The 57,061-nt window shown below is 60.1% G+C and carries 55 protein-coding genes and 6 pseudogenes (1 of these 61 cut by a window edge); 24 read left to right on the top strand and 37 right to left on the bottom strand.

Annotated elements, in window-relative coordinates:
* The 7 genes from FVF58_RS34760 to FVF58_RS52315 form a co-directional block, all read right to left on the bottom strand.
* On the bottom strand, positions 1–31 hold the 5' end (the start) of the coding sequence (locus tag FVF58_RS34760) for an outer membrane lipoprotein-sorting protein (protein ID WP_188131011.1). 764 nt of this gene lie to the left of the window's left edge; only the first 31 of its 795 coding nucleotides appear in the window; its start codon is at positions 29–31; the stop codon falls past the left edge of the window.
* A gap of 121 nt (positions 32–152) precedes the next feature.
* Positions 153–1,232 (bottom strand): DJ-1/PfpI family protein, encoded by a 1,080-nt coding sequence (locus FVF58_RS34755; RefSeq protein WP_425468996.1) that lies wholly within the window; start codon positions 1,230–1,232, stop codon positions 153–155.
* 98 nt (positions 1,233–1,330) lie between these two features.
* On the bottom strand, positions 1,331–1,774 hold the full coding sequence (locus FVF58_RS34750; RefSeq protein ID WP_149674249.1) for a FixH family protein: 444 nt from the start codon (positions 1,772–1,774) through the stop codon (positions 1,331–1,333).
* Between the two features lie 73 nt (positions 1,775–1,847).
* Complete coding sequence (locus FVF58_RS34745) at positions 1,848–3,236, bottom strand: ABC transporter permease (RefSeq protein ID WP_149674248.1); 1,389 nt, start codon at positions 3,234–3,236, stop codon at positions 1,848–1,850.
* A complete protein-coding gene (locus tag FVF58_RS34740; RefSeq protein ID WP_149674247.1) occupies positions 3,233–3,943 on the bottom strand; it encodes an ABC transporter ATP-binding protein in 711 nt (236 codons plus the stop codon). Before FVF58_RS34740 ends, FVF58_RS34745 begins: the two co-directional genes overlap by 4 nt.
* A gap of 237 nt (positions 3,944–4,180) precedes the next feature.
* Positions 4,181–4,429 (bottom strand): hypothetical protein, encoded by a 249-nt coding sequence (locus tag FVF58_RS34735; protein ID WP_246217294.1) that lies wholly within the window; start codon positions 4,427–4,429, stop codon positions 4,181–4,183.
* Between the two features lie 12 nt (positions 4,430–4,441).
* On the bottom strand, positions 4,442–5,254 hold the full coding sequence (locus FVF58_RS52315; protein ID WP_223191187.1) for a helix-turn-helix transcriptional regulator: 813 nt from the start codon (positions 5,252–5,254) through the stop codon (positions 4,442–4,444).
* A 328-nt stretch (positions 5,255–5,582) separates the two neighbouring features.
* Between FVF58_RS52315 and FVF58_RS34725 the strand changes: the two genes are divergently transcribed.
* From FVF58_RS34725 to FVF58_RS34660, 15 genes and pseudogenes are all read left to right on the top strand, one after another.
* Positions 5,583–5,918 carry a hypothetical protein gene (locus FVF58_RS34725; protein ID WP_149674246.1) on the top strand — a complete coding sequence of 112 codons (336 nt, stop codon included), beginning with the start codon at positions 5,583–5,585 and terminating at the stop codon, positions 5,916–5,918.
* Between the two features lie 200 nt (positions 5,919–6,118).
* A pseudogene (locus FVF58_RS34720) lies at positions 6,119–6,361 on the top strand (transposase); the annotation flags it as partial.
* Between the two features lie 149 nt (positions 6,362–6,510).
* Positions 6,511–7,461 (top strand): hypothetical protein, encoded by a 951-nt coding sequence (locus tag FVF58_RS34715; protein ID WP_149674245.1) that lies wholly within the window; start codon positions 6,511–6,513, stop codon positions 7,459–7,461.
* 307 nt (positions 7,462–7,768) lie between these two features.
* Positions 7,769–8,197: a hypothetical protein gene (locus tag FVF58_RS34710; RefSeq protein WP_149674244.1), complete on the top strand. Its 429-nt coding sequence runs from the start codon at positions 7,769–7,771 to the stop codon at positions 8,195–8,197.
* A gap of 83 nt (positions 8,198–8,280) precedes the next feature.
* On the top strand, positions 8,281–8,508 hold the full coding sequence (locus FVF58_RS34705) for a hypothetical protein (RefSeq protein ID WP_149674243.1): 228 nt from the start codon (positions 8,281–8,283) through the stop codon (positions 8,506–8,508).
* On the top strand, positions 8,505–8,909 hold the full coding sequence (locus tag FVF58_RS34700) for a hypothetical protein (protein WP_149674242.1): 405 nt from the start codon (positions 8,505–8,507) through the stop codon (positions 8,907–8,909). Before FVF58_RS34705 ends, FVF58_RS34700 begins: the two co-directional genes overlap by 4 nt.
* Before the next feature lie 97 nt (positions 8,910–9,006).
* Positions 9,007–9,672 (top strand): hypothetical protein, encoded by a 666-nt coding sequence (locus tag FVF58_RS34695; protein ID WP_149674241.1) that lies wholly within the window; start codon positions 9,007–9,009, stop codon positions 9,670–9,672.
* A 39-nt stretch (positions 9,673–9,711) separates the two neighbouring features.
* Positions 9,712–10,440, top strand: coding sequence for a hypothetical protein (locus tag FVF58_RS34690; protein ID WP_149674240.1), 729 nt, complete (start codon positions 9,712–9,714; stop codon positions 10,438–10,440).
* A gap of 315 nt (positions 10,441–10,755) precedes the next feature.
* The gene (locus FVF58_RS51705) at positions 10,756–11,529 is read left to right on the top strand and encodes a hypothetical protein (protein WP_188131006.1); all 774 of its coding nucleotides are present in this window, start codon (positions 10,756–10,758) and stop codon (positions 11,527–11,529) included.
* Positions 11,526–13,028 carry an NAD(P)/FAD-dependent oxidoreductase gene (locus FVF58_RS34685; protein ID WP_188131005.1) on the top strand — a complete coding sequence of 501 codons (1,503 nt, stop codon included), beginning with the start codon at positions 11,526–11,528 and terminating at the stop codon, positions 13,026–13,028. The genes FVF58_RS51705 and FVF58_RS34685 overlap by 4 nt, the downstream gene beginning before the upstream one ends.
* Positions 13,029–13,031: 3 nt before the next feature.
* Positions 13,032–13,262 (top strand): hypothetical protein, encoded by a 231-nt coding sequence (locus FVF58_RS34680; protein ID WP_149674238.1) that lies wholly within the window; start codon positions 13,032–13,034, stop codon positions 13,260–13,262.
* A 43-nt stretch (positions 13,263–13,305) separates the two neighbouring features.
* Entirely contained in the window at positions 13,306–13,722 is a 417-nt protein-coding gene (locus tag FVF58_RS34675; protein WP_149674237.1) for a hypothetical protein, read from the top strand.
* Positions 13,723–13,762: 40 nt separating this feature from the next.
* Entirely contained in the window at positions 13,763–14,296 is a 534-nt protein-coding gene (locus FVF58_RS34670; RefSeq protein ID WP_149674236.1) for a hypothetical protein, read from the top strand.
* Between the two features lie 37 nt (positions 14,297–14,333).
* Complete coding sequence (locus FVF58_RS34665) at positions 14,334–14,870, top strand: hypothetical protein (protein WP_149674235.1); 537 nt, start codon at positions 14,334–14,336, stop codon at positions 14,868–14,870.
* Between the two features lie 56 nt (positions 14,871–14,926).
* Positions 14,927–15,088: pseudogene (locus FVF58_RS34660) on the top strand (IS6 family transposase); the annotation flags it as partial.
* A 105-nt stretch (positions 15,089–15,193) separates the two neighbouring features.
* Here FVF58_RS34660 and FVF58_RS53245 read toward each other — a convergent pair.
* Positions 15,194–15,377: pseudogene (locus tag FVF58_RS53245) on the bottom strand (IS6 family transposase); the annotation flags it as partial.
* 71 nt (positions 15,378–15,448) lie between these two features.
* On the opposite strand from FVF58_RS53245, the gene FVF58_RS34655 reads away from it, so the two are divergent.
* A complete protein-coding gene (locus tag FVF58_RS34655; protein WP_425468993.1) occupies positions 15,449–15,616 on the top strand; it encodes a hypothetical protein in 168 nt (55 codons plus the stop codon).
* Between the two features lie 178 nt (positions 15,617–15,794).
* Here FVF58_RS34655 and FVF58_RS34650 read toward each other — a convergent pair whose 3' ends face one another.
* A complete protein-coding gene (locus tag FVF58_RS34650) occupies positions 15,795–17,837 on the bottom strand; it encodes an arabinofuranosidase catalytic domain-containing protein (protein ID WP_149674234.1) in 2,043 nt (680 codons plus the stop codon).
* Between the two features lie 442 nt (positions 17,838–18,279).
* A complete protein-coding gene (locus FVF58_RS34645) occupies positions 18,280–18,990 on the bottom strand; it encodes a hypothetical protein (RefSeq protein ID WP_149674233.1) in 711 nt (236 codons plus the stop codon).
* 405 nt (positions 18,991–19,395) lie between these two features.
* Here FVF58_RS34645 and FVF58_RS34640 point away from each other — a divergent pair.
* Positions 19,396–20,146, top strand: a pseudogene (locus tag FVF58_RS34640) (ISKra4-like element ISBusp5 family transposase); the annotation flags it as partial.
* Here the strand turns inward: FVF58_RS34640 and FVF58_RS51700 are convergent.
* Positions 20,143–20,319, bottom strand: a complete 177-nt coding sequence (locus FVF58_RS51700) for a hypothetical protein (protein ID WP_188131013.1) — start codon at positions 20,317–20,319, stop codon at positions 20,143–20,145. The pseudogene FVF58_RS34640 and the gene FVF58_RS51700 overlap by 4 nt on opposite strands.
* A complete protein-coding gene (locus tag FVF58_RS54900; RefSeq protein ID WP_425468995.1) occupies positions 20,267–20,539 on the bottom strand; it encodes a RidA family protein in 273 nt (90 codons plus the stop codon). The genes FVF58_RS51700 and FVF58_RS54900 overlap by 53 nt, the downstream gene beginning before the upstream one ends.
* Positions 20,540–20,580: 41 nt before the next feature.
* On the opposite strand from FVF58_RS54900, the pseudogene FVF58_RS53235 reads away from it, so the two are divergent.
* Positions 20,581–20,736: pseudogene (locus FVF58_RS53235) on the top strand (ISKra4 family transposase); the annotation flags it as partial.
* A gap of 40 nt (positions 20,737–20,776) precedes the next feature.
* Here the strand turns inward: FVF58_RS53235 and FVF58_RS34630 are convergent.
* The 9 genes from FVF58_RS34630 to FVF58_RS34595 all read right to left on the bottom strand — a co-directional run bounded on the left by FVF58_RS34630 (position 20,777) and on the right by FVF58_RS34595 (position 29,895).
* Positions 20,777–21,292, bottom strand: a complete 516-nt coding sequence (locus FVF58_RS34630; RefSeq protein ID WP_149674231.1) for a DUF302 domain-containing protein — start codon at positions 21,290–21,292, stop codon at positions 20,777–20,779.
* Positions 21,293–21,341: 49 nt separating this feature from the next.
* On the bottom strand, positions 21,342–22,898 hold the full coding sequence (locus tag FVF58_RS34625) for a DHA2 family efflux MFS transporter permease subunit (protein WP_149674230.1): 1,557 nt from the start codon (positions 22,896–22,898) through the stop codon (positions 21,342–21,344).
* A 73-nt stretch (positions 22,899–22,971) separates the two neighbouring features.
* The gene (locus FVF58_RS34620) at positions 22,972–24,132 is read right to left on the bottom strand and encodes an HlyD/EmrA/EmrK family protein (protein ID WP_149674229.1); all 1,161 of its coding nucleotides are present in this window, start codon (positions 24,130–24,132) and stop codon (positions 22,972–22,974) included.
* Positions 24,133–24,197: 65 nt separating this feature from the next.
* On the bottom strand, positions 24,198–25,709 hold the full coding sequence (locus tag FVF58_RS34615; protein ID WP_425468994.1) for an efflux transporter outer membrane subunit: 1,512 nt from the start codon (positions 25,707–25,709) through the stop codon (positions 24,198–24,200).
* Positions 25,710–25,834: 125 nt separating this feature from the next.
* On the bottom strand, positions 25,835–26,269 hold the full coding sequence (locus tag FVF58_RS34610) for a MarR family winged helix-turn-helix transcriptional regulator (protein WP_149674227.1): 435 nt from the start codon (positions 26,267–26,269) through the stop codon (positions 25,835–25,837).
* A 116-nt stretch (positions 26,270–26,385) separates the two neighbouring features.
* The gene (locus tag FVF58_RS34605) at positions 26,386–27,294 is read right to left on the bottom strand and encodes a LysR family transcriptional regulator (RefSeq protein ID WP_149674226.1); all 909 of its coding nucleotides are present in this window, start codon (positions 27,292–27,294) and stop codon (positions 26,386–26,388) included.
* A 606-nt stretch (positions 27,295–27,900) separates the two neighbouring features.
* On the bottom strand, positions 27,901–28,398 hold the full coding sequence (locus FVF58_RS53230; RefSeq protein WP_246217300.1) for an IS5 family transposase: 498 nt from the start codon (positions 28,396–28,398) through the stop codon (positions 27,901–27,903).
* Complete coding sequence (locus FVF58_RS53225) at positions 28,308–28,718, bottom strand: transposase (RefSeq protein ID WP_246217292.1); 411 nt, start codon at positions 28,716–28,718, stop codon at positions 28,308–28,310. The genes FVF58_RS53230 and FVF58_RS53225 overlap by 91 nt, the downstream gene beginning before the upstream one ends.
* Positions 28,719–28,977: 259 nt before the next feature.
* A complete protein-coding gene (locus FVF58_RS34595) occupies positions 28,978–29,895 on the bottom strand; it encodes a LysR family transcriptional regulator (RefSeq protein ID WP_149674224.1) in 918 nt (305 codons plus the stop codon).
* Positions 29,896–30,008: 113 nt separating this feature from the next.
* Here FVF58_RS34595 and FVF58_RS34590 point away from each other — a divergent pair, with 113 nt between their 5' ends.
* The 3 genes from FVF58_RS34590 (at position 30,009) to FVF58_RS34580 (ending at position 33,541) form a co-directional block, all read left to right on the top strand.
* Positions 30,009–30,845, top strand: a complete 837-nt coding sequence (locus tag FVF58_RS34590) for an alpha/beta fold hydrolase (RefSeq protein WP_149674223.1) — start codon at positions 30,009–30,011, stop codon at positions 30,843–30,845.
* Positions 30,846–31,092: 247 nt separating this feature from the next.
* Complete coding sequence (locus FVF58_RS34585; protein ID WP_149674222.1) at positions 31,093–32,223, top strand: IS110 family RNA-guided transposase; 1,131 nt, start codon at positions 31,093–31,095, stop codon at positions 32,221–32,223.
* Positions 32,224–32,521: 298 nt separating this feature from the next.
* Positions 32,522–33,541 (top strand): IS110 family RNA-guided transposase, encoded by a 1,020-nt coding sequence (locus tag FVF58_RS34580; protein ID WP_149674221.1) that lies wholly within the window; start codon positions 32,522–32,524, stop codon positions 33,539–33,541.
* A gap of 747 nt (positions 33,542–34,288) precedes the next feature.
* On the opposite strand, the gene FVF58_RS34575 is transcribed toward FVF58_RS34580, so the two are convergent.
* The 9 genes from FVF58_RS34575 to FVF58_RS54895 all read right to left on the bottom strand — a co-directional run bounded on the left by FVF58_RS34575 (position 34,289) and on the right by FVF58_RS54895 (position 43,811).
* Complete coding sequence (locus FVF58_RS34575) at positions 34,289–35,140, bottom strand: 3-hydroxybutyryl-CoA dehydrogenase (protein ID WP_149674220.1); 852 nt, start codon at positions 35,138–35,140, stop codon at positions 34,289–34,291.
* Between the two features lie 184 nt (positions 35,141–35,324).
* Positions 35,325–35,795: a MaoC family dehydratase gene (locus FVF58_RS34570; protein ID WP_149674294.1), complete on the bottom strand. Its 471-nt coding sequence runs from the start codon at positions 35,793–35,795 to the stop codon at positions 35,325–35,327.
* 110 nt (positions 35,796–35,905) lie between these two features.
* On the bottom strand, positions 35,906–37,093 hold the full coding sequence (locus FVF58_RS34565) for a porin (RefSeq protein ID WP_149674219.1): 1,188 nt from the start codon (positions 37,091–37,093) through the stop codon (positions 35,906–35,908).
* Between the two features lie 161 nt (positions 37,094–37,254).
* Complete coding sequence (locus FVF58_RS34560; RefSeq protein WP_149674218.1) at positions 37,255–38,475, bottom strand: CaiB/BaiF CoA transferase family protein; 1,221 nt, start codon at positions 38,473–38,475, stop codon at positions 37,255–37,257.
* 179 nt (positions 38,476–38,654) lie between these two features.
* Positions 38,655–40,007 carry an MFS transporter gene (locus FVF58_RS34555; RefSeq protein ID WP_149674217.1) on the bottom strand — a complete coding sequence of 451 codons (1,353 nt, stop codon included), beginning with the start codon at positions 40,005–40,007 and terminating at the stop codon, positions 38,655–38,657.
* A 110-nt stretch (positions 40,008–40,117) separates the two neighbouring features.
* A complete protein-coding gene (gene fahA / locus FVF58_RS34550; protein ID WP_149674216.1) occupies positions 40,118–41,455 on the bottom strand; it encodes a fumarylacetoacetase in 1,338 nt (445 codons plus the stop codon).
* Positions 41,445–42,680: a CaiB/BaiF CoA transferase family protein gene (locus FVF58_RS34545; RefSeq protein ID WP_149674215.1), complete on the bottom strand. Its 1,236-nt coding sequence runs from the start codon at positions 42,678–42,680 to the stop codon at positions 41,445–41,447. Before FVF58_RS34545 ends, fahA begins: the two co-directional genes overlap by 11 nt.
* 2 nt (positions 42,681–42,682) lie before the next feature.
* Positions 42,683–43,447 (bottom strand): enoyl-CoA hydratase/isomerase family protein, encoded by a 765-nt coding sequence (locus FVF58_RS34540; RefSeq protein ID WP_149674214.1) that lies wholly within the window; start codon positions 43,445–43,447, stop codon positions 42,683–42,685.
* The gene (locus tag FVF58_RS54895; RefSeq protein ID WP_149674213.1) at positions 43,428–43,811 is read right to left on the bottom strand and encodes an SRPBCC domain-containing protein; all 384 of its coding nucleotides are present in this window, start codon (positions 43,809–43,811) and stop codon (positions 43,428–43,430) included. The genes FVF58_RS34540 and FVF58_RS54895 overlap by 20 nt, the downstream gene beginning before the upstream one ends.
* Before the next feature lie 1,084 nt (positions 43,812–44,895).
* Here FVF58_RS54895 and FVF58_RS34530 point away from each other — a divergent pair.
* On the top strand, positions 44,896–45,483 hold the full coding sequence (locus tag FVF58_RS34530; protein WP_246217291.1) for a TetR-like C-terminal domain-containing protein: 588 nt from the start codon (positions 44,896–44,898) through the stop codon (positions 45,481–45,483).
* Positions 45,484–45,767: 284 nt separating this feature from the next.
* Here FVF58_RS34530 and FVF58_RS34525 read toward each other — a convergent pair whose 3' ends face one another.
* The 7 genes from FVF58_RS34525 to FVF58_RS34495 all read right to left on the bottom strand — a co-directional run bounded on the left by FVF58_RS34525 (position 45,768) and on the right by FVF58_RS34495 (position 55,602).
* The gene (locus FVF58_RS34525; RefSeq protein WP_149674211.1) at positions 45,768–46,919 is read right to left on the bottom strand and encodes a porin; all 1,152 of its coding nucleotides are present in this window, start codon (positions 46,917–46,919) and stop codon (positions 45,768–45,770) included.
* A gap of 142 nt (positions 46,920–47,061) precedes the next feature.
* Positions 47,062–48,711, bottom strand: a complete 1,650-nt coding sequence (locus FVF58_RS34520; protein ID WP_149674210.1) for an FAD-dependent monooxygenase — start codon at positions 48,709–48,711, stop codon at positions 47,062–47,064.
* Between the two features lie 113 nt (positions 48,712–48,824).
* A complete protein-coding gene (locus FVF58_RS34515; protein ID WP_149674209.1) occupies positions 48,825–51,053 on the bottom strand; it encodes a xanthine dehydrogenase family protein molybdopterin-binding subunit in 2,229 nt (742 codons plus the stop codon).
* Complete coding sequence (locus FVF58_RS34510) at positions 51,050–51,514, bottom strand: (2Fe-2S)-binding protein (protein WP_149674208.1); 465 nt, start codon at positions 51,512–51,514, stop codon at positions 51,050–51,052. Before FVF58_RS34510 ends, FVF58_RS34515 begins: the two co-directional genes overlap by 4 nt.
* 136 nt (positions 51,515–51,650) lie before the next feature.
* Positions 51,651–53,024 (bottom strand): MFS transporter, encoded by a 1,374-nt coding sequence (locus FVF58_RS34505; RefSeq protein ID WP_246217290.1) that lies wholly within the window; start codon positions 53,022–53,024, stop codon positions 51,651–51,653.
* Between the two features lie 113 nt (positions 53,025–53,137).
* Complete coding sequence (locus FVF58_RS34500) at positions 53,138–54,607, bottom strand: aldehyde dehydrogenase family protein (RefSeq protein ID WP_246217289.1); 1,470 nt, start codon at positions 54,605–54,607, stop codon at positions 53,138–53,140.
* Positions 54,608–54,630: 23 nt separating this feature from the next.
* Entirely contained in the window at positions 54,631–55,602 is a 972-nt protein-coding gene (locus FVF58_RS34495) for an amidohydrolase family protein (protein WP_149674207.1), read from the bottom strand.
* Between the two features lie 169 nt (positions 55,603–55,771).
* Here FVF58_RS34495 and FVF58_RS34490 point away from each other — a divergent pair, with 169 nt between their 5' ends.
* The gene (locus FVF58_RS34490; protein ID WP_149674206.1) at positions 55,772–56,251 is read left to right on the top strand and encodes a MarR family winged helix-turn-helix transcriptional regulator; all 480 of its coding nucleotides are present in this window, start codon (positions 55,772–55,774) and stop codon (positions 56,249–56,251) included.
* A 143-nt stretch (positions 56,252–56,394) separates the two neighbouring features.
* Positions 56,395–56,977 (top strand): annotated as a pseudogene (locus tag FVF58_RS34485) (IS6 family transposase); the annotation flags it as partial.
* Positions 56,978–57,061: the final 84 nt, after the last annotated feature.

The following is a 57,061-nucleotide window of genomic DNA, read 5'->3' as shown; positions in this document are numbered from 1 at the left end:
TGGCCCAACGGGCGATCAGAAGTTTGGACATGGGAGGCTCTCTTTCGATCACGATTTTCAAAGGGTGTAGGAAACCAGCCTGCCCATGGCAGGCCGGCGACGACACGTTGGATGGAACCGCGCTGTTGGCGCGCGGCCGCGACTCGCGGGGGCTAGTAGCCGGGGTACTGCATCTGCAATGCGACCCATGCGGCCGTGCGCTTGCCGAAGTCGTTCGCGACCGCCTTGAGCGACTCGTCTAGCGCCCGCAGCGGCTGCGTCGAATCAGGCGGGGGCAGCATGCGGCTCGGCGCATCGACGCCGGCCACCCGGTCCGGCACGATCATGAGCCCGCGTTTCGACCGGATTGGATCCCGGCTGGCTGCCACCGTATAGACGGTGGAGCGGAAGGTCGTGGAATAGACGTCGGCTTTCAGTACGAGCGAGATTTCATCCACGTCGGGCGCGATTGGGATACCGAAATCCTCATGCGACCAGAACGACACGTAGTTACCGGCGATCGTCATCATCGACGCCAACCCGAGATGAAACTCCTCGCTCGGAATTTCCGACGACCACGACTGTCTGCCCAGCGACTCCGCCAGTTTGGTCGCGCGTTCGTGCCCGGCGATGGCTTCCACCAGCGCAAACGAAGCCGGAATAGTGGCAGTCACGCCGGTGGTGGTGACCACTCTCCCGTCGGCGACATAGCGCTTGCCTTCGACCCAGTGCGTACGTGGAAATTTCTTGCGCAGATCGCTCATCGAGTACCAGTGCCCCGTCGCGCGCCGGCCATCGAGCAGACCCGCCCTCGCCACGACCCACACGCCGTCGCACACGCCGACGATCGTCGCGCCCTTCTTCGCTTGCCCCGCAACCCACGACACCAACGTCGGATCGTCATCGCGATGCACCGCCGGCACGATCACGTAGTCCGCGCCTTCGGGGACGCGCTGGTCAAATTGCGCAGTCGTTTCCTGCGGTATGACATTCATCGGTGCAGGGAACATGCGGATCGGACCTGCTTCTGTCGCGAGCGGAATCACGTCGGCCGCGTCGGAGGCGGTCAGTATGCCGTACGGGATCACATAGTCCGTCAGTTCCGTGTAGTAGTTCTCGGCCACCACCACCACGACCGGTCGGGTGCGGTTAAAACGTGGCTGATAAGGCGGCAGGCGGTCAGCCCGGGCGGCCGCCGTGCTGGCCGACGCCGTATGGGCGAAATTCACGACGCCAAACGGCGCGCAAGCCATCAGCAATAGCAGCCAGAACATTACGATCCTTCGCATGTCGACCTCTTCGAAATTGCGTGATGCCAGATGGTTCGACCTATCACGATCTTCGCGCCGGATCATGACGACGATGGCGGCAGCACGACATTGAATGTCACCACATCCGTACCGATCGGCGATTTGACCTCGAGCTTGATCGTCCACCAGCCCGTCATGCTGAACTTCATGCCTTCCAGCAGGTAGTGCCCGGCATCGCCCTGCTCCTGCACGACCTGCGGCTGCGTCGGCAGCCCGTGTCCGTGCTGCGGCATGCCACCGCTGACGTCGATCATTGCCCCTCGCACCAATTGTCCCGACGCGTCGCGCAGCGTGATTCGCCACGTCTGGATCTGGCCGATGTACACGCCCGGTTTGGGCGGCTCGAGTGCGACGACGTACTTGCCTGTGCTTGTCTGCTGCGTCAACGCCAGATTCAGATTGGCCGGCGCCTGTTCGCCGAACGCGGTGCAAAAGCCGCACGACAGGATGAAAGCAATCAGAAACTGCTTGAGCAACTTTTGCATGATCGTCACCCCTGCACAAGAAAGATAGGTGGATTGAACCGGATTGGCATCAGCCTTTGCATCGAGCTATGCCTCACGCATAGCGAAGCGCATCGACGATGTTCATGTGCGACGCACGTCGTGCAGGGAACCACGCGGAGAGCATCGAAACCAGCAGCAGGCCGATTGCCGTCCCCGCAATCAGATCGTTCTCGCCCCACACCCGGATGATCAATGGCACCGGCGAGCGGCCCGGTGGTGTCCACGAGAGCCCGCTATGGTTGATGACGGCGGCGAGTGCCGCTGCACTGAGCACGCCCAGCGACGCGCCCAGCACGCCCAGCAGCAGACCTTCACACATGAATAGACGGCGCACACCTTCGCGGCGCAGCCCCATCGCCCGCAAAGTGCCGATTTCGACGGTACGCTCGAAGACCGCCATGCTCATCGTATTGCCGACCGTAAACAGTACGATCGCAGCGATCAGTAGTGCGATGAAACCGAACAGCGTGGCGAACATCGCAAGTGCCTGTCCGTAGAACGGATTCAGCGTCGTGTAGTCGACCACCTCGGTCTCCTCACGCTTGAACTTCGTCGCCAGCAGATGCTCGATCCGCGCCTTGGCGGCGGGCATATCTCCAGTATGCGCCAGTTGTACGACAATCGCTGTCGCCTTCGGCTGATCGCCGCCATAGACGAGGCGCTGCGCCTGAGCCAGATGAAGGCCGACGTACATGTCGTCGTATTCCTTGATGCCCTGCTGCTCCGCCTTGACGACGTGCAGTTCCGCAACGTTCGGAGCGCCGCGCGCGGTGGCGGCCAGCAGCTCGATAGTCGACTGTTGCGAGGCACTAGTCGACGCGGCTTGCGTCGTGCGTGCAAGTTGAGCTACATCCGCTGGCAGACCAGGGCCCGCGTTGGCCGTCGGGTTCGTCTGCGGCGCGCAATCGCGCACGTGCAACTGGCCACACAGTTGCAGCACCCGCGCGAGGCCCATGCCGACGATCGCCGCGTCCGTTTCAGTTCTCGTCAACGCTAGCGGCGGTACCGTCACGGGAAAATGGTAGTCGTTCCATCCGCGCATCCGATTCTGATCGTTGACGAGCACACCCAGCGCCAGTGCGGTACGCGACACCCCTTGCTTGAAGTTGCCGGCGATCCCCTGAAGTTGCAGCGTCGGCGTCACCACGAGCACCATCGGCGCGAGCACGGGGTCGGACTTCAGCGCGTCGATAATCTCTCGATAGTTGGCGATCCCATATTCGGCCGGGTTGCCGCTTCCGAACTGATAATAGCCCGCCCGTTCGATCTGCAGGTGTCCGCCGTACTTCACGTAGTCGGTTTGCAAGCCATAGGTGATGTTGCGCGTGTAGCCACCAAACAGTAGGACCGCATGTGCGCCGACGATCATCGCCAGAAGCGTCGTGATCGAACGTCGCCGATTGCGAAGCAGATTGCGTATTGCAAGTGCCAGTGTTTTCATGCCACAACCTCCGCTGCGCTTGCGCGCGACACGCTGACAACGCGTCCGTCGGCGATTTTGATCACGTCGTCCCCTTCGGCAAGCACTTGGGGATCGTGCGAGGAAATCACGAACGAAGCCCGTCGCTCGCGTTGCAGCCGGCGCATCAAGCCGATGATCGCCTCGCCCGTCTTGCTGTCGAGATTGGCGGTGGGCTCGTCGGCCAGCACCAGTTGTGGCGACGCGATTAGCGCGCGCGCGATCGCGACGCGTTGACGCTGACCGCCCGAGAGCTGGCCTGGGCGATGCCCCGCCTTGTCCGCGAGACCCACCGCGTCAAGTAACTCCCTGACTCGCTCTGCCCGCTGCGCGTCTGTCAAACGGATGCCTGCGAGCAGCAGCGGGTACTCGACATTCTCGTGGGCCGTCAATACAGGCAGAAGATTGAAATTCTGGAAGACGAAGCCGAGGCGCCGTGCGCGAAAGTCCGACAACGCGTCGTCGGACAACTGGCTAACCTCTTCGCCTGCGACGAAGATGCGTCCGCGGTCGGGACGGTCGACACAGCCGATCAGATTCAAGAGCGTCGACTTGCCGCTGCCGGACGCTCCTGAAATCACCGTGAGCCGGCCGCCTCGAATTTCAAGGTTGACGTCCTGCAACGCGGTGACTTTGACCGCACCCATGGGGTAACTCTTTTCAATGGCTTCGAGTTTGACGGCGTTCATGGTTTTGATGAATGGAGGTTCGCTGCTCAAAATGGGAACGCCGGAGACGTTGGCGAAGGAAATCACTATGCGCAGAATATCAACTTGATCGCGAGAGAAAACCTGTTCGATGGGGCAAACCTTTTACGGGAACAAATCCGCGAATGTTGCGAGTCGGCTGCGCCGTAGTCACTTCGCTGTACCAACGGATCCGGATGCATCGAGGGGCCGTCGGTCATCGCGGCGCTCATTGCGTAGTCATGCCCAAAGCGATCTGCGGACAAGATCCACCAGCGACTTGAGCATCATCAGCGTCGCCCCACCGATGAACGGCGGCGCGACAACCCCCATCACGCCGAGCACGATGCGGCCCGGCAACGGCACCCCCGGCTTCTTGCATGCGATATAGACGGCGGCCGGTGGCAGAAACAATATGGAGAGCACGTAACTGCGGTACGTGTAACCGTGCTTCGCGACAAATGCAATGGTCTTGTCCTTGAACGACATCGTGGTTCCCCTTCAAATCAGACCCAGTCGACTAACTTTGGCCACCGCCTGCGCTCTGTTGGAAACGTTCAATTTTCCATAAACGTTTGTAAGGTGGAATTTCACGGTCCGCTCGGAGACACACAATATTTTCCCAATCTCCCACGCCGTCTTGCCTTCGATCACCCACTTGATCACATCGCGCTCCTTGCCGGTCAATCTGACTTGAGCGACATCGGACTGCTGGCTCGGCCACGCCTCCGGTGGACTGCATTCAACCTCAGGTTGAACTGCTTCAAACGCCTCATACGTGAGGATTGAATGCAAATGCAGCGCCATGAAATTCACCAGCAGCGCGAGATGCGTACTGACGGTTGAACATTCGAGCTGGAAGATGGTGACCACATGGCCCATGCCGTGCACACCCGAGCGAACGCATGCGGCCACGCCTTGTCCGCCCTGCATGTGGGACGCCACGTCACGCACCGGCAGACACACCTGAGCAGGCAATACGCCCCCGGGGTCACGCCACTGGAAGGCATGGTCGAGTGGTTCCGAGATCGCAAAGCATCCAAGGTACTGCTCGATGCCGATCGCCGGCCCGCAAAACGTTTGCCCCAGGAGCCCCTCAGGTTGGCCATCAGCGGAACCGTTGCGATAGACGACCCCTTGAGAAATTGTCCTTCCCTTGCGCTCGTGAAGAATCACGCACCGTCTGACATGGACGACTTCTTTGACTTTCTCCGTTATTCGGTCCAGTCGCTCAATCAGATCGGATGTGCGACGAATCGGACCGCTATGACATGAGAGCAGTTTGAACTCTATGGTGGATTGAGCTGGGACCAAGTTGCCATCTCCATATATCATCGATTGGTCCCGCAACGGGGAGCGCTAGAACCAAATACCTACGTAGTCACGGACGGCATCAAACAATCTTCACAATGTGACGTCAACGAACTCTTGTCAAAAACTGGCTATGGCACGACCCCGTCAGGCCATGAGATCTTGACCGTGTCACACTGCCACATGAAGTGGGGCCAGTTAAGACTCGGCAAAGTCCTTGCTCGAATAAAAGACGAACAACGAAGGAAGATTATTAGCGCCAGTATTTTCTATTCCTAACTAATCCTGTACGAGATACCTTGTCACGTCTCACCTCCGTATGCGCCGCTTCATGCACCGTGATTTCTCGCGGATTGCCTCTCGCAACTGCTTGCCTGTTCGCGCGCTGTCGTGCGGTATTGCACCTCCCACGCGTGCCAGCCATATCGCGGCCGACTGTCGCCTGCTTGCCCAACTGTGCCGGCGCAATCACAAATTTTTATCTAGCTTCGATGGCCGCACGGTCCCACTTGAGCAGAACGATCCATTAAATTCGCCGGGTCCGAAAGAGACGAAAACGACGATCAGGCGATCAACGATTGCGGGCGGCGGGGATGCCGCGCCGTTTGCAGAAAAGAAGGCACAGGTTGTGCCAGGTTCGAAATCAGGCCGAAGTGAAGAATCGTAAGTGCCTGAAAAGACGTAGCTTCTACGAAATCGCGAGGCGTCTTTCAACGGCACTTGCTCGTGTTTCACGGTGAATATGTTCGGCATTGCCTGACACGCGTCGTGAGCAACTGTTCGTCAGAACAATACACTGAGCTTCCCCTGAAATTTCGCCTTCCGGCAGGTCGTGTATAAAGTCGACCCAAAGGAAGGACAGAGGGAATGTTCAAAGTACCGAACCAGGTGTACACGGCAGAGTTCAAGGCAGCGGCCGTGCAACGAGTCGAGGACGGGCAAGACGTGAGCGCGGTGGCCCGCGAATTAGGCATGTCGGCGCAGACGCTACGCGACTGGCTGAAAGCTGCTGAGGCCGGCGACCAGAATGGCCTGGGGGCGAAGGAAGTCACGCCGGAACAGATGGAACTTTCGCGCCTGCGTGCGGAGAACAAGCGCCTGCACCGTGACGAACGCATGAAGACGACCGGACGGAAATGTTTCGGCGATCTTCGGGCCACTCCCAGCAAATCACATTTTCAATGTTTCAATTCGTAACCTATATTGAAGAGCAGTGTTTAATCACGCGGCAATCGCTTTCCTGAAAGGAGGCGGTACCGATGAGCCAGTCCGGTGCATCTCTGCAGATGGGAGCAGACTGGGATCCGACCCGGTCGGCGCGCGAGCGGCTCGACCAGTTGATCCGGTCGTATCGGCACGTGGTGACGGAGCATCTGGAGCCCTTGGTACGCGGCTATCATCCGTCGATGCTGACTGGATCGCGTGACGAGTACCTCAAGATGCTTGAACTGACCACCAAGATGAATGTGGTCGGTCATGCTTGCACGGAAGTTGCAGGGTTCGAATATGATGCACGGCGCCAGCATGTCGGCAGCCTGTTCGGCGCGTGCTGCTTTCTGGCGGACAGTTTCATTGACGACTTCGATGATGCGACGACGCGCGACTATCTTGACCGCCTGGGCGTATTGCTCGCTGAAGGCTGGTTCGATTTGCGCAACGATCGCGAGAGACTTTTCTATGTGATCGTCTCGAGGCTTTTTAGCGGGCGCGATATCATGAATGCGACGACACGCCAGGCCATTTTGCGGCTTTACGAAGCGCAGAAGCATGACGTCGAATTACGCCTCGCGCGCACGTACAGCGAGGCGCGACCCGGGCGCTCGGAATTGAACGCATTGAGGCAATGCGCCAGCAATCGCAGCGGTCACGCGATTCTGGTGTTATCGGCATTTCTGCTGCCTGAACTCGATCTGAACTATATTGCACTGATCTACACCGCCGGTGCGTTGATCATGTTCATCGACGACCACGGCGACTGTTTTTCGGATCTGGCGCATGACCGCGTGACGTTCATGAATCAGGTCAAATACCCCGAGCGTACTTTGCGCAGGATTTTTGTGTCTTATGTGCAGCGTGTATATCGTGGCCTGCCGCCCGGCAATGGGCGGGATCTCCTGATCGCATTCCTCACGCGCTACTACCTGACACGGCTCGACAAGCATCGGCAGCAGAAACTGAAAACCGCGTCTGGCTGGGCCGTCTATGAGTGATGGCGTTGGTGTCGATGGATCGCGGGCGGCAGATCTGATCGCGTTGCACATCCAGGAGTTGCACAGCGTCGGAAGGCTTCACGGACAGCAACCGTTGCTGAGAATCGACAACCGCGCCGAGGCCTCGCAGGCGCCGTTTCAATTCGACGCGTCAGCAGGACGATTGCATCGCATGGGTTGCCGGTCGATACCGAAGCAATCGACGTCTGCGCTCTATGGTGTCTGGCGAATCGGCCGCGACGAACAGCAACTCGCTTGCCCACGGTGCAAACCAGTGTTCAATGAAGACGCTCCAGACGATCGAAATTTGCCGAGCGACCTGCTTTACGGGGTGCTGTCGATCATTACGCAGTTTGGCGGTGTGTTGCGCGAACGCGGGCGCGAATACCGCGGCACGCTGGAAGGACGGGTGCTGGGCGCGCAGATCGAACGGGTGTGCCGCGATCTCGGTGAGCGGGAAAAAATCGCGCTGGGGACGGTTCTTGCTTCACTCGACGGCTTGTCCACGCTTCTGCGCGAAATGGAAGCTGGGGTGGGAGAGGCTAACGGCGCGGGTGTGCACGCCGCAAACGGAAACGGTGCGCCTGCCACAAGCGGCACCAACGGTACGAGCGGTGCTAACGGTGCGAATGGTGGTGCTAACGGTGCGAATGGTGCGAACGCGTATGAGGCTAGTCTGGACGGTGCAAACGCCCACCGTGCCGGAAACGGCGCTTCGCGGCCAGCGCACGATTGACTCGGCAACGGATGCGGAGCCAGATCAGCGTCGGCCAGTCGATGAGCGATGAGCGATGAGCGATGAGCGATGAGCGATGAGCGATGAGCGAGGATGCGATGCCCAGAATCACCATGTCCATCCGGTTGGGACCGATGGTGCACTTCCAGATCGAAGGTCAGAACTGCACTGAGATATCCCAGGCGCTGGACGGCTTCGAGCATCTGAACAAGACGGTCGACGACATGTTCAGCGATCTGGCCGAGCGTGTGTACCCCGATCTCGACACGGAAGGTAACCACGCGCCGGTCGCGGAAGGGGGAAAAACATGAAATTCGGCACCCGCGTCACCCTTCACGCGCACCCGGATCTGAACCTTCGCATTGACGCGGCACCGCTCGCGTTCGAATGCTGTGGCGGTGCGTCGTTCTCGCTTTCGACCGGGCCGGTCGAAGTGTCGCTGAAGGAGTTGCCCATCTCGTTGACCATTCCGTTTCTGCGACATAGGCGTCGGCGCGTGGTGGTCGCGTCGGTCGGACCCGCCCGCTTCCAGCTGAATCCGATCGACGTGAAGCTGGATGCCCGCGATATAAGCATCGGCGGGGTCGTCGGCAAGGAAGGGATCAGCAGCACTTTGCATGGCACCGGCGCATGCAAGGCCGAGATCGGCGTGACCGGCAAAGTCCCCGTCAAAGCGCTCGCCGAGGCCGTCGACGGCTCCGACAACGAATGACATTTTGCGTGGTGGAGCGCGAATCGTGATAATCAGACCGCAACGGCGCCCAATGCCCGTGCACGGCACGGCGAACCGGAGCGCGTGCGGCGCTTGCGTGAGAGAGATCTACCGATGTGTCGAATATCGCCACCAGGTGGAAATCGAAGTCTGGCCGCCGGCGGTCACGCTCAACTTCGAGGATGAATGGACGGCGAATCCGATCAACGCACAAACCCGCTTCGCCGCAACGGTGTTCAACTCGAGTCAAGGCGCGTTGTGGGAAGTGCACGACGTGCTGGGCAACCCCGGTGCCGGATCGATCGATGCGACGGGTCTATATCGCGCTCCGCCCAAGGGCGCGCTACCGGACTGTTTCACCGAGGTCGTCGTCGCGACTGCGCGCGAGGACCGGCTACGCAAGGCCTACGCGTGGGTCACGCTAGTCGGCACCGGACCCGCGGCGGCACCGAGGCCCTCGGTCGAAATATGGCCACGGCGGGTCAATCTCTACTATCGGCAAGGCTTCAACAACAACTATATCGACGACAGCAACAAGATGCGGCTCTTCACCGCCACCGCGTCACATGATCCCGCACCGGCCTTCGAATGGCTGGTTGACGGTGTGGTGCAAGGCGGCGCGACCGATCCATGGTTTCTTTATCAGGCACCCGGCAACGGCGGGACGCAGGTCGTGACGGTCAGCGTGCGCAATCAGGCACAAGCGGCGATTCGCGACGACGCGCGCGTGCTGCTCCTCAACTACACATGGCCGGCCGCCTAGCCGGCGTCGCTCGTCGGCATATCGCTCTGGAGACAACAGATGGACGTCGATATCAAGTCGGTACACAACGTCGATCCGATCCCGATCCAGCCGCTGACGATCCAGCCGCTGACGATCGCCGACGTGCAGAAGATCGCGCCGGCCGCGGTCCATATCAAGGAACTGAACCAGATCGCGCCACTGCTGGTGGAGTCGCTGCGGATCGATCACATCCGTCACGTCGATCCGCTGCGCGTTGACCAGTTGAACGTCACGCACCTGCCGACCGTGAATCTGACGCTCAGTCAGTTGCCCCAACTGGATGTGTCCGTGCGGCGGGTGCCGCCGCTGGCGTTGGCGCTCCAGCAGCGATTCGATCTGCCGGCGCGTTACCGCATTCGAACGCGGCTGCTAGGCTTCGAAATCATGCGATTCGAAATCGACGGCGAAATGAAGCTCGTGCCGCGCAACTGCGCGCGAAGCGAACAATCGCACTCGACGGAACGCAGCTTTCCCGATGTCGCGGCGGCCGGCAATCCGGCGATCCCCACGCGCACCACGCAGCGGTGCACGCAGACCATCACTCGCGTCGCCCCTCGCACGGTTGCCTGTGACGCCGAGCATTGCGCCGACGCACCCTGGCCGGCACAAGCCGCTCAAGCGCGACACCCCGCGCGACTGAGTGCCGGCGCGCCACGCTTTCATTACGCCTTGGGCCGCGGCAGCGCGGCTGCTCCAGCGGCGCAACGCAACGCCCGCGCTGACAGTTCGGTTGCCAGTGGAGATTGAACGCCATGTCACGCAATAGCCTTCCCGATGCCGGCCCGGGTGTCCGCATCCTCAGCGAGAATCTGATCGGCCTTGCCAATGCCCTCGCCGGTCTTGCCTCGGCTGCAGCGTATCGCGCGTACGCGGGCGCGCTCTCGGCACGGCACATCGCGCATCGGGCAATCTGGGACGTGCCCCATTCGCCCTGGCCGCAACCATGCGACTCATGCCGTCCACGCGAAGGTCGCTGCTGCAACGTCCGGCAGCACGTCAGTTACGTCTGCATACCGCCTGTTTATGGCTGCGGGTGTGTAGCGCCCTGCAAGGAGTCATGCGATGTCGGCCACCAGTGATGCAGCGGCAGCCTCCGGGACCGGTGATGCGACCAGTCCCGCGCACGAGGCGCGGCCCGCCAGTTCCCCCGACAATGGGTCGCCGACACCGCCGCATCTGGATGAGCCCAATGCGCACGCGGCGCACCAGCCCAAGGCGGCGACCAGTTCCGCTCCCGATCTGCGTGGGCACCTCGATCAGTTCAGCGCGATCCTGAGCAAAGGCCTCGATCTTGCGGAGGCAGGCGTGAGTCTGGGCGTGACGCTCATCAGCCGAGTCGGCGCGGTGGCCCAGCAGGAAATTCGCGAGCGCGTGAGCAACGCCGCAACGCATGCCGGATCGATGCCCGGCGCGGCGCCCGCGGAGCCTGGCCCGAGCATGGAGGGCGGCGCATGGCCGTCCGCTCCGGTGACTGCGCCGGCGCAATCCGCCGTACCCGACGATGGCGGCTACGCAGTAACCAATCGGCTGGCGCTGATACCGGGCAGCGAAGTTCGCGTGTCGTTCTCGGTGAACAACGATTCGACGACCGAACCCAAGAAGGTGTCCCTCCGGGTGGAAGGATTCACCGGCCATATGCAAGGGGCGCGATTCGAAGCCGGTACGCTGGCGGTCAAACCGAACCAGAAAACCATTGCGCCGGTGGACTTCGAAAAATTCGTGCTCCAGGGCACGCTGCCATCCGATCTGCCGCCGGACGTCTACCATGGTGCGGTTGTCGTCGAATCGGGCAGCGAGCTGCGCATTCCCGTGATCCTGGTTGTCGGTGCAACGTGAGCGCAAAGGCGATGATCTACGACGCGATCGTGGTGGGAGCAGGTCCTGGCGGCAGCAGTGCCGCGAGCTTTCTTGCGCGCGACGGTATCGCCACTCTGCTGATCGACAAATCCACGTTTCCACGCGACAAGGTATGCGGCGACGGGCTGACGCCGCAGGCCATCTACTGGCTCGACCGGCTCGGCTGTGTCGACGAGGTTCTCGCGGCCACCGACGCATGCCTGAAATCCTGCGATCTGTTCATCAACGGCGAGCTCGTGCTGACGGGTCGCTTCCCGTCGCACACGCAATATCCGGATTTCGCGGTTCTGCTCGATCGCAAACGCTTCGATCATATTCTGCTCAACAACGCGTGTGATCATGGCGCTCACTTTCAGCCCGATACGCGCGTGCACGATATCGTGTACGAGCCCGATTGCATTTGCGTGATGGGTGAGACGCGCGGCAAACCGACCGAATATCGCGCCCGCGTCGTGATCGGCGCCGACGGTGTCAGCTCGGCGATCTCCCGCGCAATCGGCAACACCTTGAAGGATGGCGTGATTGCTGCTTCGCTGCGCGCCTACTTCCGGAACGTCGAATGGGACGGTGCGCAGATCAAGGTGTACTTCGCGCGCGACTATTTTCCCGGCTATGGCTGGCTATTTGTCGACGACAGCGGATTCGCAAACGTCGGCCTCGGCTATGCGTTCGACAAGAATTTCCCGATGCTCGAGAACCTCGGTGCGCACTTCCGGCGTTTTCTCGCCACCGAGGTGGCCGGCATGCTCGCAAACGCAACACGTTGCGGTCCGGTCTCCGGCGGATCGGCCGCGTTCTATCGGCCAAAAGCCATCATTGCGGACCGCGTGATGCTGATCGGCGATGCGGCAAACCAGGCTGACCCGCTCAATGGCGGAGGCATCCACAAGGCCATGGAAAGTGCGTTTTGTGCTGCGCAAACGTGCCGCCATGCGTTGGACGCCGGAGATTTTTCATGCGCGGCGCTCAAGCGCTATGAGACACGGTGGAACGAGCAATACGGACTCGACTGGCAGACCGCCGAAATATTTCTGTCGATCGCCAAGAACCCGAACCTCAGGGATTTCGCCCTTTTCCTTTTGAAGAACATCGGCACGTTGACGGCCGCCGACCCGCAATTTCAGGACTTCGCGAGTGGCATCTTCAGCGGCGTCATTTCGCAAAGCAGTTGCTTGTCCCCTCTGGTGCTGTACCAGGCGTTCCCCAAGCAGCTGGCCGCCTGGCTGGCGCTGATGCAATACGATGCAAACGCCGCGGTTGACGGCAAGCACGACGTGGTACTCGGCTCCATGCGACTCGCGCGCGGTGCCGTTGGCAGCATTGCCCGTGCGGGCGTCAATATGGCACGAAGTCCCGTCACGACGCTCGATTGGGGCATCGAGGTAGCAACCCGCGTGATGCGGCTGGCCGACCGCCAGGTCGCGTCTGGTCACACAGCGGGCCGACACGGGGAACCGGCACACACGTCAAGGAGATAAACGATGTCGACTGCATTGGCTTCTGTCACCAAGCTGGTTCATGACACGTCGAGTGCGTTGATCGATCAGCAGATCGCTTCGAAGGTCGCATCGATGGCGACGGGCTTTCTGAACTCGGGGTTCGAGATCGTCGACGATGCGCTGAAGATCGTGCGCGACCTGAGCGCTCCCGCGGCGCCCTCGACACCGCCTGCCGCGGCAGCCCCTGCGGCGCCGTCGCCCGACCAACCGTAACGTTGTCCGCAAGCGTGGGGCACGCTTGCTGAGGAGAGGCAAGATGAAACATGGAAGCTGGGGTGGCCCGGCGGGTTGCGAACCCGCGCGAGCCCCCGTGTGCGCCTTCTTTATCCCGGTATGGTACGTCCCATCGGTCGCGCCGGGTTGTGACCCGGTGCTGCGGGTGCCACGTCACCTCGAAGTCCAGCAATCGACTACGCCTCAATCGGCGTTCGTGGGCGGACGCGAAGAGGTGCTGCTGTCCGTCGAGTACCTGGTTGAGACTGGCGCAGCGAGCCCCTCGGTGTCGTTGACTACGGCATCGGATGGCTCTTCTTCGACGTGGACCGACTCGACACCCGCGGTCGGGTACCACGTTCAGGAAGACCTGCTGCGCGTGAAGGCCGGAACAAAATTGACGCTGGCGGTCAACAACGTTGACGCGCGCGTCCGATGGTGTGAATCGATCTGCTGCTAGGCAGCGGGCGAGATTTCTTGACCATTCAAAGGAGGTCGAGGTGAATCCAAGCCAGTACGCTCAGCACTACACCGGCGCGTGGCGCGTGCCGGCGCCGGCTTTCTCCTATCCGCGCGAGCCGATGCGGACAGGTTACTGTCGCCATTGCGGGCAACCCAGTGCGCAATGCCGATGCGGTTGCAGGGAATGCCGCACCGAACCGCGGGAGTTGGTGGCCGAGTCCAGGACGACCGGCGACATCACGCGCACCGGTCTTGCGACCTTGCTCGGCACGTCCACCGCGGCGGGCCAGGGCAACGCAGCGGCCAACAGCAACACCGCGTTCATCGGTGGCGGATGTTGCGTTCATCTTTCGGTCGAATATGCACCGGTCACGCCCACCGCTACGTCGGCGGTTGCCGTGCTGGTGCGCGACTCCGAGGGGACGGTGCTTGGGTGGGAACGCCAGGAACAGGCCGGCGCGCACTACCGGGTGAAGGAAAGCATCATCACGACCAAGCCGGGCGCAACCGTCACGGTTCTGGTATCGAACATGGTGGCGCGCGTGCGGTGGTGCGAAGTGTTCAGTTGCTGACGGAGGCGGGTATCCGCGTTCATCGAGGAGATCGAAAATGGCCACGAAACCGAAGGACGAGCAGGCCGGCAAGCCAGACGCCGAGACGCCGGCATCTTCCCCATCCGCTGGGCAAACGAGTGCGCAGTCCGAATTTCAGCGTTACAAGGAACGGCTGGACGCGTCGGGATTGACGGGTGGCCAGATGATGATGGTGCCGGTGGGGTTGCCACGCGGCATGCCCGGCATTCCCGCATGGGCACTCCCCCCTTCCGTGGCCGCGATACCGGCGCCCTCCGGCTGGCCGGCAGCGGCTCAAGAAGCGAGCGGCGCGACGCAAACGTTGTTCGGTGCGCTGGGTACGACATTGAAGCTCGGGATCGACGTCGTCAACGCGGCGCTCTTTAGCAGCGCTCGGGCACTCGAAGGAGTCTCCGGCATGGCGCTCGGATATCGCCCTGCAGAGTATGGCGGCTGCGGTTGCTGCGAGCAAAGCTGCTGTGAATGCGACTGTTGCCAGGATTGCGGCTGCGCCCCGTGCTGTTGTGAACCCTGTTGTAGTCCTTGCCAGCCGAGTGTTGGTAATTGTTGTTGAAGCAACACTACAGACGGCACTGTCAGGTTGGCGAGATGTTCGCGTAGCATGAAGTGATGACGAAAAGGAAATCGCTTTTTCACGGCCACCGGTTTCCGGCGACGGTTATCAGCCATGCGGTGCGTTGGTACTTCCGGTTCCAGCTCAGCCTGCGCGACATTGAAGAGTTGCTGTTCGAGCGCAGCATGATGGTCAGCTACGAGACGATTCGCCGCTGGTGCGAATGGAATGAACAGCCCCCGCCGACGGTGAGGATATGCAGAATATAGGGCTGTGGTGCAAACTCGGTAGGCGGGCAATAAATCGTCCATGTTTCGGATACCTTAACGACCTGAAAGAACCGCCATCCAAATCGAGGGCGAAGTGGTATCTTTGAGGTGCAATGCGGGTGAGACCGAACTGGCCTTTGCGAATGCGATGCATCAGTTCGATGCCGGTGAGGGTAACGGCGGCGCTGCGGAACCGCTTGAACCAGAGCATCACTTTCACCCGCGCTTTGATGTGGCGGTAAAAGCTCAAGAGTAACAGGCCGACGCGCCGGAATTGCACCACAACCGATTTTCGGGGGTACCGCGCCGATGGCGAACGAATGGCTCGTCGCGCATACGGGCAATGCGGTGGTGCCCGCTTGTTACATGATGGCCGCGTGCGTCGTTGGCGAGATTGCGCTGATCTTCGTCACCGAGACGCGCAGGTGTTCGTTGCGCGGGTCGGGCATTCCGGGGAAGCAGGAAGTGATTGGTTGAAGTGACATGGCGTGGCCGGCCGCCTATCGCTGCGCTTCGGCCACGCGCGATCAAAAGCGTCTATTGCAACAGGCTTTCGCGATCGTGTCGGACGCGAGGGCTTGCATAGTGAGCGGGTCTGCTTTTAATCGCGCGACGCGTCAACGAATCATCCGTCGCTACGTCGCGCTCATCGTGCTTACGACGTCGCACCGCTCATGATCGCGAGGCTCGGGCAGTAATGCGTCGCACTCAGATACGCGGCCTGCTGCGAACGCACGCCTGCGCTGCTCGACGTGGGCGGATCGATGAACACCTGCGCATTGTTCGATCCCGCGGGAGCCGTCAGCGTCATCGTCACTTTCCACCAGTTGCCCGCTTTCACCGCGCTCAGCGCGGTCGGCTGACCCGCGCCCCAAGTACCGCGGACGATTGCGCCGGTGTTCGTGTTCAGCACCCAGCCGAACTCGGTGCCGCTCGGATCGTCGGTCTGGATCGAGCCGCCGGGGAACACCGTCGCGTTGGTGGTGGCGAGCACATAGTCGGTGAACGTGTACGACTGGCCGCCCTGCACGCGGATCACTTCATGGATGTTCGACACGGCCGAACCATTCGTGCTCGTGATCGTCGCGGCGCCGCGATTCACGCTGGAGATGTCGGTGGCGGGCACGGCGGTGCCGCCGTTCGACTGCGACCACGCATCCGGCGTCGCGAGACTGAGCGGCGAATTGATCAGGTTGTTCGCATAGCAGGCCGACACGGCCGCGTTGGACGGCGGCCCGTAGAAGCTCGCGATGCTCGACTGGATTGCGTTGTCGGTCGTATCGGACGTCGCCTTGGTGAGGATCGCGCCTTCGAAGAACTGGATCGGCGCGGCGCTGCCGTCGCCGCCTTCGCCGAGCGACAGACCGCCCTGCCATTGGCCGTTGAACGCATGACCCGCGTCGTGGCCGAAGTTCAGCGCTTCAGGCGGCGCCTGGTCGTACAGCGACGTCAGCACGCTTTGTGAAGCGGAACCGCCTTTAACCGCGAAGAGATTCGAGGCGGTGACGGGCGAGTACTTCGACAGGACCGTGACGAACTTCTCTTTCGCCGGCTGCTGCGGACCGTACAGATACACTCCGGCTTCCGCATCGACGCCCGGCCAGTTGGTATCGAGCGCATTGCACACCGGGTCCTTCACGTTCGATGGCTGGATCGAGTCGCCGTCGCAATAGCCGAACACGGCCGCGTTGCCGTTCGAGAACGCGAGCGCGAACATTTCGCCTTCCACTTCGCCGTGCGAATAGGTGCTGGGATTCGCACTGTTTTCCATGTTGCCGTAGGTGCCGCAGCAGGTCGACGATTGGCCGTAGTGCGCGCCGGCCACCATGTACTCGGCGATTTCGCTATCGCCGATCGACTGATTCACCGTGCCGAAGCGCTTGCGATAGGCTTGGCCGGCCAACGTGCCGAGAGCCGGAATCTGCACGCCGTTCGTCGTGACGAACGCGAGCTTGGCCGGCGTGCCGGGGAGCGCGGGCAAGTCGTTACCAATCGTCACTTGCTCGGTCGGCGCTTGCGCGGTCAATGCGGTCGGTGGCTGTTGCAGTTGCACTGTCAAGGTGCCCGCGGTGCCGGGCAGCGTGATCGTCGCGAAGCCGTTGAGGACTGGCACGGTGGTCGTTTTCTGCGAGCCCGAGGTGCCGTTGGGCACCGTCAACGATTCCGTGCCGTCCTGGTTCCGTGTGAGCGTCGCTGGTACGTTACCGAATGCGCCCCCCTTCAATGGCGCGACCAGATCGACCTGATCGTAGATGGAGGTAACCGAGCAGGTCGTGTTGTTGCAGAAGGACTGCGTGCTCTGCACATTCGCCGAGCCGACCAGTGAGCGATCGCCGCCCTTGAGCGTGCGGTTGGTGTACGGATAGACGTCGAGCGTCGTGTTATCGGACGCGCGTTGAATCTGGAACAGCGGGCCCTGGTAGTTCTTCGTCAGCAGACGTGTCACGCTGTGCGCCGCGGAGCAGGGCGTGTTGGCCGTGGCGGCGGCATCGCAGGGCAGCGCGGTGGTGGTCGCCGCGTTGTCGTCCGCCGATGCATTCGAATTCGACTGCGCCGCGCTGTTGGACGGCGCAGGGTTCGCGGTGGCCGCATACGCCACCGGCGAGGTCGACGCGCCGCTATTGTCGCCATTACACGCGGCAAGTCCGACGGCCATCGCCAGCCAGACCGCCACTAATCCGATTTTTCTGGACATCATGACCTCCTCCTATGGAACCGCTGATCGGGTTGAAATGCTTAGGTCTACAGATCGATGTAAAGGATCGTTATGATCGTTGACGCTTCGCAAATGGCAGCCGGTCAGGCCGGCGCGCAACATCTGGCAAGTAATAATATTAATCAATAATATCGATCTGACGGCATGGGGTAATCCCGCATACGCGCTTTATCGAATTGAAAGAATCACGCCGCATGCCGCTGTAAGCAATTCGCATAGACCAGCAGCTTTTTTTGAATTATTACTAATATTCTCGTGCGCGAGTCGGGCATTGGCACGCGGCATGCCTGAGCATGGCGGCACGGCGCGCCGTGCCGCCCCATGACAAGGGTTTAAAGCGAAGGGATGGATGGAAATGAAAGTGACGCGCGGCGAATCACATGTTCAACCGCGCATGGCTTGCGCCAATGTACTTCAACGCCATTCAATCACCGGACAGAACAGTGTCCTCGATTTCGTAGCGTTCATTGCCGACTGAAATCAGATTGATGCCGGCGTGCTTCCGGGTCAGCGTGTTGCCGGGCATCGGACGATCGCTCGCGGCCGCAGCTGTGCCGATTATCCGGCCGTTAGCACCGAAGAAAATTGCCCGCGTCGTGCCATCGGGCCAGTAGACCACGACCGTATTCGATCGATCGCTGTGATGGACGACGCCGAACTTGCACATCGTTTTGGTCTGTCCGTTGTCGCGCTCGCAGGCCAGGGTGCCGGTCGCGCTGATAGGCGATTCCTTTACGGGCGCGTGGCTGTTCTGCGAACCGACCGGACCGCGTTCCGTCGAAATCGAAATCAGCGTCACGCCATCCGCTTCGCCGACGACCCGCGCATGCCGCTGATGCCCGACGATTGCGCGCACGGCGGCGCTATCGCTCGCGCCCGGACAGCCGACCAGCATCGCCATGTGGTCGAGATAGTTCGCAGTCGCGGCCGACTCGCCGAGCCGTCGGCATGCATCGCCAGAGTGCGGATAACCATCGCCGAGCACGTTGAATGACGCGGGCCATTCGAACCGGCTGGCGGTGCCAGCGGCCTGCGCCGAAGTCGAAGCACCACCCGCACCGAAACCCCCACTGAAAGCGAGCGCCACAATCGTCGCGTAGAGCGCCGAGCTAAGAGACCGGGCCGCGTGTCGCATCGAAGTTCTCCTCAACGTGCTCACGTCCGAGCCGCCCCTGAAGCCAACGCGGCCTGCGGGCGCTGCAGCCACTCGCGATTTTGCTTGCGCGCGTGACGCGGCCAATGTTTGGCGTCTTGAACGACCGAACGGTAGCGGGCACTGACTGATTCATTTGCGCGGTCCTTCATATCGTCTCTCCGATTTGGCGATGCGGGCGCCCGGCCTTTGGTGCCGATTGTTCCGTAAAAAAGGAACTCCGTGAATCGACTGCAGGTGCAATCATGGTGCTCGATCGCAGTCCGAGCTTTGCTTGCAAACTAGTACCTTTAAAGACCCAAAATACGAGAAATTAATTCCATGGTTAAAGCGACGATACCCCTCCGCGCTCTCGCCTCCCAGCCTTTTTAACGACTTCCTGCAACAGCCTTGGGCCAAGCCGGTAAGCAGCCACGCGTATGTGCTTCAGCCATGCCGCGCACCAGGCGACTGAATCAAGAGATGATACGACTCCTCGAGGACAGTGGATGCCGGGATCCTAATGAAGTTGTCGTCCTGACGGATGGAGCTCGGGACTTGGCTGACGTAGCCAAAGACCTCCCATATGATAATGAGTGGATCCTGGATTGGGCGCATATTGGGCGGCTGTTGCGTCGCGTTGATCAGGCTATCGCGCCACTGGCATATGGACGACTCACGAAGAATGGATCAGCGTTCGAACTGTGGGACCTGTTTGTCCGCTTCCGTCATTACGTTTGGGTCGGACATACCGTGGCGTGGCAGAAGTTCGCAACTAAGCTCGCCCACCTGCTTGATCTGCGTGAGAAACGAGACCCCGGCGGTGAGCAGACAGGTCAGGAAAGCAAGCTATGGCCTCTCCAATGTGGTCACGTATCTCAAGAGCAATGTTGAGTCGCTGATCGACTATCGCACATGGCGAGGCGTGGGAAGGCGAATCTCCACGGGCTTCGTCGAATCGTCGATTAACCGGATCGTCGGCCGTCGAATGTGCAAGGGCCAGCACATGCGCTGGAGTCGCGTGGGAGCGCACAGTGTCGTGCAATTGCGCGTCGCGTTGTTGAACCAGAAATTCCAGGAACTCGCACAGCAACAGTTTCCGTGGATTGGAGAGCGCCGCGTTACGTGGCCTTGGCAACGCACATCCCAGGGTTTTTAACGGCTTCCTTCAACATTTAGCGCCACCAGCGTGATCGCAGAGAATTCGGTCATCACCGCCTTGATGCCTAGCGTGTCAATCTTCCACGCGATAAAAAGCGTGAGCAGGCGAGCCCGGTCGCTATCCATACGGGCGTGCGCGATGTTCGTCGCATCGGAGACAGCCCCGCTCATCGCACCGGCAATCGATAGTGCTCAAACACCTCTCGAAAACGCAAGTTACGACGTTTGTGTCACATGTTTCGCGATTCGAATTGCAGCCCGGCTCGATTTCGAACACCGCCTCGACGACGATCACGCCGTTGAGCGGCAACGCCGAAACGCCCACACAGGTCCGCACGTGCCGCCCGCGCTCGCCGAAGATGTCGACCAACAAGTCCGAACAGCCGTCCATCGCGGCGGGCTGGTCCGTGCAGTCCGGCGTCGAGTTCACGTAGCCGACGGCTCACGAAACGTCAACAAATGCGTTGGTCGATGAAGGGCGCTCACTATCTTCTGCAAACGCGGGTAGAGCTACTCGATGGGCGACTTGAGAGTTTCTTCGCCAAGCGGTTCCCTCTCTTCAGATCGCCAGAGGTTGCTCGACAATGAACGCCCCTCCCCCATTTTTCATCCACTCCCATCACCATCGCTATTTTCTTCCAGTTGCACTGGAGGCATCCTCGATCGCGTGCTCCACCACCAGGCGAAGCTTGCGATCGAGCTCGCGTGCGGTTTTGTCAACTTCCGCATTTTCGCAAGCGCCGAGAATGGACGATGGCTGGTCATACTCGATGCGAACGCGATTTTCCTCATGCTCATAGGCAATGAGCGTTAAAGGAACATATTGCCCAGCACGTACGTCGTGTTGGGTCATCTGTATCGCTACCAGTGGGTTCCCCAAGATGAACCGGATGGCCTTCTGGCTTTTTCCGACCATCGTTAGCGCACGTCCGTGATCAAGCGCAAAGAAAATCATCAACCCTTGATCTCCTTCCATGCCTTGAATCGCGGCTGCTGCTTCGCGAGGCTGCCCCATCAGGGCTGCTATCGCCGCCTGATCGAATTTTCCAAGTCTTTTCTGAAAGCTTTTGACGAAGCTTTCAAACGTGACGTCAGCATTGATCTTGACGCTGACGATTTGGCGTTGTGTTTCCGATGTCTTCATTTTTAACTCCTTCAGGATACTTACAGATTTTCATTGCCCAGCGTATCTTTCAATGTGCAGCCGCAGCGGCATCGCTTGCGCCACCCGCCTTGCTCGGTTTGGTGATCCAGATGAGCGGAATGATGACGACCATGATGATCGCCGCTCCATAGAACACGTCATTCAATCCAAGCACGGCAGCTTGTGTCTGTACCGTCTGGTCGAACAGTGCATACGAAGCGCCTTGCCCCAGACCCAGCAGCGAATGATAGGAATTCATGTGTGCATTGAAGATCGGATTGGTCGGGCTGGATTGCTGCGTCAGAATCTCATGATGCAGGATCGTCCGGTTATTCCACACGACGTTCGCCAGCGACGTACCTACGCCACCGAAGAACACGCGCCCGAAGGTGGACAGCCCGGCCGCGGCCGGCACTCTTTCGGGCGGCTGCCCTGACAGAATGATCACGGTGAGCGGAGCGAAGAACAGCGCCATCGGAATACCCTGCAACAAGGTCGGCAGAACGATGTATCCCTCGCTGATGTCGGTATAGAAATACGTACGCATGAAGTAGACGATGGCGAATCCGATGAAGGCGAACGTGCCGATAATGCGCGCATCGGAGCGTGGCAGGATCTTGCCCATGATGGGTGCGCCGATCACCGCGAAAATGCCCAGCGGTGCCGTGGCGAGACCCGCGTCGACGGCCCGGTATCCCAGGTATTCCTGCATCCACTGCGGCAGCAGCACCAGTGTTCCGAAGAAGATGCCATACGCGATGGAAATCGAAACGGTGCCCCCAAGGAAGTTGCGCTGCTTGAACAGCGTCAGGTCGACGATCGGGTTCTTTTCTGTCAGCTCCCAGATAATGAATAACGCGAGACCCACCGCAGCTACGATAGCCAATACGACAATCGTGCTCGACGAGAACCAGTCGAGATCCTTGCCCTTGTCCAGCATCACCTGAAGCGACGCGACCCAGACGATCAGCAGCACCAGTCCGACAATGTCGATAGGCAACTTTTTGGCCGGCGTATCGCGCTTGCGGTAGAGAAGCCAGACCATCGTGGCAGCAAAAAGACCGACTGGAATGTTGATATAGAAGATCCACGACCAGCTATAGCTGTCCGTCACCCAGCCGCCGAGCGACGGCCCGACAATCGGCCCGGTGACGACGATCATCGAGAACAGCGCAAGCGCCAGCGAGGATTTTGCCTTTGGCCACGAACTGAGCAGCAGCGCCTGCGACATCGGGATGAGTGGCCCAGCCACGGCGCCCTGCAGCACGCGCGCAAGCAACAGGATAGGCAACGTTGGCGCAATGCCGCACAGCCAGGAGGCGAACACGAACAGCAATATCGAGCCGATGAACAGCCGGACCTGGCCCAGCCTCTGGGTCAGCCAGCCAGTCAATGGGATCGCGATTGCATTCGCAGCAGCAAAGACGGTGATGACCCACGTGCCTTCGTCGACCGATACGCCGAGGTTGCCGGAAATGGTTGGAATGGCCACGTTGGCGATCGACGAGTCGAGCACGGTCATAAAGCCCGCGAGGCCAACGCTCAGCGAACCCAGGGCAAGCGTTGCCCCTGTGAGCGGCGGGTGATTCGGATGGTTGGTGTCCATGGTGATACGGCTATCCTGTGTCGGGCGAGAAAGGCGCGGCGTCCTTCCGGTGCCGCGGGCCAATGATCTGAGGTCATTCGTTCTCAGCGATGATCCGTGCAATCGCGGCATCGGCCTCGTCGCCGTACTTTTCGAAGACGTCAGTCTTATAGGTCGACGTAGACGCAGTGCCGAGCGGCGCACCACCCGGGTCCTTCACGTCGACATCCACGTTCATCGACAGACCCACACGCAGCGGATGCTTTTCCAGTTCCGCGGGCGGAATCTCGATACGCACCGGCAGCCGCTGCACCACCTTGATCCAGTTGCCTGTCGCGTTCTGCGCGGGCAAGAGCGCGAGTGCCGATCCAGTGCCCGGCGTAAAGCCCGCCACCTTGCCGTGATAGACGACGGAGGAGCCGTAGACGTCGGCGGTCAGATCGACAGGTTGTCCAACCCGAATGTGACGAAGCTGCCACTCCTTGAAGTTGGCATCGACCCAAACCTGTTCGAGCGGCACCACCGACATCAGCGGCGTCCCGGGAGACACGCGCTGCCCGACCTGAACCGTACGCTGCGCGACATATCCCGTGACCGGCGCCGGCAACGTCGTACGCGCATAAGCCAGGTACGCGTTGCGAACCTGGGCGGCGCTTGCCAGTACGTCCGGATGCTTCTCGACCGACGTGTTGACCGTCAGTGCGTGATTGGCGCCAAGCTGCTGGCGGGCAGCCTCGAGCGAGGCCTGAGCCGATTTGACGGCGTCACGCGCATGCGAGATTTCTTCGTCCGACACGGCCCCCGTCATGCCAGTGGAAAGCCGGCGCCGCAGATCGTCCTGTGCCTTCGAAAGATCCGACTGGCGTTCGGCGATATCGGCTCGATATCTGTCATCGTCGGCATACAGGCCGTGGACTCTGCGAACCGTTTGGCCCAGATTGGCCTCGGCCTGTTGCAATGCGATCCTGGCGTCCGCGGGATCGATCTGAACGATCGGATCGCCCTTCCTGACGATCTGCGTGTTGTCCGCGTTGACCGTGATCGTGGTTCCCGTGATCTGCGGCGTGATTTGCACGACGTTGCCATTGACGTACGCGTCGTCGGTATCCACGTGGTGACGGGCTTCGATGAAATAGTAGGCGCCGTACGCAAGACCCGCGATCGCAAGCGAAGCGACGAGCAGCGAGAGCAGGAATTTGCGTTTGCCGGGCTTCGTTTCAGGCGCTTTATCCGACTGTAATTGAGGTGCGTTCATGTGTAGCTCCAACTAAGTTTGATGTGCGCTGTCAGGCCGTTATCCCTGACAGCTGATCTGGTCGTTCAGTGAGTTTCCGTGCCGCCGGATGCCACAGGAATCGGTGTCTCCCCATTCGCTGCAAGGCCGGCGCGCGAAGCATCGAATCCACCACCTAGTGCCTTGATCAGCCCGATCTGCATGGTGCGGCGGTCCATTTCGAGGTTCACGACGGCAGTCTCGGCTGCGAGGCGGTTGTCATCCGCGTTCAGCACCTGAAGTTGCTGATTCAAGCCAGCCTTGTATCGCGTAAGCGCCAATTGATACGCTTTGGATTGCGCGTCCAGTGCCTGCTGCGCGTCGACCAGTTGATGGTCGGCCGAGTGGATCTGCGTGACCTGCGTGGCAACATCCGATAAGGCGTTAATCAACGTCTGGTTGTAAGTTGCGACGTCGTAATCGAAGTCCGCATAGCGGCCCTTCAATTCGGCACGCAGTTCACCGGCATCGAAGATGGGGAGATGAATCGCGGGGCCGGCCTGAAGTTGCCCGCTCCCGGCCGTCAGGAATTTCCCCCAGCCAAACGCGTCCAGTCCCGCTGCTGCGGAAAGATTGATGTCGGGATAGAACTCGGCCTTCTTTTCCTTCACGTCGTGGATGGCCGCATCGACTTGCCAGTACGCCGAAACGATGTCCGGGCGCCTCGAAATCAGATCCGCGGGAAGGTTGTCGGGAAGCGCGATGCTCGCCCCCTCTCCCAGAGATGGATTGGCGATCTTGAGGCCGCGGTCCGGCCCTCCGCCAAGCAGGGCGCCCAGCTGATAGCGCACGGTCGTGATCTGTCCGTCGAGTTCGCTGACGCTGGAGCGGCTCGTCGCGGTCTCGCCATAGGCGGTTTGCCGCTCCACGTTGGTATCGAGACCCGCGCCAACGCGCCCATCCGTGATTCGCCCGATGTCCTCGCGATTCTTGACTTCGCGGACCTCGATATCACGCAACACATAGAGCCGCGCAAGCTGGTTATAGGTGCTGGCAACCGATGCGGCCAGCGTAATGCGCACCTCCTCGGCTTCGGCTTCGACAACCTTTTCCTGCGAAACCGCCCCGCGAAGATGCTCGCGATTCTTGCCCCACAGGTCGAGGTCAAACGAAGCACTGGCGAGCAGGTTGTTCTCGCTCTGCCAGGTGCCGTTGATCGGCGGTGGAGCGGACCCATTTGCGCTATAGAGTTCGCGCGTCCAGGAATAGCTTCCCGTCACCTTTGGGTAGAGTGCGGAATTGGCCGTGCCGACGGAGGATGACGCCTTCTCGATGCGTGCGCGTGCCTGGTCAATCGTTGGATTGTCGGCCAGCGCCTCGTCGATCAGCTTGCGCAACTGTGGATCGCCGAACTGGTTGGCCCAATCCATTGCCGGCCACTGGCCGCCCTCGGCGGGCAAGCTCTGCTTCGTCTCGTACGCGCTGGGCGGTGCAATCTGCTTATCGCTCTTGATGCCAGCGTAGTTGACACATCCGGCTATACCGAGCGTAGCCACCGCCGCTGCTATCGAGGCCGCCCATGCGCTTGCGCGCGGCTTAGGTCTGTAGTGATTCGTCATGGCTTCCATTTGCTTCTCCCTCCTGGGCAACTTGCGTTTGCATTTCTTAAAGTGCATATGCACACGATAACGTTCGGATGTTTATGCATCAATGCACCGAAGTGCACGGGTTTGTTTCATTGGGGTTACCTATCGGACACGGCGCTCGTCATACGAAACAGCTCGCTTTGCAGATGCGCGGCCTGTTGCGGCCCAAAGCTGCGTTCAAAGCTGGCCTGCGCAGCTGCCCAGTGAGCGGCTGCGTCGTCGAGCTTCGTCCACCCTGGGCTCGTGAGTACGACCCGTAGTCGCCGATTGCTCTGCCCTTCGCTGGAAACTGCTACGAAACCGCGCCGGAACAAGGGTTGAAGTGCCCGCACCAGAGTTGTCCTGTCCATCACCATCGCCTTGGCTAGTTCTGCCATCGTCAAACCCGAACCGCCGCCCAGCATCCTCAGAATGCTGAACTGCGTGGGCGTGATGCCGGCCTCGGAAAAATGACGCTCGTAAAGTTTCGAAATGTGCCGGGAGGCCTGACGGAGGGCGAAACAGTAGTCGCTCTGGCGATTATTTGAGTGCATACGCACAGATTAATGCAGCGACCGCTGGGGAGCGATGCAGGGCGGGGGATCAGTTTGTTGTCGTTTTGCGCACCAATTACCCGGGGAACGTCGGGAATTCGGCGTGGGATGCCGAACTAGCGCGATGTCGCGAGAGCCCCAAAAAAGGCGGCCGCATAGTCGATAAATGCGCGCACCTTGGCAGGCAGCAGTATCCGGTTGCTGTAAGCGAGCCGGATTTCGATGCTGTCGTCGATGAGCTGGAAATCGCTGAGTAGCCGAACGAGCTTTCCCGAAGCCAATTCTTTGTCGACAAGGTCTTGGGGCACGACACCGATTCCGAAACCCTGCAACACCATTTCGCAGTTGAAAGCAGGGCTGTTCGACGAAATATCGAAACGACGCGGTACGCTCAGCTCTTTCTCCCCATTCCGAAAGTCGATGCTGACGCGACGAATCGATGGCGACATCAGCACAAAATGATGATCGGCCAATTCCGCTGGGTGTCGCGGTATGGAGGAGGATTGCAGATACTCCGGCGTCGCGACGATGACAACCGGAATTCGTTCGAGCAGGCGTACAACGGTCGTCTCGTTCGTCACCATGTAGGGAACCACGATGCCAAGGTCATACCCGTCAGCCACCAGGTCAACGGGCCGCTCCGTCAGTGTTACATCGAGCGCGACTTTCGGGTGGGCTCGCTTGAATCCGGCAATCAGGGGAACCAGCCGGTTTATCGTTGCCGTCGTATGGGCGACAAGACGCAAAACGCCGCCCGCTTCCCGCGTCTGGTTTGCTACGTCCGCTTCGAGCGCATCCAGATCGTCGAGGATGCGCACGCAGCCTTCGTAGAATCGCTCCGCGGCTTCGGTGAGTGAGAGCTGTCGAGTGGTTCGGTTTAGCAGCCGGCATCCCATCCGCCCTTCCAGCCCCGCTATTGCGCGCGACACTGCCGGCCGGGTCAGTCCATGCATATCCGCCGCTCGTGTGAAACTCTTCAATTCGACCACCGACCGGAAAACGCGCAGGCTTTCGACATATTCCATGGAGGAATCTCTTCCCTGAACAGCAAAAATGGTGGCCGGAATTCCAGGTCGGAGCCACCGGACATTTCAGTCCTGGATCACGTTTCCAACCTTATTCCCGAGGATAAGCCACGGTTGACCCAGAGATAGACAGCAGTCTAAACCAGTCGAGCCTGCTGCCACAGACACGCAAACTTCACCGCAATGCAAATGCACCGAAACCACAAGCATTACCGTCGCACCCGCCCCAGGTAGTTGGATCACAGACAACTATAGCGGGTGATGGACCTTCAACATCAGCCCTGTCGGCATATTCGCTACGCCCCGCTGGCACGGCACGCCGACCAGGAAACAGCCCCTTGATGCCGTCGGCTGGCTGCTACTGATCGCCTGAGTGGTGTCGCCGCAGGTAATACTCGATAAGTGCAACGGTCATGACCGGTTAACGTCGACGATGATCATCATATTGAGGGTTGTGATGTGATGGACGACTCCCGCTAAACGGCGAGAGACTCTCCCTTCCGTCAACGTTCCCACATCAGCACTTCTGCGCCTCGCTGTAATAAATCTGGCGTCGCTGTTTCATCTGCAACACTCCCACTGCTTGCGCAGTCTTAAGAGGCCAGTTCAAAAAGGCCTCTGAGTTCGGGTGAAGATGTTCCAGCAGACGAGCGAGCAGGCTAGTTTGAGGAATGCCTCGTGAATGTCAGATCGGCGTTCGAAGCGAATGCGAAGACGACGGAAACCATGGAGCCACGAATGAGTCCGTTCGACAACCCAACGGAATTTGCCGAGGCCGCTGCCGTGTTCGGTGCGTCGCCTGGCGATGACCGGTCTGATGCCGCGCTCGCGAAGGCGGCGGCGATGCGAGTCGGAGTCGTAGCCCCGGTCGGCGTAGATGACCTTGGGCTTGCGAAGCGGTCGGCCGCGAGTGCCGCGAATCGGCGGTATCGCGTCGACCAGCGGCAGCAGTTGCGTGACATCGTTACGGTTCGCACCGGTCAGGATCACGCCGACAGGAACGCCGTTCGCGTCTACGAGGACATGGTGTTTGGACCCTGGTCGTGCGCGATCGGTGGGGTTTGGCCCAGTTTTTGGCCCGCCCCAACGGCTCGCACGGACGATGAATCGACAGCCGCATATGAGAAATCGAGCTGGCCAGATTCGCGCAGCCTGTCGAGCAGCAACCCGTGCAGCCTGCCCCACACTCCGGCCTGCTGCCAGTCGTGCAACCGACGCCAGCACGTCGCTCCAGAGCCGAAGCCCAACCGGGTCGGCAGATGGTTCCATCGCATCCCTGTCTTCAGCACGAGCAGGATGCCATTGAGTGCGGCACGGTCCGAGACCGGCAGGCGTCCCGGGTATCGCTTGCGTCGCGGTTTGGGCCGCGGAAGTAGCGGTTCGATCAGTGCCCACAGTTCGTCATCGATGATAGGTGCCGGCATTCCTTGACCCGTTGTTCAGGCATCCAAGGTTAACCGTTTCGTCGGAAAGTAAACAGCCCCTCCGGGCTCTTTTTGAACTGGCCTTTAAGTGTGTTGCATCCACCGGTTGAATCCGCCGGGGGCAGCTGCCACCCCATTGGCCCTTGCGGCGAAGGGGACTAATGGCAGTGCGGGGGCAGAAGCAGAAAACCGTTAATGTAGCGCGTTCTTGTTCGTTTACGCGAGGCTCCTCACAATAAAAACCCGTACAGCCGCTCTTTTAAAGCCTTACCTTCCGGTCCCAAGGCGGTTCACTACTAAACGTCTCGGCAAGGTAATCGACGAACCGGCGCACTTTGAGCGGTATGCGCTGCGCGCTTGGATAAACCGCTTGAATCGCCAGATCAGCCGCGCGATAGGCCGGCAGCAGCGCCACAAGTTCACCCCGTCGGAGGTGCTCGCCGAACACGAATGTCGGACCGTACGCGATGCCCGCGCCGGCGAGCGCGGCGGCAAGAAGCATTTGCGTATTGTTGGCTGCCATCCGGCATGGTCCGTCGATGACGTGCGCGCGGTTTCTCGCATCGAGCAAAGTCCAGTCGCCGGCCGATACGGCTTCGCTGAAGGCAAGTCGCTGCGCGCGTCGTAAGTCTTCGGGCTTGCGCGGCGTTCCATGGCGCTCAAGGTATACGGGAGACGCACACACGACCATTCGGCACGGCGCAAGCCTGCGGGTCACCAGTCCCGGGTCCTGCAGCCGTCCGATCCGGATTGCGACGTCAACGCCCGCATCGATGAGGTCGACATAGCGGTCACCCAGCAGTACTTCCACGTTAACGTGCGGATGTTCCTCCAGGTAACGCGCAACAACGTCGCCTAGGTGCATTGCGCCGAACGTGACCGGCGCCGCGACCCGCAGCACACCGCGCGCCGTGCCTTGCGAATCGTTCGCCTCCCGGTTCGCTTCGTCGAACGCTTCGAGAATTCGCTTACAGCGCTCATAGTAGGTCTGGCCGGCATCAGTCAGGTTCAGGCGCCGCGTAGTGCGCTGGAGCAGTCGCGTATTCAGTTCGGCCTCGATTGCGCTCACGTGCTTGCCAGCCATCGCCGCCGATAGCCCGAAGCGGCGTGCGGCCGCTGCAAAGCTGCCTTCCTCGACAGCGGCGATGAATACGCCGAGGCTTGTCAGTCGGTCCATTTGCCCTCCGATTCGATAACTGGATTATCGACTGAATACACCAATCTGAGAATTATCAAACTGAGGACCTGAATTTACTATTCAGACACTACCTGACGAAGAAGGGCACGGAAATGGAAATCAGATCAAACGGTACGCAGATTCACGTCACGCAGCGGGGCACCGGCGAGTTGGCGCTGGTATTCCTGCACTACTACGGCGGCTCGTCGCGTACATGGGACGGGGTAGCAAGCGAATTGTCCGACCGGTATCGAATCGTTGCCACCGATCACCGCGGCTGGGGCGATTCCGAGGCACCCGCCGACGGCTACCGCATAGCCGATCTTGCCGGCGACGCCGAGGGCGTCGTCGAGACGCTCGGCCTGCAGCGCTACGTTCTGGTCGGCCATTCGATGGGTGGCAAGGTTGCGCAACTCATCGCATCGCGTCGGCCGAGCGGACTCGAAGGCCTGGTGCTCGTCGCACCATCGCCTCCGTCGCCGATGCTCCTCTCCGACGAGCAACGCGCGACGTTGACCGGCGCGTATCAATCACGCGAATCGGTCGAATTTGTTATCGATCACGTCCTGACCGCAAAACCGCTCGACGCGGCTCGCCGCGAGCAAGTCATCGAGGACAGCCTGAAGGCCGCACCGCAGGCGAAGGCGGCGTGGCCAAACGTGGCCATGCGCGAAGACATTACCGCGGCGGTGGCGTCGATCGACGCGCCGACCATCGTCATCTCCGGCGAGCTTGACCAGGTGGATCGCGTCGAAACGCTGCAGGCGGAACTGCTGCCCCGCATTCCGCACGCGGCGATGCACATTCTGCCCGGAACGGGACACTTGTCGCCGCTGGAGGCGCCGGTGGAAGTGGCGCGGGTCATTGCTCGATTCGTCGCGGCGATCGAGGACAAGTCCGCCGTGTCAGCGTGCCCGAGCTTGTCCCGGTCGCCTTCGACGCGGCGCTGAACGCCGGCGATCTGGTTCTGATAATCATATAGCCGGCCGGCCTCCGCTCCGATAGAACGGCTGGCGTAGAGTCAGGGTGCAAACCCACCGACTTGACGCACAGGAGGCCGGCATGAACAAGGCAGTATGACTTTCCGTGAGGCAGAGGCTGGCCCGCCGTGAGAAATCAAACGCGGGTTAGCATCGCTGCCAGAGCCGCACAGTGTGGACAGGGCCACACCCGGCGATTTCCGGCACGGAGGCCAGCATGGAACACGATAGCACGGTGTACGTCGGACTGGATGTCCACAAGGAGTCGATCACGGTTGCCTACGCGATTGGCATGGGCGAAGTGGAACTGCTGGGCAAGATCGGTACCACCAAGGCCGATATCGATCGCCTGTGCAAGCGCCTGCAGTCCAAAGGCCGATGCGTACGCATCGTCTACGAGGCGGGTCCGTGCGGTTATGGGCTTTACCGGCAACTGGTGGAGAAAGGTTTCGACTGCATGGTCTGCGCGCCGTCGCTGATTCCAAAGAAGCCCGGTGAGCGCGTCAAGACAGACCGGCGTGACGCGATCAAGCTGGTGCGCGCGCTGCGCGCAGGTGACCTGTCGGCGGTCTACGTGCCGGGCGTTGAGGACGAGGCATTCCGGGATCTGGCCCGTGCATGGGTCACTGCCAAAGACGATCTGAAGCAGGCGCGGCAGCGGCTGAAGTCGTTCCTGCTCTTGCACGGCGTGCGCTATACGGGTAGCGCCAACTGGGGGCCGGCACATCGGCGCTGGCTAAGCGAATATTCGTTCGGCAACGAATGGCAGCAACTGGCGTTTGAAGAACATCGGCGCACGATCGAGGACCGCCTCGCGCAATGCGAGCGTCTCGAGACCGCGTTGCGCGAGGCGGTGCCCAACTGGCGATTCTATCCAGCCGTCCTGGGCTTGCAGGCGATGCGCGGTGTGCAGTTCACCACGGCCGTAGGGATGCTCGCCGAACTGGGGGACCTGTCGCGCTTCGAACATCCGCGTCAGCTGATGGCGTGGCTCGGCGTGACGCCGTCGGAACACTCCTCGGGCGGGAAGCGGCGGCAAGGCAGCATCACGAAGACCGGCAACAGCTACGCCCGAAAGCTGCTCGTCGAGGCGGCCTGGAGCTACCGGCATCCGGCACGCGTGAGTCCCGACATCCAGCGCCGCCACGAGGGCATCCCGAAGGCCATCATTGATCGCGCCTGGGACGCGCAGCTTCGATTGTGCCGCCGATATCGCAAGCTGGCGGCACGCGGAAAAAACCCGAACATCGCGACGGTTGCGATTGCCCGGGAGCTGGCCGGTTTCATCTGGGACATCACCCGTCTGACAATGTCGCTCGCCGTACCACGCACCGCACACGCAGCGTAACCGCCCGATCATCCAACATCTGACGAACACCTGGAGAAGAGTTTCCTGAAGGCGGCGTAGCCCGGTACCCGAGCAACCCGCGGCTAAACATCGCAACGCGCATCAACCGATTTGCGGAACAAGGGAGCGGCAGGCTCACGAGACGGACCTCTGTAATGCGGTAACCAACCCGCGGATATCAGTGTGATTCACCGTCGACATTACTGCTACGCCGCCCTCAGGAAATTCAGATAACCTATCCAAAAGAAGATGTCTATGGAAAAGCTGAAAACCGATCCCGTTTGACACGGAAAGTCATATCAGGCTTAGTGGAATCGACCTGCACTCGAACAACAGTGTGGTTGTGGTTGTGGTTAGCGATGAAGCTGACCGGGTTGTCTACCAGCGGCGGTTACCGAACGATCCGGTACAGATCCGGGCCGCGCTGGCACCGCACCGCGAAGATCTGGTGGGGGTGGTCATCGAGGCAACGTTCAACTGGTACTGGCTCGTGGATCAGTTGATGAACGATGGCTATCGTGTACATCTGGCTAACCCCGCGGCAATCACGCAGTACGAGGGACTGAAATACAGTGACGACTTCACCGATGCGGCCCATCTCGCGCAATTGCTACGTCTGGGGTTATTGCCAGAAGGCTACATTTATCCAGCAGAAGAGCGTCCGGTGCGCGATCTCTCGCGCAAGCGCATGCAACTGGTGCAGTGTCGAACGGCCCAGATCCTCGCCATCGAGAACCTGTTCTCACGCCATACTGGTGGGCAGATGCGGGGTGAACAGGTCAAGCGTCTGGATGAGACGCAGGTCCGCGGATTCGGCTTTGCACCGGATGTAGCGCTCGCGATGCAAGCAAATCTGGCAGTGATGCAAAGGTTACAGGAGCAGATCGGAATTCTCGAGAAGCGACTCATGGAGCGGGTGAAGCTGCAACCTGATTACGTGTTGCTGAACTCGGTGCCCGGCATTGGTCCGGTTCTCGCAACCACGATCATGCTGGAAACAGGAACCATCTCGCGCTTTACGGAGGTTGGTAATTTCAGTTCGTACTGCCGCTGCGTGGACAGCCGGCGCGAAAGCAACAGCAGGAAGAAAGGAGCAGGCAACACGAAGAACGGCAACAGGTATCTGGCGTGGGCATTTGTCGAGGCGGCCAACTTCGCCATACGCTCCTGCCCGGAAGCCAGGCGCTTTTACGAGCGCAAGAAACGCGCACGTAACAGGATTGTTGCGATCAAGGCGTTGGCGCACAAGCTGGCGCGCGCCTGCTATCACATGCTTCGGGAGCACAAGCCATTTGAGATAGCGCGCTGCTTTGGGTAAACGGTGGTGCAAGGGGAGCGAGCCCAGTAATGCGACTGGCGAAAAACCACGGCTCTGATTGGGCCCTCCCTTTGCCCCACCGCCTGTTTGAGGATGACCGGGTCGCCCGGGCGATGAGCCACTATTGACTGGCGTTGCACAAGCAACAGCCACGGTTCTGTGAAACCCATTGGACTTCGTCTGGCACCAACGTTTCTCTGGGGCGGCAATAGTCGCCTGGGCAGTCGTGAGTCACATCACGGCACGCTTGATCCCGATGGGTGTCTGGTGCGATCCGGTTCGCAACCAGTTCTGAGAAAACGGATGCGATACCGACCTGCAGACAGTCGTGGCAGGACAACGAAGGAATTTCGCCGGATTGCCATGACGATGAAACTGACCATCGACATGGCAATCCGGCGATGGGGAAGATTCGTACCTTGACTTAGGCCGACTAATGGGTGTCGCATTAACGCGGTCAAGTAGAATCGGTTGAAAATTTCGCCGTCGCAAACGCCCGCAACGGATTCTCGCCGTTGCAGATCGAGAATGGCGCCCGCTGCGCAACCATGGAATAGCGCTAGATGCAACCGATTCCGAGATTTGACGGATGGCCGATCGGTCACCTGCTTCTCACCGCTCGTCTTGATGATCGCCGGTGAAATCCTGAGGTGGTGACCAAGCGTGAGCTGATCTGGCGTCAAGTTGCGTAAGCATCACACTGCCGCAAGTTTGTCGGCGAGGCTCGACGATTTTCGCCCCCACCAGCTAGTCGTAGCCATACACACCGCGGCCGGTCTTTCTACCAAGCTTCCCCGCTGCCACCATTTCTCGCAACAGTGGACAGGCCCGATACTTGGAATCCCCGAAGTCGTCCAGGAACACGTCCATCACAGATAGACAGACATCGAGGCCGATCAGGTCTGCCAGGGCTAGCGGGCCAAGGGGTTGATTCGCACCCAGTCGCATCCCGGCATCGATTTCCGTTGCTGTCGCGACATCTTCCGCTAAAACGAAGAAAGCTTCGTTGATCATCGGAATGAGAATGCGGTTAACCACGAAGCCGGGTGAGTCCTTCACGGCAATCGGCACCTTGCCAAAGTGCTGTGTCAGTTCTCGAACCGTCTTCGCTGTCTCGGGGCTGGTCTGCAAGCCTGGAATAACTTCGACAAGCGGCATCAGGGCCACCGGGTTGAAGAAATGCATGCCCATAAAGCGCTCGGGTCGCCTGAGCGTTGCGCCCAATGCTGTTATCGAGATCGATGAAGTGTTCGTTGCGATGATCGTGTCAGGTCGTACCTCGGATTCGATTTGCCGGAGAATGCGGACCTTTAGATCGGTGTTTTCGCTAGCCGCTTCGATAACGATATCGGCGGCTGCAAGACGTTGGTAGTTTGTCGCGGTTTCGATACATGCGAGCGCCGCGTCGCGCGCAGACGCGGCGAGTTGCCCTTTCTCGACAAGCCGCGAGAGGCTGGCGCTCAACGTCGCAACGCCCTTGGTGAGCGCCGCGTCGGTGACATCGATCAGGACGGTCTTGAGACCAGCGAGCGCGGCAATCTGGGCAATGCCGTTGCCCATGGCGCCGGCACCAACGACTCCGACGGATTCGATTTTCATGGCAGTTCCTTTCTATCGACGGCAAAACGCAACGTCTGTTCGACTTTTAAGCACTGAACCGATGCCTTGTCTCGCCCCGGTCGTTGAGGAAAATCGCCTCGACAAAGCTGATCGATCACGGTGTACAACTTGAAGACCCCGATACGTTAGCGAGCAGCGCACGGCGGTGCCGCGCGTCCGAACCTTAATCGGGGCGACCGGCCAGCAACCGCTTCGCGGTGTATGAAAGAACGCGCTCATCACGCTGATTCAATACGTCGATGCGGCTCGTCACGACTGCACGATTGTTTTTGGATGTGGGTTTCACGTCCTCGACTTCCACTATCCCGTAGATCGAATCGTTGACGAGAACCGGACCGTGAGCCTTTAGCGTCAACTCCAGCAGTGCCAGACCGGTGCCTTGTATCATCGTCTGGAATAGCAGCCCTTCAATCAGGCCGCTCGTCAGCGCTGCGGGGACCGCACGGCCACGCATGGCGCCGTGCTCGTAATCTGCATCGATAAAAATGGCTTCGAGCATGCCAGTCACCGAGATGAAATTGACAAGGTCGGTCTCGGTCACGGTGCGGCGATAGGTGCGAAAGCGTTGACCGGCCTGAATCTCCTGCCAGTAGAAGCCGCGGCCCAGCAGTTGGGTGTCTTGTTGGGTACTCATGTCCACTCCGGATTGGTATGTGATTTGCGATCCCGTCCGCAGTTGGTTCTGCGGGCGATCGTCGCGTTGACGAAACACTGCATTCGAACTTTGATATCGAGAAAGCTGAACTAGAACCTGACGCGCAAGCCGGCTGTGACGGCCAGCTGGTATCGTGAATTGGAACCTGTTGGACCACCCACGTTATCGATCGCCGCAGTCAGGGCGTCGCCGAGGGCTTTCTGATAGACGGCGGCTACGTATGTCGTGGTACGTTTGCTTAGCAAGTACCCGGCCCCCGCGTTGATTTGCGCCCAACGAGGATGGGTCCCATCAGTAATCTTCGGTATGCTTGAGGCCCCACCTACCTTTCCGTCGCTGTAGATGAATGCGATGCCAGCGAGGAACGTTGGAGAAATCTGATATCTCGCGTTGATTTCATAGTTCGCGAGAGAAAAGTCCGAATGGTCAACGTACCTCAACTTGGCCAGTGTGTAAACGAACCCCAACGTCGCCGCATCCCATTGGTACGCTACGCCTGCACCGGTGACGTCCTGCGTGCTGACCGGGCGCGTGTAGAAGATGTCGGTGGCGCTCGAGTAGTCGCCGACTATGGCGCCAGCCGTATTGGTCCCCCCCGTACTTCCGGCCGAAGGGTTTGAAAGGTGCAAGTGGCCTGCCCCCAGCGTTAAAGCACCTACAGCGTAGCTCGTCCCAACGCTCCACGCGCTATTGTTTGAGAAACCGGTGCCTGGTGAACTCGCAGCCTGATTGCTGAAAGCGTACAACCCGCCGATGGCAAGTCCGCGATAAGTTGGACTGGTGTACTTGACCGAATTGTTGATGCGGAACGTGGTGTAGAGGTTGTCAATGTCACCCACGTGGGCGCCATATTGTGTCGCCCATTGTCGAGATGAAACAAAGGGCCCGACGAAGTCCACGACCGAGTCGTACTGTCGACCGAAGGTCGCCGTCCCCAGACTATCGTTGGCCAGCCCAACGAATGCCTGGCGGCCGAAGAGACGAGAGCCTTGCAATTGGGTACCGTTCGCCACACTGAAGCCGTTCTCGAGCGTGAAGATGGCGGAATTGCCGCCGCCCAGATCCTCCACCCCGCGAAGCCCCCATCGGGACGGCGCACCGACGCCGGATGTTTCCTGTATTTTGCGGGCACCGATGGCTCCCGGCTGACTGGCCACGTTGTTCACATAACTGATACCTGCGTCAACCAGACCGTAGAGAGTCACGCTGCTTTGTGCGCAGGCTGACGCGCTAACCAGTCCGCCGGTCGCAAGGAAAATCGCCTTGCTCAATTTCATGCATGTCCCCTGTGAAACGTTACAGATAAATATTGATAGAGCAATGTGCCGTTGGTCTCGTAACAACCTCGGCGGCGGAACGGTCGACGTCGGAGATCTACGACGTCAGGCACGCCATGCCTGGCAGTACCGACAAATAGCGACAGTGGTGCAGCGCCACCTCAGATCACCGATCGATCGCGTAACGCCGCGATTCGTTCATCGTCATAGCCCAGGACGACACGCAGAACGTCAGTTGTATGCTCGCCAAGCTGGGGCGGATGAGTGAGCGCCTGAGGTGGCGTTGCGCTCATATTGATCGGGTTGCGCACCACCTTCACTGTGCCGCCGGACGGGTGGGTCAGGTTGAGCTGCAGTCCGCGTGCTACCACCTGTTCGTTCTCGAATACCTCGCCGAGATCGTTGATTGGGCCGCAGGGGACGCCAGCGGCTTCGAGCGCGGCGATCCATTCATGCTTTCCGCGCCCGCGGACCATCTCCGCCAGAATCGGCACCAGCGTGTCGCGGTTGCGCACGCGGGCCGGATTGGTGGCGAAGCGCTCATCGTCGGCCAGTTCCGGCCGGTTGCCGGCTTCGACAAATTTCCGGAATTGCCCGTCGTTGCCGACCGCGACGATGATCCAGCCATCGCTGGTCTGGAAGGTCTGGTAGGGTACGATGTTCGGATGCGCGTTGCCCCAGCGCACCGGCGGTTGGCCGCTGGCGAGGAAGTTCGAGTTAACGTTCGCGAGCATGGCGACCTGCACGTCGAGCAGGGCCATGTCGATGTACTGGCCCTCGCCGGTACGGTCGCGATGCGCGAGCGCTGTCAGCACGGCGACGGTTGAGTACAGCCCTGTCATCAGGTCGGTAATCGCCACCCCAGCCTTTTGCGGACCACCGCCCGGCAAGCCGTCGCGCTCTCCGGTAATACTCATGAAGCCGCCGATACCCTGAATGATGAAGTCGTAGCCCGCACGCTGCGCATAGGGTCCAGTCTGGCCAAAGCCGGTCACCGAGCAGTAGATGATGTCGTGCTTTACTTCCTTGAGCGACGCGTAGTCGAGGCCATATTTCTTCAATTGGCCGACCTTGTAGTTTTCCAGCACCACGTCACTTTGGGCGGCCAGTTCGCGGATGATCCGCTGCCCTTCGGGCGTGGCGATATCCACGGTCACGGAGCGCTTGTTGCGGTTCGCGGCGAGATAGTAGGCTGCCTCAGGCGTATCTGCGCCGTCCGGCGTTTTCAGGTACGGAGGGCCCCAGTGACGCGTGTCGTCGCCGACCTCCGGGCGTTCGATCTTGATGACGTCCGCGCCGAAGTCGGCGAGCGTCTGTGCGCACCACGGGCCGGCGAGCACGCGGGTGAGATCCAGTACACGGATATGATTGAGAGCGCCCATAATTGGTCGAAATTTTCCTGTTTAGCAGTGCTATTTGTATAGCGCACCGGCGTTGTGTCGGTCGCGAAAAGTCCCGGACGTGGAAACCGGCGCCTGGCTTTAATGGGCGGCGTCAGGTTGGCGAAAGTCCTGCGCAAGGATCGGACCGCTGGCTGATTGTTCCGTCGCGGACGGTAGCCTCAAACCTCACTGGAGACGGTATGCTGATTCCTGCGGGAAGCCAGTGGCAAGACCACAACGAGCATGACCGCCGCAAATGCTTGCACGCACGCCGCAGTGACAAAGCCACTGGTATAAGTGCCGGTAGCTTCCCGTACGTATCCGGTGAGCCAGGGTGTCAGAAAGCCTGCGAGGTTCGCAACCGAACTGATGAAGGCCACTCCGACCGCTGCCGCATTGGCCTTCAGGTACCGCATGGGAATCTGCCAGAACAGGGAGATGCCAGCACCTGTGCCTGCGAGAGCGAAGGCGAGTGTCATAAAGGTGGCGGTGCGGCTGCTGTGCCAGACAAGTACCAGCAGAATCAGGCTTGCGACGCTCACTGCCGAGGCAATCGAGCAGTGGTAGCGGACGTCGCGATGACGGCTTGCGTATGTACAGAATGCGATGTTGCCGACAGCGCCAAGAATACAGATGGCTGCGATAGCGTTGCCGATCGCCGTGTAGCCACCAAATCCCGCATCCCGCAGGATGGTCGGAATGAAAAAACTCAGTGCCGTATTGGCGGTGAGGATGCAAAAATAGGCGGCGAGCAGCACCCAGACGACGGGATTGGCAAGCAGCGGCCGCTGGTGGTTCACTTCCGCAGAGGAGCGATTCCGGTCGCGAGCGAGGTCGGACTCAATGAGCAGCCGTTCTTCAGGGGACAGCCAGGAAGCCGTCGCTGGTCCATCGGAGAGGGCAAATAGTACGAGGCAGCCCAACAGCAGCGTGGGGATCCCCTGCACCAGAAACATCCATTGCCATCCCGCGAGGGACAACATGCCGCTCATATGTTGCAGCACCAAGCCTCCGGTCAGACCTACGACTACGGTCGAACAGATGGCGGCCGAATGGAAAATGCTGAAGTTGCGGGTTCTCCGTTTTGTTGGAAACCATAGGTTCAGATACAGGATGACGCCCGGATAGAAGCCCGCCTCGAACGCGCCTAGCAGGAACCGCAGAAGATAGAAAAGAGGTGCGTTACGGACGAACATCATTGCGATGCTGGTGAGCCCCCAACCGATGGCAATCACGGAAATTGTTCGTCTAGCGCCGAGTGTTTGCTGAACCAGCGTGCTGGGTATGCCGAACACCACGTAACCGAGAAAGAACAGTCCCGCACCGAAGCCATACACGGTTTCGCTGAAGTGCAGATCGGACAGCATCTGCAACTTGGCAAATGCGACATTGGCGCGATCGACCCACGCAAGTAGCCATAGCAGGAAGAGAATTGGAATGATTCTCCATTCCGATGTTGAATAGGCGCGTCGCAGTGTGATTTCGGATGCGTCGCTCAAGGCGTTCGTATCGGCGTCATAGAGCGAGTTCATGAAGTGTCTCCTTGGTGAGATGCCCGGATTTGTCTGGCCAGCGTCATAACAGTGTCAGTGCAGGAGCGGGCAATGTCACCCGCGCTCCTGCAAAGGTGCAACAATAGGTTTTACGAAACCACTCGCGCGGGCAGTACTTTTCCGCGGTTCTCTCCGAAGCCGATGCGCGCAAATCCGGGCCGCTCACACCAGCCCTTCATGACAACCGTATCGCCGTCCTCCAGAAAGGCGCGAGTTTCTCCATTGCCCAGTGCGACGGGTGTTTTTCCCGCGGCAGTGAGCTCGATCAATGCGCCAGCTTCCGCAGCCGTCGGCCCTGAGATCGTCCCGCTGCCCAGCAAATCACCGCTACGCAGGTTGCAGCCGCCCACCGTGTGATGCGCAACCATCTGCGCGACGGTCCAATACTGATGGCGAAAGCTCGTGCGCGACAATCGTGCAGCGTGAGCGTCACTTTTCCGTTGCAGCTCGGACATCAGCCATACCTCAAGCTGGATGTCGATGCCCCCTTCGCTTCGGTTGGCGGGCGCGTCGAGATAGGCCAACGGTTGAGGCTCGTCGGCAGGCCGCTCCCATGCATGACGGAACGGCGCAAGAGCCTCCATGGTGACGATCCACGGAGAGATCGTGGTGGCGAAATTCTTCGCGAGAAACGGCCCCAATGGCGTCGATTCCCACATCTGTATGTCGCGGGCGGACCAGTCGTTCAGCAGGCAAAGGCCGAACACATGCCGTTCGGCATGTGTCACTGGAATCGGCTCACCCTCCTGGTTGCCGACGCCGATGAAGATTCCCAGCTCGAGCTCATAGTCCAACCGTGCACACGCAGATACCTCAGGCACACTGTGCCCCGCAGCAAGGCGTTGTCCAAGCGGCCGCCGTACCTGCTGACCAGATAGTCCGATGCTCGAGACACGCCCGTGATAAGCGAGCGGCATCCACTGAAAGTTTGGCGACAGTGCCGAGTCGGGACGCAGCAGCTTGACGATGTTGCGAGCATGGTCGATCGACGTATAGAAGTCGGTGTAGTCGCCGATGCTGGCCGGCAGGTTGTATTCCACATCAGTCTGTGCGACAAGACACGTTTCGAGTGCAGGGGTATCCGCCATCGTGGAAGCGCCAGCCGCAGGCGCTTCGAACAGCGCGAAAACGGCGTGCCGCAGGGCTCGCCATGCATCCGGGCCCATGGCGAAGAATGCATTGAGCGACGGTTGTGCGCATGCGACGGCCGCTTGCAGAGCGAGGCCGCTAAGGCAGCGTTCGCGAACCAGAGCGGCGAGATCGATGACCTGGTCCCCCAACGCGATGCCTGCGCGAAACTCCTCCGCACCTCCCTTGCGGCGAAAGATCGCGTAGGGGAGGTTCTGCAGAGGAAAGTCGCAGTGAGGCTGATTGGCGGAAGCAAGCCAGCTCTTGACAGCCGCATCGTGCGTGCGATCAAGGTTCATCGAATTCACCTCGCAGGCTCCGGCGGCTGAGCAGCACACGGCGTTGACGCAGTTCCTCGATCAAAGCCGGATTGACGTTGCGCTCGGCGAGCAACTCGACATTGTGTTCGCCCTGGAAAGCAGGGATGCCGGGCGGCGGCAAGGTCGCGCTACTGAAGCGCCATGGCACACCCGGCATGCGCATCGTGCCTCCCGAACGATCGTCCACCTGGACAATTGCGCCCCAGTCCTGCGCCCATTCAGATTCCGCGAGTTCATTCGTGCTGCGGACCACACCGACAGCGAGGCCCGCTTCGCTCACCTGCGCCTGCAGTTCCTCCAGATCGGTGAACGTGAGTACCCAGGCACGGACTTCGCCTAGCAGGGCGCCGAGGTTCTGGCGACGCAGCGGCGCGGTCGCAAAGCGCGGGTCGAGCAGCAGATCGGTTCGACGCATCATTGAGCAGAAGCGGACGAACATCGGTGAGTAGATAGGACTGGCGGCGATAGTCAACTGACGTCCGTCCGGTAGCCTGAAGATATGGGATTCAGGTGCGCTCAGCGCCGGCGGCTCGCCTTGCGTGTCGATCCCGGACAGCTGCGCGCCGGCGCGCTCGTTTACCGCGAGCATGGTTGCGGCCATCGCGACATCGACGTGCTGTCCTTCCCCGGTGCGGTTGCGATGCTGGATCGCGGCGAGCACCGCGATCGCAGCATGCAGGCCGGTGTAGACGTCCGCATGGCTGCAGGCATCGTTCTTGAGTTCAGAGAGCGAGTCGCCGTAGTGCTGCTGCAGAATGTCGGTCAGACCGGTTTCCGCCTGCACCGTCGGCGCAAACGCGGGCCGGTTGCGCCATGGCCCGGTCTGGCCGTAGCCGCTGATCGAAACGTAGACAACCCCCGGATTGAACTCGCGTACCTGCTCATATCCGAGGCCGAAGCGGGTCAGCGTGCCGGGGCGGAAGTTCTCAACGATGACGTCTGCGTCGCGGCACATGTCGGTCACGATTTCGCGTGCTTCGGGCCAGTTCAGGTCGAGACTGAGGTTGCGCTTGCCCGCATTCTGCTGCGCGTAGTAGACCGACATCCCGTCTATGTGAGGCACGCCTCCGCGACCAGAGTCGCCGCCGGGCGGCTCGATCTTTGTCACGTCGGCGCCCAGATCGCGCAATGTCTTGGTGCAAAGCGGGCCCGCGAGCACGCGAGTGAAGTCGATAACTTTCAGCCCGTGGAGTGGTGAGTTCATGGTCAGTTCCCCTCGAATACTGCGGAGCCCGGACCGGTCTTCGCGAAGGCTTGCAGACCGCGCTTCTGGTCGGCGCTTGCCCACATGGTGTTGTTCACCTCGGTCTGCTGTGCATCGGCACCTTCGATGCCACGGCGCGCCGAAAGATTCGCCAGTTTCTTGATACCGCCCAAGGCCACCGTGGGGCCGGCAGCAAGCTGGCGGGCCCACGACATCGATACGTTCGGCAATTCGGCCTCAGCCGTGACGAGGTTGACAACGCCCCATCGCTCGAGCGCTGCGGGATCGTGGCGCCGGCCGAACATCGCCATTTCTTTGGCTCGTGCCACGCCCACACGCTGCACGACTCTCTGGACACCACCGAGCAGCGGCAACAGACCGAGAGACGCTTCTGCCATGCCGAAGAATGCCGTGTCGGCCGCCACGATCATGTCGCAGGTCAATGCCAGTTCGAAGCCGCCACCCAGCGCGCCGCCATGCACGGCCGCTACAACAGGAATGCCGACATTCTCGAGGGAATCAAGCAGCGCCTCGAGGTTGGCCTGATCGCGACGTCGGCCACCCGCTGCAAAGGCCGTCACGTCCGCGCCCGCGCAGAAGTGGCGCATGCCGCTACGTAGGAGAATCGATCGGCACCCTTCCTCGACGGCTCTGCTGTACGAGGCGAGTAGTTCCTGCATAAAGATATCGTCGATCAGGTTGTGGGGCGGCTTTGCCAGAGTGACGACGCCGACAGCGCCGTTCTTTTCATAGAGAACGATACTCATGTCTTATCCTGAATTTTGGTCCGATGGGTTGCCGGACGAATTGTTTACGAAAATTGCAAAAATATAGGACTACAAAATATAAAAAAGGCTTATTCCACTGAAGAGCGCATTTGCCCGTTAGGCCAGGTTGCTTCCCTCTATGTGATACGACGCGCCCTCTCCGACGCTGATAACCCGTGCCGTCCCTTGAAACGCCCCTTCTCGGACCAAGTGTGTCGAGAATTACCGCCTCGTGGCTGCCGTCATCGGGCTGTTTGTACGACTCGCAACCGGGCATACACGCCTTGAGCGTGGCTGGATCGTTGCGCCGTTTCCATACGTCCGCGCAAGGCGCCCTGATTGATTGCGTCCCCTTCCAATCCACAGATCACCTCCTGAGAAAACACCGACCGCATAACCGCATCCGTGCCGATCAATATATCCACTGTCTACATACTATCGACGAGATGGTCGCGCGTCAATCAAATGAACGCATCTTTAGGGCTAACACCTGGGGGATGCACGGTACCGAAGAACCGCCCGAAGAAACCGCACGCCTGCCGTATGGCGCTATCCAACAAGACTTACTGTGTGTTCCGGCCAGACCGGTCAATCGGCTTCTCGCTCCGTGTATACCCCGATGAAGCCAGTCTTATGTTGACGCCATGCGGGTCGCCAATTACTATCTAGACGCCGGATACTTTAAGCGGGCTCTCCCGTCTCCTTCGACTCTATGTATTCGTTGGCCACCGCGAATAATCGTGGAAGCACTGCGCCGGCACCCCGAAGTTTTCGATGCAGCCACGGTCGGATTCTTGACGCACGCGCCGGTGAGTTGCCGGTGGTGTATGTAGCACTGAACGCCGGTTCGACGTATCTGATCGGCCGTCTGAAGTACTATGCATACGAAGTCATTCTCGAGCGCGCGGCGGTACCCTAGCAGTTCTCTTTCGTCGACTCGATTCCAAAGACTTCTGTCGGGAAGATTCAAAAAAACAATCTGCGCAGCGACGCTATCCGGCGGGGTCGGTTGCAGATATTCGCCGATACACAGAGCACGGCTCACCTTCCAGTCGCGGATATTCGCGTCGACGACCGAGGCAATCAGGGGCATTATTAACCTCGGTCCTGCTGGCTGCCTCGAAAGACGGTGAAAGGAATGCAGCCGTTGCCAACGCTCTCAGCGTGTTTACGTCATCGGTCGTCAAGTACGAGAAGCGTCGACATGACATTTCGTTCCGGCGAGCATGCCTCACGTGGACGACTTCTGCCACGGGGGGCGTTCGCGTTAAACTTGACTCCCCTCGAATACGATACTGAACCGCAACTCTGCCATGACGAAAGCTTCCTCCGCTTCTGTTCAACGCCCGTATCATCACGGCAATCTACGCGAAGAGATGATCCGCTGTGGCAGGGAAATCCTGTCGAGCGAAGGCATCCACGGACTGACGTTGCGGTCTGCCGCGCGCATGGCCGGCGTGTCGCACGGCGCACCGCGGAACCAGTTCGCGGACAAGGAAGGGTTGCTCGCTGCGATTGCGACCGAAGGCTTCCTGGAGTTGGTTGCCGTTCGCCGGGCGCGGCTATCGTCCGGCATGACAGCCGAGACCCGCCTGCTCTACGTCATGGATGGTTACATTGAGTTCGCGATTGAGCAGCCCGCGTTGTTCTTTCTTATGTTCGGCCCGCAGATCGTCGGCAAGGAACACTATCCCGACCTGCTTGCGGCGGGCAACGCATCGTATGAACTGCTGCATGGCGCCGTGAAAGACTATTTCGACGAGCTCGGTGTGAGTGAGCGCTTCAGCGAATTGAAGGTGCGCTGTGCCTGGTCCGCCGTTCACGGTCTCAGCATGTTCTATAGCGATCGCCCGACCGGACCCAGCCTGATTCGCAAAGTGCCGTTCGAACAATGGCGCCAAGGCCTGCTCAGTTTCATCCTGGCGGGGCTGACCGCTTTCGACGAGAGCACCACCCCGGCGACCACACGCTCGGTGAAAAAGGTCGTGAAGCCGCATGCGAAGAAGCGTCCCGCCGACGATACGGGCGCGGCGTAACCTTTTTTGGACGTCCGCCCCGAGCAAGCGGTCATTCGTTGGAGACCCTTGGCCGTCCCTTTGTGGCCCCGTATCTGCCACTCCCGCGGGCGCGCCATCAGTGGCTGCTTCCGGGGTGCTTGAGACGTATGTGCGTTTCTACTGGCGACATATAAGCGGCGATGCGAGACTCTTGCGTACGCGCAATCCAACCATCATTTGCTGTACGCCGGAGAATCCTGCACTGGGTGCCAAAATAAGGATCCAGTTTTCGTCGCAACGCCGTTCGAGCGCCCTCGATCCATTTAGAACTGGTGGCGAATACCCACCATCGCACCCGTTTGATCCACGCCTGGCAACGGCGTCGAAGTCGGCGGGATCACACCACCGTCAATTGAGAACGCTGCGTTGTGCTGGTTAAATACATGCCCCGCGGTGACGTACACTGAGGTGCGCTTGGACAGGAAGTACATCGCGCGCGCTGCAATCACAGAGCCTCCCGCGTCTCTACTGCTTACGGTTATATGGCCGAACTGGGCGTCGAGAGCAATAGCTGGACTGGGCAAATAAGATCCGCCGATCCACCAGTAGTTGCTCGTTGCATCGAAAACGGTCGGGGTCTGCGCACCGTGATTGATTCGATGGAGGAACCCCGCCCCGAGTGTCGCCTTATCAAACTTGATGTACCCGTCGATCACGGCGCGCGTATCGGTTTGCGAACTACTGGGCAGAGGCGAGCCGGCACCGCCACCACCATAGTTGCGATCGATGGCCGACGCGACGCCCCACTGTCCCGCGTCATACTTCACCATGGCGGACATCGCCTTGCAGGCCCGCCAATCGGTCGGCGATTGGCCAGCGCAACCTCCGGCCGCCGCACTATCCACCGCGTCCCGTCCGAACGAATACGTCACGCCCACGGTCAGCCCCGATGCCGTGAAGGTGTAGGCGATCGCGTTGTCAACTCGCGGCTGGGTCAGGTAGGGATCAAGATCGGCAGCGGCGTAGATGTTCGGCGCGAGGGTGTCGCCTGTCAATACCGCCCAAAGGATCTGCGAATATTGGCGACCGAGCGTCAACGTACCCCACCACCCCGAAATACCGACATAGGCCTGCCTGCCAAACAGACGCCCCCCTTGATTCAGCGTGCCCTGTCCCGGGGCAAAGCCCGACTCCAATACGAACAGGGCGCCAAGCCCCCCGCCCAGATCCTCTTTGCCTCGCAGGCCCCACAGCGATGGTTGCGAAGCGGTGAGAGTCGGCATGTGCACCGAACTGGCCTTATGAGGACCGACATTCGTCACATATTCAATGCCGGTATCTATGATCCCATACAGGGTGACAGAGCTTTGCGCATATGACGCCCCCGAGATGCATGCCGCCAGCGACGCGAACCCCCACTGGACCATCCGACGCCATGAGAGCTCACCGCTGGCCTGACTCAACCGTGTACTCATTTATTCTCCGTCTCCATTGTCATTGCATTCTCGTAACTGCTCTGATTGGACGTATGGTCGAGCCCCGTCATCGGCTAGGCACATGGTGATGCAGCGCATCCGGATGACTGACCGACTGTCGATTTGATCTGGGCCGGCTCGTTCAGCGGCTGCCCGTTAAACACGAGGCGCGGTTCATGTAGCTATGTCCGGTCACTCTCGAGGCGAGCCCATCGACGGTCTGCGGGAGACGGTCGCCGCGCCAGGCGACATGCATGTCAGGCCGAACGAGAATGAGGTCGCGCTCATAGACGGCGCGAAGCGCGGAGTCCGGGACCACGAGCACATCGAGCGGCGCGCCCAATGCTTCGAACGCGGCGCGAAGCGGTTTCGCATCGTGGGCGCCCGCAACGTCGATCAACGTGTAGCGGTCCGACCGTAGTCGGTCCTGGATGGCGCTTCCGTCGTTGAGCCACATGTGTGGAAGCCGCGCCCCCGGCCAGGTAGTGGGAAGATAGGCACGCAGATCGTGCTGCGGGCCGCCCGGCACATTGTCGATAATGGACGAATCCACATAGCGATAGCCAAGCTCGGCGCCGATCATCTCGTTCGACTTGCGCTGCTCGACGTTCGCGACCTCGGCGACGTGAGCACGAGCAGACGCCCCCGCGGGGGTATCGTCTGCGATCTCCGGACGCACCTCGGTCAACCAGGCTCGGTAACCCAGCGACGCGTAGCGCGATGCGCCGACGACGCGCTCACCAATCTGGCGACGTTCTGCTTCATAGGAGGCCAGCAACCCCGGGCCGCCCCAACCTTGCAGCGTGGCCGCCAACTTCCAGGCAAGATCGGTGGCATCGCCAACGCCTGTGTTCATGCCTAGACCGCCCGTCGGAATCACGAGGTGCGCCGCGTCGCCCGCGAGAAACACCCTGCCCTTTCCATAGCGTTCGGCCAGCAGCAGATTCTGTCGCCATTCCCCGCAATGCAGCATATCGTAGGGCAGCGGTACCCCGATGATTCGCTCGAAACTCCGTCGCATCTCCTCGTCGCTCTCGACGGCAGAATGGATCGTCCAGTGGCGCGTCGAGTCCTGCATGATCATGAAGGTGGGCGGACCGCCCGCTACCAGATAGTGCCGCCCGCGGCGTGGTCCGTTGCCCATTGGCAGCCGCTCATAAAGTTGCTCGCAGTAGAACAGGCCCTGCCTCAGTCGTGCAATGTCGCCCTCGCCCTCCAAACGGATGCCCAGTTGCTTGCGTACGCGGCTCGCGCCACCGTCGCAACCCACGAGGTAGGCAGCCTCCAGCGTCCTTCTCACGCCGTCCGGGTCCTTGACCGTCACCAGAACACTTCCCGCCCGTTCGGTGAATTCCAGAAATGTCGTACTCCGCATCACCGTGACTGTGGGCAATTGCTCGGCCACCCCCAGAAGAAGCGGCTCCAGGGTGTACTGCGAGATGAGCTGATAGGGTTCGAGCGGCAGGCTGCCATCGTCACTCTCGCGCGTGAGCAAGCGAGCCTCCGCCACGGATGGATAGGGCAAGCGCAGGATCGCCGGCTCCGTCATGGAGCGGATGATCTGGATGTCCATCGGAACGTCTTGGGGCATGCCGGCAGCTCTAATACGGTCCGCGATACCGAGCCGCCGGAAAATCTCCATGGTCCGCGCGTTGCAACGCTCCATTTTCGGCAAAAACTGCGGTTCCGCCTTTTGCTCGACGAGCAAACACTCTATGCCGCGCATGCCGAGGTCGATTGCGAGCGTGAGTCCTACCGGTCCGGCTCCAACGATGACGACTTGAGTTTTCATATCCGGCCTCCGTTTTGCATCTCCCATCTACCTGACCGACCTTCTCTGCGTCGCGTCGTGATTCGCACTACAAACTATTTTGAAGATCACCTGATCAACTTATAGGCAGAGCGTCACACAAGACGTGCCAGAACCTTATTCGGCGTCAAAGGCAGCTCCCGTAAGCGGACGCCGGTTGCATTCGCCACAGCATTCGCCAGCGCAGCGCCCGTCGGACCGAGTGAGCATTCGCCCGCGCCAAGCGAAGCTTCATTGGAACCTTCCAGCACCACGACATCGATCGGAGGCACCTCCGCAAAGGACAGGATCGGATAGTCCTGCCAACGGCGCGTGGCAATCTCTTTTCGATCGAACATGACACGTTCCTTGAGCGCCCAACTCAGTGCCTGCACGATGCCGCCCTCGATCTGGTTCTTCACGCCGTCGGGATTGATCACGCGGCCCACGTCGATGGCAGCAGTCACGTTTGTCACGCTGACTACTCCGATGGAGCGGTCAACGTGCACGTCGACGACAGTCGCCGCGTAGGCTCCAATGTTCTTGTACCGTGAGTATGCGAAGCCGCGTCCGCGCTGCCCGTCGCCTTTCGACCCGGGCTGCCATTCAGACCGGTTTGCCGCCGCCCGCACTACCGCGATCGCACGCGGATCACTCAGGTGCGCCAGGCGAAATGCGACCGGGTCGGCGTTTGCCGTGAGAGCCAGTTCGTCCATGAACGATTCGATCGCAAACACGTTTCCGTACGCTCCCAGCGTGCGCAGTGAACTCGTGCGGATGGGCGCGTCCAGCAGCAGATGGTTGGTCACTCTCCTGCGCGGCAGATCATAGACTGGCACCGCATTGCGGTCGCCGTTGCCGTAGGGCTGCGGAATCTCCGGCGGTGGCGACGGCTGAAACGGCTTCGCAAGGTGCCAGGCAGCCAGCAGATTCACGCCACCGGCTTGGCCAGGCCGCATTGCGTGCGAATTGCTCCACACCTCATAGTTCCAGTCGACAATCCGGCCATCTATGGACAGGGCCGCCCTCGCCCGCATGACCATTGCCGGGCTGATTGGTGCCCAGGCGAATTCGTCATCGCGCATCCATTGAACCTTCACAGGACGCCCTGCGACCTCACGGGCAAGGAGCGCCGCATCAAGCGCTACGTCATCAGCGCCGTTATGCCCGTAACAGCCTGAACCGGGAACGTGCACGACGTCGACTGCGTTTGCGGGCATTTCGAGCACCGTTGCAAGATTGCCGCGCAGCGGAAACACGCCCTGCGTGTGGGACCAGACGGTCATGTGCGCGTTCTTGAGCAGCGCAACGGAACACGAGGGGCCAATGGAAGCATGTGAAAGGTACGGACGGGAGTAGGTAGCTTCCAGTTGCATTGCGATATCAGGCGCTGGTGTATCGCGTCCCGCTTCGCTAATTGTCTTGTCTTCGCTGCGCAATTGAGGCAGCACCGATTGGAGATGATCGACGTCCGGCAGCGCGACGAAGTCCGCGCTCCACTGCGATGCTTCAATCAGTGCGCGACGCGCTGCGATCGCCTGCTCTTCCCGCTCGGCGACAACACCGAGGAAGTTGCCATCGCGTACAACGGCCACTACACCTGGAAGCCCCGCGACAGATGCCGCGCTAACTGAAACAAGCTGTGCGCCGTACCTCGGGGGTCGCACGATACGGCCAAAAAGCATGCCCGGCAGGCGCATATCCTGAACGAATGCCGCGCCGCCGGTGAACTTTGCCGCCAAATCAAAGCGCGGCACTGACTTGCCGACCAGCTTGTATTCCGACGGGTGCTTAGGCGTAACGCCTGGAGCAATATCGCGCGCGAAAAGCTCACGTTCATCCCTCGCTATGTCCGCGTAAGTGATACGCCGACCGTCACCGACAAGAATCACGCCGTCTTCGACACGAATATCCACCTCGGAAACCCTGAGCCGTTGGCAAGCGGCTCCGACCAGCACCGCCCTCGCATGCGCAGCGGCAGCGCGTAACGCCGCCCCGCCTTGCTCGACCGATTGGCTACCAAAGGTGTAGTTCTCGTTCGGACTGCGGGCCGTATCTGCGGAAATCATGCGTACGCGAGCCAGATTCACATCGAGTTCATCAGCAGCGATCTGTGAGAGGGCGGTGAGAATACCCTGCCCCAGCTCGGCTTTTCCTGTGAAAATCGTGACCGTGCCCTCTTCGTCGACTCGGATCCAACCATCAAGCCTGCGATTGGCACGAAGGTCGACGGGGAGATCAGGCTCGCCCCACGCAAACTCCGAGAAGGGAGCAAGCGAAAACGTCGCGACTACCGCCCCAGCCAGCTTGCCGAATGCACGCCGGGAAAGGTTGAAAGTATTCATCCGCGCAACTCCTTCGCGGCACGCTGGATCGCACGGACAATCCGGTTGTGCGCGCCGCAGCGGCATTTCTGGCCCGCCATCTCGCGCCGTATGGTCGCCTGGTCCGGAGCGGGATTTCGTTCCAGCAGCGCTTTCGCGGCTATCAACATCCCGCTCGAGCAATAGCCGCACTGTGCGGCCTGCTCGGCGAGGAAGGCCTTCTGCAACGCATGAAGCCGCTCGCCGTGGCCCAGACCTTCGATTGTGGTCACCTGAGCCTTGCCTACCGCACCAACCGGGAAAACGCATGAGCGCGTCGCATCGTTGTCGAGCATCACCGTGCACGCGCCACACTGCGCCTCGCCACAGCCGAACTTCGGACCGTTCAACTGAAGATCGTTGCGCAGCACGTAGAGCAGTGGCGTTTCAGCCGCTGCGGCCAGAAGGTGTCGCTTGCCATTCACTGTGATCGAAATGCCCATGTCTCTTCCTTGACTGTCCATCCATCCACTTTTCTTTATGTGGATAAGCCCACTTCAGGATCCGCCTTCCAGCGATTTATTTAGTATGACTACTTTAATTGCCGAAAAAACGCCTCTCTGGATCTGGCTTAACCAGCTAACACTCTACGCAATCGATCCGACTTTTCCCCGCAGCGCGGCTGAGGAAAACAAGCATCAAACACGATGCCAGAGCGGGCACCGCCGCCGCGACAAACAACGCGGTGTTCGACCACTGCAGATTGATCAGTTGCCCGGCCACTACAGGACCGATAATTGAACCCGCCCGGCCAATTCCCAGACTCCAGCCAACCCCGGTGGCGCGCAGCGAGGTTGGATAGAGTGTCGCGGTCAGCGCATTGACGGCTGGCTGCCCACCCACAATGCAGATTCCGCTTATCACTACGACGGCAAAGCGCAATCCCGCCGACATATCAGGGAGCCCGACGGACGATACGGAAATCGTCGCCACCAGGAAGCTGAGCACCAACACACGGTAGAAGCCAAAGCGGTCCATCAACGGGCCCATCAGCAGCGCACCCGCGGTACCGCCGATCTGCAATGATGTACCGAGGAGCACAGCCGTCGACACACCGTGGCCGACTCGCAAGGAAAGCATCGGAAGCCAGTTCGACAGGAAAAAGAGAACGAGCAGGTTCGCGAAGTTGATGCCCCACAGCAGCAGCGTGATCGTGCCGCGGCCATGGCGAAAGAGCTCGCCAACGGAGGCCTTCGCGTGCGTCCGTCCGAATACGGTAAAGCGGGTATCTGGACCGACCGGCACGCCCGGCGCGATTTGTCCCAGCAACTGAGCAATCCTCTCCGGACTGCGCTGTTTGAGCACCAGCAACTGGAGCGATTCTGGCAGATACCTGGCCATCGCGACGGCAATGACGATGGGCAATATCCCCCCGACGAGGAATACTGACCTCCACCCCATCGACGGCAGCAGTGCTGCACAGAGAAACCCTCCGGCGATTGCGCCACCCGTGAAGCCGCATGAGACCCACGTCATCAACGACGCCCGATGTTTCCGCGGACTGTACTCGCTGACCAGTGCGATAGCGTTACCCATCACGCCACCGATGCCGACACCGGTCATGAAACGAATGACAAGGAACTCCGGGACACTCTGGACAAGGGTGGTGGCGAGCATGCATAGCCCATAGAACACAGTCGCTCCAATCAAGACCGGCCGACGCCCCACCCGGTCGGCCATCGCGCCGAGAACGATTGAGCCCGCGAGCATCCCCATTAACCCGGCACCGAAAACGGGTCCGAGATCTGCCGGGTTGATGCGCCACGCCTGCACAATCGCGGGCGCGACGAAACCCATCGTCTGCACGTCGAATCCGTCCATCACCACCGAACAGCCGATCATGACCATGATCCATTTCTGGAAGGTACTCAGTGGCTGGCTATCGATCAGCGCGCTAATGTCAACGATCGAAGAATGCGTCTCTTCAACTCGCTGTACTGTATCTGAGATCAATTATTCACCTCGTTTCGTTTGAGCATGAAATCATCCGTCAATGGGTTCTCGGCGTAGACGCCGGACAATGCAGGTTGCTTGCCTGTATCCGGCTAGCCCGGCGCAACAGGTCTCTAGAATGAATAAGCAGGAAGGTCTTCTCGGCTCGTCACCCACTGCCATTCCATGAACTGGTCGGCGTTGGTCAGCGTGCTGTAGTTATGCCCATTGCCGGATAAGCCGAGACCGCCCATCGGCCCAAACACCTCGTGCATGACGGTCTGATCATTGATGTGGACGATGCCGGCATGCAGTCGGTCCGCAATCCGCTGGGCGCGGCGCAAATCGGAGGAAGCCACTGCCGCAACCAGGCCGTAGCGGTTCTGATTGGCCAGCCTGACCGCTTCGTCATCGTCCTTGAACACCGTTACCGCGGCGACAGGACCGAAGATCTCTTCCTCGAACGCAGGCATTTGTGGCGCGACGTCTACCATGACCGTCGGTTCGAAAAACAGCCCGTCGCGGGAGCCGCCCGCGAGAATCTTCGCGCCCTTGCTTGCCGAGTCCGCTACGATGCGATCGACGTTTGCGGCCTGCCGTTCATTGATAAGGGGACCAAGATGGACATCGTCCCTGGAAGGGTCGCCAACCGTTAGCGCCCTGGTTCGCCGGACAAGGCTTTCAACGTACGCGTCAGCAATGCTCTCCTGAACAAGATGCCGGCCTGCAGACATGCAGACTTGCCCCTGATGCAAAAACGATCCCCATGCTCCAGCGCTAGCCGCTGCTTCGACATCGACGTCGTCAAGCACGATGTAGGGATTCTTGCCGCCGAGTTCGAGGCTCGCGCGCTTGAGCAAGCCGCCTGCAACGGCGCCGATCACTTGCCCCACCCGTGTGGAGCCCGTGAAGCTGATCATGTTGACAAGCGGCTCCCGGACCATCGCGTCACCCGTTTCCGCGCCACCGGGAAGGACATGGAATAACCCATCAGGCAACCCCGTAGCTTCAAACAGTCGCGCATACAGGACACCACCGCTTACTGGCGTTTGAGGATCGGGCTTGAGCAACACTGCGTTGCCGGTCGCCAGCGCTGGTGCAATCGCTCGCGCCGCGAGTATGAACGGAGAATTCCACGGAGTAATGACCCCGACCACGCCCATGGGAATCCGGCGTGCGATGCTATGCCGCCCCTTCACGTCGCTCGTCGTAATCATTCCAGTTGGCTGGCTCGCTAGCGCTGCGCCTTCGAGAATCTCGCGTATCGCCAGTTTCACCTCCAGTTGCGCCTTCGGCCGTATCGATCCCGTCTCCCGAACGATCTGACGAGCGATCTCGTCCCGGTGAACATCCAGCAGACGAGCAACCTCGCGCAAAATATCTCCTCGCTGAGGCCCTGGTGTCGCTGCCCAGGCCTGTTGCGCGTCGGTTGCAATCGCCGCGGCAGCGGACACGTCGGCGACCGACGCGCAACCAGTCGAGCCCATTACCTCGCCGGTCGCCTTCTCAGTCACGGGGATTGTACCCGCGCCTCCCGCTTTCCATCCGCCGCTGAAGATCTTGTTATGCCATACCCCTGCTGGCGCCAACTCGGTCATGACCATACGTATTTCTCCAGTTCCTCGTATCACTCAAGACCGAACAGACGTCGTGCGTTTTCCCGCCCAATCTTCACGCGGTCGGTTTCGCTAATCGAGCATGTGTCAAACCACTGTGATGCCTCGTCATGCATTTCAAACGGGTAGTCGACCGAATACATGATCCGGTCACTGCCAACTTCCAGCATCGTCGATAGAAGCGTCTGCGTTCTGAAGTTTCCGCTCGTCGTCAAATAGACGTTCTCCCGCAGATATTCGCCCACCGTTCGCTTGCAGGGCAGACCTCGCGGCGCCTTCCGGAGAATATGGTCGACACGCCAGACGTTGAACGGAATCCCCTCGCCAAGATGACCAAGAATCATCTGTAGCCCGGGATGGCGGTCGAAGAGACCCGACGTCATCAGTCTCAACGCATGAATGCTCGTTTCGACCGCGAACGCCCACGTCGCCGCCGTCAACCATGGAAAACCGTCGTAGATCGGTTCGCGCGACGGCAACGGGTCCCGAGGATGCATATAGAAAGGCTTGCCGAGCGCCGCTGCGCTCGCCCAGAAATCGGCGAACCGCGAGGCATCGTAGTACACGACATTCTCCGCATCGCCCACCTGCGAAAAGCCATTCACCATGAAGCCATGGAATCCCAGCTCCTTCACGCTGCGCTCGAGCTCACGTGCCGCAGCTTCGGGATCCTGCATCGGCAACGCAGCGAATCCGCCCAGGCGGGACGGATGACGGGCAACATGTTCCGCGAGAACATCATTGGCCCGCCTCGCAACATCAATGGCCTCCTTGATGTCCGGAATACCCTGGATGCCAGGCGAGTTGAGCGACAAAATTGAATACTCGGTTCCGCCCTGCTCCATCCGTTCGAGTCGTTGCTGCTCGATGTCCATCAGATTCGACTTCAGCATCTCCCAGACGTGGGAGGGGGCATAACCTTTCGACTGCTCGATCGTCAGATCGATTGCAAAGTGCTCTTCAAGCGCGATCTTGTTTCTCATCAATCTGCTCCGATTCAGCGTATGACGCCTTGCTCAAGTAGGAAGAAACGCGCGGGCTATCCGCGTTCGCCCGGATGGCATTTCTTTGATTAATCAAATACATTACGATGGAGTATATTTGATTTTTCAAATACGAAAACTCGCGTAAACCCTCAACCCACCAACAATCATGAAGACACCGAAGCGACCACAAGAGCTCGAACAGGCGATTCCCTTCCTATTGACACGCGCCGGAAGCAGGATGGGAAATTCGTTCGCAAAGGCACTGAAAGCGTTTGGCCTGAATCTCAGCGAGTGGCGAGTCTGTGCCTCGCTGTTGTACGTGCCGCATCAGACGGTGTCTGAGCTGTCGGTACATGCGTCATCTGATATTTCAGCGCTGTCCAGGATCGTTGACCGTCTTGAGAGTCAAGAACTGGTAAGACGCGAGAGGAGTTCGACTGATGGACGGTCGATCAGGATCGCCCTGACGATAAAGGGGGAAGCACTTGCGCTGCGTATCGTTCCTGTCGCAAAGCGACATGAGGCGGTGCTCCTTCGCGACTTCGCCCCAAGCGATGTTCAGGTGCTTCGCTCCATGCTGCTCAAACTGTATGAGAACGCGGGGGCGCTTGAGGACCTGCCTCAACAGCCTGACGACCCGCTATAAGGCCGCGGAGTTGTTAGCATGACCAGTGAGCGGGAACCAGGAGCGCTTCGCAGGTCATGACTTTGCGCGGGATCAGGGGAAGTTGGCTGTGTCGCATTAAGCGCTGCCGTAAAATTCGCAGCCTGACACCGATGACGAACACGATGACCGGGACGCAGAAGACGCTACGCAAGACGCTGCCCGCTGGCATTGGCAAGGTACTGAAGCGACTGCGCTACCCAATGGACGTGATTCTGCTGTGCGTGCGCTGGTATGTGGGTGTATTCGTTGAGCCTGCGCAACCTCGAAGAGATGATGGCCGAGCGGGGAATCGATGTGGATCATTCGAGCGTACATCGCTGGGTCATTAAGCCCGTGCCGCTGTTGGAAAAAGCGTTTCACCAACACAGGCGTGCGGTGGGCAGGAGCTGGCGCGTCGATGAGACCTACGTCAAGGTCAAAGGCCAATTGAAGTATTTGTACCGCGCCGTCGACAAGGAGGGCAATACGGTTGACTTCCTGCTGCGAGCCCACCGTGACAAGGCGGCTGCTTTTCGTTATTTCAGCAAGGCGATCGACCAGAACGGCGAGCCCACGACGATTACGGTGGACATGAGCGGCGCCAACCTGGCCGCGCTCGAAGCGCTTAGTGCCGAACGCGCAACGCCGATCAAGGTTCGGCAGAACAAATATCTGAACAATATTGTTGAGGTGCGACACGAAGTCGCTTACAGAAGTTGTTCGCCCTTCTCGCCGCATTGAAGGAGTGAACCACCGGTGTCACCCGGTGAATCTAGGAGCCTGAATCAAGAGCGGCTCTGACAACGTAAC

It is taken from the genome of Paraburkholderia panacisoli, assembly GCF_008369935.1.
Lineage (GTDB): Bacteria > Pseudomonadota > Gammaproteobacteria > Burkholderiales > Burkholderiaceae > Paraburkholderia > Paraburkholderia panacisoli.
Note: the sequence above shows the minus strand (reverse complement) of the source record. Positions and strands in the feature narration are given on the sequence as shown.

Excerpts from the sequence above, each read along its gene's own strand:
- FVF58_RS34755 (WP_425468996.1), bottom strand. The coding sequence starts at position 1,232 with ATGGCTTGCGCGCCGTTTGGCGTCGTGAATTTCGCCCATACGGCGTCG.
- FVF58_RS34750 (WP_149674249.1), bottom strand. The coding sequence starts at position 1,774 with ATGCAAAAGTTGCTCAAGCAGTTTCTGATTGCTTTCATCCTGTCGTGC.
- FVF58_RS34745 (WP_149674248.1), bottom strand. The coding sequence starts at position 3,236 with ATGAAAACACTGGCACTTGCAATACGCAATCTGCTTCGCAATCGGCGA.
- FVF58_RS34740 (WP_149674247.1), bottom strand. The coding sequence starts at position 3,943 with ATGAACGCCGTCAAACTCGAAGCCATTGAAAAGAGTTACCCCATGGGT.
- FVF58_RS34735 (WP_246217294.1), bottom strand. The coding sequence starts at position 4,429 with ATGTCGTTCAAGGACAAGACCATTGCATTTGTCGCGAAGCACGGTTAC.
- FVF58_RS34725 (WP_149674246.1), top strand. The coding sequence starts at position 5,583 with ATGCACCGTGATTTCTCGCGGATTGCCTCTCGCAACTGCTTGCCTGTT.
- FVF58_RS34715 (WP_149674245.1), top strand. The coding sequence starts at position 6,511 with ATGAGCCAGTCCGGTGCATCTCTGCAGATGGGAGCAGACTGGGATCCG.
- FVF58_RS34705 (WP_149674243.1), top strand. The coding sequence starts at position 8,281 with ATGAGCGAGGATGCGATGCCCAGAATCACCATGTCCATCCGGTTGGGA.
- FVF58_RS34700 (WP_149674242.1), top strand. The coding sequence starts at position 8,505 with ATGAAATTCGGCACCCGCGTCACCCTTCACGCGCACCCGGATCTGAAC.
- FVF58_RS34690 (WP_149674240.1), top strand. The coding sequence starts at position 9,712 with ATGGACGTCGATATCAAGTCGGTACACAACGTCGATCCGATCCCGATC.
- FVF58_RS51705 (WP_188131006.1), top strand. The coding sequence starts at position 10,756 with ATGTCGGCCACCAGTGATGCAGCGGCAGCCTCCGGGACCGGTGATGCG.
- FVF58_RS34680 (WP_149674238.1), top strand. The coding sequence starts at position 13,032 with ATGTCGACTGCATTGGCTTCTGTCACCAAGCTGGTTCATGACACGTCG.
- FVF58_RS34675 (WP_149674237.1), top strand. The coding sequence starts at position 13,306 with ATGAAACATGGAAGCTGGGGTGGCCCGGCGGGTTGCGAACCCGCGCGA.
- FVF58_RS34665 (WP_149674235.1), top strand. The coding sequence starts at position 14,334 with ATGGCCACGAAACCGAAGGACGAGCAGGCCGGCAAGCCAGACGCCGAG.
- FVF58_RS34655 (WP_425468993.1), top strand. The coding sequence starts at position 15,449 with ATGGCGAACGAATGGCTCGTCGCGCATACGGGCAATGCGGTGGTGCCC.
- FVF58_RS34650 (WP_149674234.1), bottom strand. The coding sequence starts at position 17,837 with ATGATGTCCAGAAAAATCGGATTAGTGGCGGTCTGGCTGGCGATGGCC.
- FVF58_RS34645 (WP_149674233.1), bottom strand. The coding sequence starts at position 18,990 with ATGCGACACGCGGCCCGGTCTCTTAGCTCGGCGCTCTACGCGACGATT.
- FVF58_RS51700 (WP_188131013.1), bottom strand. The coding sequence starts at position 20,319 with ATGAGCGGGGCTGTCTCCGATGCGACGAACATCGCGCACGCCCGTATG.
- FVF58_RS54900 (WP_425468995.1), bottom strand. The coding sequence starts at position 20,539 with ATGGACGGCTGTTCGGACTTGTTGGTCGACATCTTCGGCGAGCGCGGG.
- FVF58_RS34630 (WP_149674231.1), bottom strand. The coding sequence starts at position 21,292 with ATGAAGACATCGGAAACACAACGCCAAATCGTCAGCGTCAAGATCAAT.
- FVF58_RS34625 (WP_149674230.1), bottom strand. The coding sequence starts at position 22,898 with ATGGACACCAACCATCCGAATCACCCGCCGCTCACAGGGGCAACGCTT.
- FVF58_RS34620 (WP_149674229.1), bottom strand. The coding sequence starts at position 24,132 with ATGAACGCACCTCAATTACAGTCGGATAAAGCGCCTGAAACGAAGCCC.
- FVF58_RS34615 (WP_425468994.1), bottom strand. The coding sequence starts at position 25,709 with ATGACGAATCACTACAGACCTAAGCCGCGCGCAAGCGCATGGGCGGCC.
- FVF58_RS34610 (WP_149674227.1), bottom strand. The coding sequence starts at position 26,269 with ATGCACTCAAATAATCGCCAGAGCGACTACTGTTTCGCCCTCCGTCAG.
- FVF58_RS34605 (WP_149674226.1), bottom strand. The coding sequence starts at position 27,294 with ATGGAATATGTCGAAAGCCTGCGCGTTTTCCGGTCGGTGGTCGAATTG.
- FVF58_RS53225 (WP_246217292.1), bottom strand. The coding sequence starts at position 28,718 with ATGCCGGCACCTATCATCGATGACGAACTGTGGGCACTGATCGAACCG.
- FVF58_RS34595 (WP_149674224.1), bottom strand. The coding sequence starts at position 29,895 with ATGGACCGACTGACAAGCCTCGGCGTATTCATCGCCGCTGTCGAGGAA.
- FVF58_RS34590 (WP_149674223.1), top strand. The coding sequence starts at position 30,009 with ATGGAAATCAGATCAAACGGTACGCAGATTCACGTCACGCAGCGGGGC.
- FVF58_RS34585 (WP_149674222.1), top strand. The coding sequence starts at position 31,093 with ATGGAACACGATAGCACGGTGTACGTCGGACTGGATGTCCACAAGGAG.
- FVF58_RS34575 (WP_149674220.1), bottom strand. The coding sequence starts at position 35,140 with ATGAAAATCGAATCCGTCGGAGTCGTTGGTGCCGGCGCCATGGGCAAC.
- FVF58_RS34570 (WP_149674294.1), bottom strand. The coding sequence starts at position 35,795 with ATGAGTACCCAACAAGACACCCAACTGCTGGGCCGCGGCTTCTACTGG.
- FVF58_RS34565 (WP_149674219.1), bottom strand. The coding sequence starts at position 37,093 with ATGAAATTGAGCAAGGCGATTTTCCTTGCGACCGGCGGACTGGTTAGC.
- FVF58_RS34560 (WP_149674218.1), bottom strand. The coding sequence starts at position 38,475 with ATGGGCGCTCTCAATCATATCCGTGTACTGGATCTCACCCGCGTGCTC.
- FVF58_RS34555 (WP_149674217.1), bottom strand. The coding sequence starts at position 40,007 with ATGAACTCGCTCTATGACGCCGATACGAACGCCTTGAGCGACGCATCC.
- fahA (WP_149674216.1), bottom strand. The coding sequence starts at position 41,455 with ATGAACCTTGATCGCACGCACGATGCGGCTGTCAAGAGCTGGCTTGCT.
- FVF58_RS34545 (WP_149674215.1), bottom strand. The coding sequence starts at position 42,680 with ATGAACTCACCACTCCACGGGCTGAAAGTTATCGACTTCACTCGCGTG.
- FVF58_RS34540 (WP_149674214.1), bottom strand. The coding sequence starts at position 43,447 with ATGAGTATCGTTCTCTATGAAAAGAACGGCGCTGTCGGCGTCGTCACT.
- FVF58_RS34530 (WP_246217291.1), top strand. The coding sequence starts at position 44,896 with ATGGCCGGCGTGTCGCACGGCGCACCGCGGAACCAGTTCGCGGACAAG.
- FVF58_RS34525 (WP_149674211.1), bottom strand. The coding sequence starts at position 46,919 with ATGAGTACACGGTTGAGTCAGGCCAGCGGTGAGCTCTCATGGCGTCGG.
- FVF58_RS34520 (WP_149674210.1), bottom strand. The coding sequence starts at position 48,711 with ATGAAAACTCAAGTCGTCATCGTTGGAGCCGGACCGGTAGGACTCACG.
- FVF58_RS34515 (WP_149674209.1), bottom strand. The coding sequence starts at position 51,053 with ATGAATACTTTCAACCTTTCCCGGCGTGCATTCGGCAAGCTGGCTGGG.
- FVF58_RS34510 (WP_149674208.1), bottom strand. The coding sequence starts at position 51,514 with ATGGGCATTTCGATCACAGTGAATGGCAAGCGACACCTTCTGGCCGCA.
- FVF58_RS34500 (WP_246217289.1), bottom strand. The coding sequence starts at position 54,607 with ATGGTCATGACCGAGTTGGCGCCAGCAGGGGTATGGCATAACAAGATC.
- FVF58_RS34495 (WP_149674207.1), bottom strand. The coding sequence starts at position 55,602 with ATGAGAAACAAGATCGCGCTTGAAGAGCACTTTGCAATCGATCTGACG.
- FVF58_RS34490 (WP_149674206.1), top strand. The coding sequence starts at position 55,772 with ATGAAGACACCGAAGCGACCACAAGAGCTCGAACAGGCGATTCCCTTC.